Source organism: Vandammella animalimorsus (genome assembly GCF_002288875.1).
GTDB classification, from domain to species: domain Bacteria; phylum Pseudomonadota; class Gammaproteobacteria; order Burkholderiales; family Burkholderiaceae_C; genus Lampropedia; species Lampropedia animalimorsus.
Window position 1 is genome coordinate 169,764 of the sequence record NZ_NTBH01000003.1, and the last position, 57,671, is coordinate 227,434.

Here is a 57,671-nt window from a genome sequence, read left to right on the forward strand (position 1 = left end):
TTTGGCGTGCAAGGTGTGCCCTCGCTGGGCGTGGCTGGCAAGTACTACACCGATGGCACCATGTCCAGCAGCCTGCCGCGCGCGCTGGAAGTGGTCGACTATCTGGTTGAGCAGGAGCGCAAGCAGATGGGCTGATGCCCGACAAAAAAGCGGCTGCCGAATCTGGCCGCCGCCAATGCCAAGAGCCTGTGCGCAATCGCCTTCATGGAGATCGCGCACAGGCTCTTGGTGCTTCGTGGCCCTGAGGGTTTGTCTTTTGATGGAAGTCCTCGCGCCGCGCTGATCTGACTGAGCATCGGATGGGCGGCGGCGATTGCTATTCACGAGAACTTTGCGGGCTGGCTCTGAGCAGCGCGGCGACCTTGGCCTTGGGCTTGATGTTGGCCGAGCGGCGATGGCCGCCAGCGGGCTTGGCGCTGGGCTCCCAGGCTGGGCGCGCATCGCCTTCGGGCGGCAGATAGGGCGTGTCGAACAGCGGGTCCTGCGGCGCGGCGGGCCTGCTGCCGTGGCGGGCCGGGCGGTCCTCACGGGCTTCGCGCGCGCTGCGGCGCTCCAGCGCTTCGTCGCGGCGGTTGCGCCGTTCGCTGCGCTCCATGCCGCGCGGCAGCGGCAGCGGCTCGGCGCTGATTTTCTTGCCGATGAGCTTGCCGATCTCGGCCAGCTGGCGATCCTGCTCGGGCGTGACCAGCGTCATGGCCAGGCCCGAGGCGCCGCCGCGGCCCGTGCGGCCGATGCGGTGCACGTAGTCCTCGGCGTGGAAGGGCACGTCGAAGTTGAACACCGCCGGCACGTTCTTGATGTCCAACCCGCGTGCGGCCACGTCGGTGCAAACCAGCAGATCGACCTCGCCGGCCTTGAAGGCGTCCAGCGCCTTGAGGCGCTCGTCCTGGCTCTTGTCGCCATGCAGGGCGGCGGTGCGCACGCCGTCTCGCTCCAGCGCGCGCGCCAGGCGGGCGCAGCCCAGGCGGCTGTTGACGAACACGAAGGCCTGCTGCTTGCCGTTCTCACGGAACAGGTGCAGCAGTGCGCGGCGTTTGTCGGCTTCGGCCAGGTGGAAGAATTGCTGTTCGATGCTCGAAGCCGTGGCATTGGGGCGCGCGACCTCAATCAGCACCGGGTTTTGCAGGTAGCTCTCGGCCAGGCGTTTGATTTCTGGTGAGAAAGTGGCCGAGAAGAGCAAGGTGGTGCGCTTGGCCGGCAGGTGCGAGAGGATGCGCTGCAGATCGGGCAGAAAGCCGATGTCCAGCATGCGGTCGGCCTCGTCGAGCACCACGTACTCGACCTGGCCCAGCGAGACCGAGCGCGCCTCCAGATGGTCCAGCAGGCGCCCGGGGGTGGCCACGAGGATTTCCACGCCTTTTTTCAGCTCGGCCACCTGGGGCTTCATGTCCATGCCGCCGAAGACCACGGCGCTGCGCAGCTGGGTGTGCTGGGCAAACTGGGCGATCTGGCTGGCCACCTGGTCGGCCAGCTCGCGCGTGGGCAGAAGCACCAGCGCCCGGGTCGGGTGGCGCGCGGGCGAGGCCGAGCTGTTCTCATGCCGCAGCATGCGCTGCAGCAGCGGCAGCGAAAAGGCGGCGGTTTTGCCGGTGCCGGTCTGCGCCGCGCCCATGACGTCCTGGCCGGCCAGCACCACGGGGATGGCCTGCTCCTGGATCGGCGTCATGTCCTGGTAGCCCATCTGCGCGATGGCGCGCTGAATCGGCTCGGCCAGCATCAGGGTGGAAAAAGGTTTGCTCATGGGTGCAGTGTCAGGGCGCGGTGGCAGGCCGCGCTGCAATCGAAACGGCCAATTATCGGCCAACTGCCTGCCAGGGCAGGTCTGCGCGAATCCAGAGGCCTTTGCAGCAGCCTTTCAGAGATCCATCCGTGGGCTTATCCCATGGCCCAGCGTGCGCTGGTGGCGTGTGCGTGCCTGCCCCAGCCAGGGGGATCTCACTGCCAGCGCCCGTGCAGGTCCAGCAACTCGTGCCTGGCCAGCACATGCCCCGCTTGTGCGGCCTGCTTGAGCAACTCCATGGCCTGCGGTATGTTCACGCGCACGCCACTGTGGCCATTGATCAGGCGCTGCGCCTGCAGATAGTGCATTTCCACACGGGCATCGGCATCGGTGGCTGCGGCCTGCTCCAGATCGGCCAGCAGGGCGTCGGCCTCCTCATTGCGGCCCAGCCGGTACAGCGCACGGGCATATAGGCTGCGGGCCATGCCAATGTCCAGCTGCGCAGCCTTGGCCAATGTCTGCAGGTATTTTTCGCCATCCTGGCCCTTGTTGGGCTGCTGGTAGCTGCTGGCCAGGGCCAGCAAAGCCTGGGGCAGGCCCAGGTCGATGGCCTGCTGGTAATGCTGGCGGGACTGGGCCAGGTGCTCCTGGGCTTGCGGTTTGTCATGCGCCTCCAGGAATTGGTGGCTGTGCCAGCGGCCCTGCAGCACATGGGCCAGCGCCGGGGCCTTGGCCTGCAGGGCCTGGTGGTGCTCCTGCAGGGCAGGCCATGGCACTGGCTGCAGCTCGTGGAGCTGCATGAGCGCCAGTCCGTAGTGCCCGGCCAGATAGCCCGCATCGGCGGCGCGGCGGTATTGCTGGCGCGCGCCGCTGGCCAGGGCCTTGAGCTGCCATGCCTTGGCCATGTCACGGCGCGATGCGCCCTGGCCTTTGTGGTTGAACAGGTTTTGCAGCTCGTACTCCTGCAATTGCAGGAAGTAGGCATTGCCCAGCTGGTAGGCATAGCGCGCCTGCTTCGGGTGCTTTTCGATGGCCTTGAGGCAGGCGGCGATCGTGTCCTGCAGTTCCCGCCCGGCTGTGAACGTCCGGGGCTTGACCTCGGGCGGGCGCTGCGGGTCCAGTGGCGAGGCGGTGGTGTCGCACAGCTGCTCCGCGCTGGCCGCGCTGGTCGGGCTCTGGGCCATGGCCCAGCTGGCAGCGCCCAGCAATGCCCCTGTGGCCAATGCTCGGGTCAATACCTGGGGCCATGCCCTGGTCAGCGTGTGTTGCAGACCAGGCGCTGGGTGAAGAGGGGAATGCGGCATGTGGAAGCTCCTTTGTGTTGGCCCAAGCCAGGTCGGCAGCGGCCCAAGGCCGCAGATGCCGGGGCATTATCGCCATGGCGCGTTTGATGCGCTGCTGCGCTGGCAGGGGCTTGGCAAGGGCCGTAGGCATCCAAGCGTTCGCTTTTCGTTCAATGGATGCAGCGCTCCCACTGCGGCAGGAAACCGAAAACGGGAAAGGGTATTCGCAATTTGGAAGAATCGCGCCCAGGTAAATCCCAACGGCGGCCATGCGCCTGCCATTCAATGATTCAGGAGAAACAATGACCTTGACGATGAAAAAGCTCGGCTCCGTGCTGGCAGCCTTTTTTCTCGCCCTGCTGATGCTGGTGCACGCCGATGCCGAAGCGCGCCGCATGGGCGGCGGCAGCTCCATCGGGCGCCAATCCAGCAATGTGACGCAGCGCCAGGCCACCACGCCGCCAGCGGCGCAGCGTGGCGCTGCAGCCAATGCCCAGGCGCGCCCGCGCAGCCCCATGATGGGCTTGCTTGGCGGTCTGGCCGCTGGCCTGGGTCTGGCCTGGCTGGCCAGCGCCCTGGGCCTGGGTGAGGAATTCGGCACGGTGCTGATGTTGCTGCTGCTGGGCCTGCTGGCCATGGCTGTGATCGGCGCCATCATGCGTTCGCGCAACCGCCCAGCCATGCAGGGCGCGGCCGCCGGCGGCAACCCGTTTGCCGGCATGGCCGGCAATGCCAGCCAGCGCAGCGCCCAGCCCTACAACCCGCGCAACGTCGGCAACGACGCCTCGGCCCGCCCGTTTGAGCAAGGCGGCTCGATGATCGGCTCGGCGCTGGCCGGCTCGCAGACCTGGGGCATTCCGCAAGGTTTTGACACCGAGGGCTTTCTGAGCGCGGCCAAGCGCAATTTCGTCAGCCTGCAAAAGGCCTGGGACGACAGCGACCTGCTGGCGCTGCGCGCCATGATGACCGACGAGATGCTGGCCGAGATCCGCCAGCAACTGGCCGAGCGCGATGCCAACAGCGGTGGCAAGCCCAACCACACCGAGGTCATCACCCTCGACGCCCAGCTGCTGGGCATTGAAGAGCTGGACGATGTCTACATGGCCAGCGTCGAGTTCTCCGGCATGATCCGCGAGGATGCGGCCGCAGGCCCGAATCCGTTCCGTGAGGTCTGGAACATGACCAAGCCCAAGAACGGCGGCTCGGGCTGGCTGGTCGCTGGCCTGCAGGCTCTGCAATAAGGCACCGACTGGCAGCTAGCCAGTTCAAATAAGAACGAAGAACGCGGCCATGGGCAAAACCCATGGCCGCGTTCTTTTTGCCCACCGGGCGCAAAGTGCATAACACGCTCTAATGCAGGCGCGTGGCCTGCGCCTGTGCTTGCTCGTCTGAGCCGAACAGATGCTGCCACAGCGCCAGGCCGACCTGCTGCATGGCCTGGGCCTGCGGCAGCGGCATGTGGCCGTGTTCTTCGTTGAGACGGGCTATGTGCTGGCTGCGCCGCATGGTGCGGTAGGCATCGGCTGCGGCCTGGCCCATGGGGGCGGGCAGCAGGCCTTGCTCCTGGGCAATTTGCAGCAGGGCGATGTTGCCGGCATTGCGCACCAGCTCGGGGTGCTGGCCGGAATGCGCCAGCACCAGGTACTGGGTGGCGAATTCGATGTCGATCATGCCGCCGGGGCTGTGCTTGAGGTCGAAGCAGTCGCTGGCGATGGGGTGGGCCTGGCGCATTTTCTCGCGCATGGCCAGGATTTGCGCGCGCAGCGCGGCGTGCTCGCGCGGGGCCTGGATGACGGCGCGGCGCACTTCGTCAAAGCGCGCGCGCAGCGCGGGCGAGCCGAGCACGAAGCGCGCGCGCGTCATGGCCTGGTGCTCCCAGGTCCAGGCGGTGTTGCTGCCGCGCTGCTGCTGGTAGTCGGCATAGGCTTTGAAGCTGGTGACCAGCAGGCCGGAGTTGCCGTTGGGGCGCAGCGCGGTGTCGATGGCGTAGAGGTCGCCTTCGGCGGTCTTGCTGCTGAGCCAGGCGATGAGCTTGCGCACCAGGTTGGCGTAGACCAGCGGGGCGTCCTCGTGCTCGTCGTCGTAGACGAAGACGATGTCCAGGTCGCTGCCGTAGCCCAGCTCTTTGCCGCCGAGCTTGCCGTAGCCGATGATGGCAAATTGCGGCGTGTCGCGGTGCTTTTTGCGCAGCCGCTGCCAGCACCAGTCGGTGGTGACTTGCAAGATGGTGTCGGCCAGCGCGCTGAGATCGTCGGCCACGGCCTCGACCGAGATGCGCTGCTCCACGTCGCGCGCCAGGGTGCGGAAGGTTTCGGCGTGCATGCCACGGCGCAGCACGTCCATCAGGGCCTCGTCGTCGTCCTCGCCCGTGCTGCGCAGCGCATCGTGGCGCCATTGCAGCTCTTTGGCGAAGTAGTCTGCGTCGAAGCGTTCGCTGAGCATGGTGCCGCTGGCCAGCTCATCGACCACGCCAGGGTGGCGCAGCATGTAGCGCAATGGCCATTTGGTCGAGCCCAGCAGCTGCAGCAGGCGGTTGTGGATGCCGGGGCATTCCATCAGCAGCGCAAAGTAGCTGTCGCGCCCGAGCAGCGACTCCATCCAGTCGCAAAAGCGCAGCGCCGCATCCTGCGTGATGGCGCCGCTGGCCAATTGTTCGCCGGTGGCGTGCAGCAGTGCCAGCACCCGGGTCATGGAGCCATGGCGCAGCGCCTCAAAGCGCGGCAGCTCTGGCCAGGATGCGAGGTGCTCTGCCATGGCTGGGGGCAGCTGGCGCAGCAGCTGGGGCCAGGAGCTGGGCGCGGCGTTGGCCTGGCTGCCATGCAGCGGCGGCGGGTCGTTGGCGGCATCGGGGGCGGGCTTGGCCTGCGCGTTGCCCGCAGGGCCGAGCCGCCGGCGCGACTTTTTGTTCGTGCCCAGAAGCGCCTCGAACTCCTGCGCCACGCACTCGCGGTGCGCGGCCAGCGCTTGCAGGTAGCTGTCGCTGCCCTCAAAGCCCATGCTGTGGGCAATCCATTGCAGATCCACTGCATCGGTGGGCAGTACATGGGTCTGCTGATCGTCCAGGTACTGGATGCGGTGCTCGCTCTGGCGCAGGAATACGTAGGCATCGTGCAGCCGCTGGGCTGTCTGTGGCGCCATCAGCTCGGCGCGGCTGAGGCGATGCAATGCCTCCAGCGTAGGGCGGCAGCGCAGCTCGGGGAAGCTGCCGCCGCGCACCACTTGCAGCAGCTGTACGGTGAATTCGATCTCGCGGATGCCGCCGCGCGCGATCTTGACATCATTGGCGCGCTCGGGGCGGCCTGCGCAGCGCGCATTGGCATGTTCGCGGATCTGGCAATGCAGCTCGCGCAAGGCATCGAACACCGGATAGTCCAGGTAGCGGCGGAACACGAACGGCAGTACCGCCTCGCGCAGCTTGCGCACGTTGGGCGAGCGCACGGCCGCCGCAGGCGCGACGACGCGGCTTTTGAGCCAGGCAAAGCGCTCCCATTCGCGGCCGTGGGTCAGGAAGTACTGGTGCAGCGCAGGCAGCGAACTCACCGGCGGGCCGGACTTGCCGTGCGGGCGCAACGCCAGATCCATGCGAAAAACCAGGCCGTGCTCGGTGGTCTCGCCCACCAGGGTTTGCAGCTGGCGCGCCAGCCGGCTGAAGTACTCGTGGTTGCTGATGACGCCGCGCCCGGCTGCGTCGCCGCTGGTCTCGCCATCGCGCTCGTACACGTAGATCAGGTCGATGTCGCTGGAGACGTTGAGCTCGCGCGCGCCCAGCTTGCCCATGCCCACGATCCAGAACTGCACTGCCTGGCCCTGAGCGTCCAGCGGCTGGCCGTGGCGCTGCTGCAGCTGCGCTTGGGCGTGGCCGAAGGCTTGGTCCAGCGCCAGCTCGGCCAGCTCCGTCATGGCCTGGGTGATCTCCTGCATCGGAGCGGCCTGCTCCACATCGCGCTCGACCAGCCGCAGCAGCGCCAACTGGCGCAGGATGCGCAGCGCCGCGCCCAGCGGCTGAGTGTGCAGCAGCGCCTGCAGGGCCTGCTGCATGCCCGCACGCGTGACCTGGCCCGGCGGCAGGCAGGGCAGCTCCTGCGCGTAGCGGCGCCGGATGCGTTGCACGAAGCGCGAATGGCCCGCCCCGCCGGGCAGGCCTTGCCAGGCGGGGCTGCTGGGGTTGGGCGGCGGCGTGGTGCAGAGATTCATGGCGATCGTGCAGATGGGTGCGGAAGATGGTCCGTATTGTCGGCCAGCGCACCGACGCACTGGTGCACTGGCGCGCCCAGGACCTGGGCTGATAATCGCCCCCATGAATCGTCCCCCCTTGGATGCGACCAGCCCCGGCGCGCCCGGCCCGGCCCAACGGGGCGGGCGTAGGCTCTGGCGCCAGGGTTTGCGCTGGCTGCGGTGGGCCTTGCTGGGGCTGTTATTGAGCCTGGCGTTGACATTGGCCTTGCTGCACTGGTGGCTGCTGCCGCGCATCGACCAATGGCGCCCGGCGCTGGAGCGCTACGCCAGCCAGGCCACCGGCCTGCAGCTGCAACTGGGCCGCTTGCAGGCCCAGACCGGCGGGCTGCTGCCCAGCCTGGTGGCGTGGGACGTGCAGGCCCGCGCGCGCGACGGCCGCATGGCGTTGCATGTGCCCCAGGCCAGGGTGGAGCTGTCCTGGCAGATGCTGTGGCGTCAGGGTGTGGCGGCGCTGGTGCTGCACCGCCCGACGCTGTACCTGAGCGCGGCCGCCAGCCCGGCCAGCGCGGCGGCCCCGGCGCTGGCCCCCGATGACGTCGCCACGGCGGCGCAGCCCGCGCCCAGCTCTTCTGCTGGCGGGGCGGCTGGGACGGCTGTGTGGCGCTGGCTGCAGCGCCAGCCCGAATTGCGCGTTGAGCAGGGCAGCCTGATCTGGCAGCAGCAACCCGCAGGCCAGGTTGGCCCGGCCCAGGTACTCTGGGCGCTGCACCACATCGACTGGCAGCTGCGTCACACGGCGCTGGGCAGGCACCAGCTGCAACTGTCGCTGGCCCCGCAGCCCGCAGAGCATGACGCTGCCGAAGATGCGCCCGCGGCGACCGTGCGCATTGAGGGCCAGTGGCGTGGCAGCTGGGGCGGCGCGCAGCCCGGCCTGCCCGATGGGCGCTGGCAGCTGCAATTGCAGGCCGTGCCGGTGCAGCAGTTGCAACCCATCTTGCAGACTGCCTTGCAGTGGGCCGAACAATGGGCCCAGCAAACGGGCAGGCCTTGGCCGCAGGGCTGGTCTGCCCTGGCGCAACCGCAGGCCGTCAGCGGCCAGATCAATGCACAGCTGCAGTTGCGCTTGCGCCAGGGCCAGCTGGCGCGCGCCGATGCCAGCGTACAGCTTGGCCAGTGGCAGTTGCGCGATGCCGACGCGCCTGCCGCGCCGCCGTGGCTGCATTGGGAGCAGGCCCAGGCCAGCTTGACGCTGCTGCGCCAGGATGGCGGGCCGGGCACGCAATGGCATGTGACGCTGGAGCCCATGCAACTGGCGCGCGGCCGCTGGCAGTGGCGCAGCGGCCCCATGCAGCTGTCGCTGCAGCTGGCGCCCGGGCAGCACTGGTCGGACTGGCGCAGCGCCCAGGGCCAGCTGCAATGGTCTGAAGTGGATCTGGCGCCGCTGGCGGCCCTGCTGCAGCCGCCGCAGCCCACAGCCGCGCGTACCGCGCCGGCCTGGCGGCAGCGCTGGCAGGCCATGCAGCATGCGCTGGCGCGCTGGCAGCCCACAGGCCGGCTGCAAGAGCTGGAGCTGAGCTGGCAAGGCAACGCAGCGCAATCCACACCCCAACAGCAGTCCCAACAGCTATCCCCGCCAGCAGCGCCAGCCTGGCTGGCAAATGCGCCCCAGCACTGGCCCCGGCACTGGCAACTGCGCGCGCAATGGCAGCAGCTGCAGCTGGGCATGCAGGACGAGCGCCTGCCGGCCGCAGTGGCCGGCCTGAGCGGCACGCTGCAGGCCGATGCCCGGCAAGGCCAGGCCACCTTGAGCATGGCCTCGGGCGCTGTGCGCCTGCCCAGGCTGTTTGAGCCGCCCCACATCCCCATTGAGCAACTGCAGGCGCAGCTGCACTGGCAGCGCGACGCACAGGGCCTGTGGCAGCTGCAGCTGCAAGCGCCGCAGCTGGCCAATGCCCATGCCCGCGGCCAACTGCACCTGCACTGGCGCAACTCCACGGCGCAGGAGGTGGCCCGGATGAAACCGCGCAAAGGCCGCCAGCCGGGGCCCTGGCCCGGGCATCTGGACCTGCGCGCCAGCCTCAGCCAGGCCGATGCCACCGCCGTGTGGCGCTACCTGCCGCGCAGCATCCCGCAGCCCGTGCGCCACTATGTGCGCGATGCCGTGCGCCAGGGCCGATCGCGCCAGGTGCAGTTCGAGGTGCGCGGCCCGCTGCACGAATTCCCCTTCGCGGCTGCCGCATCAAGGTCGGTCACCGCCGCCAGGGCCGACGGTGCGCTGTTTCGCATCCAGGCCGAGCTGGAAGACGTGGCCCTGCGCTACCTGCCCCACGCGCTGTTGCCGCCGGGCACGCTGCCGCTGGCCTGGCCGGATTTGCAGGCCCTGGCCGGCACGCTGGTGTTCGAAGGCCAGCAAATGCGACTGCAGGTTCGGCAAGGCCAGCTGCAGGCTGCGCCACAGGTGCGCTTGATCGAAGGCCAGGCGCGCATCGATGACTTGACGCATGCCCATCTGCAGGTGCAGGCGCGGGCCCAAGGGCCGCTGCAGGCCCAGCTCAACGTGCTGGCCAGCACCCCGGCGGCGCGCATGACCGGCCATGTGCTGGACACGCTGCAAGGCGATGGCGCGGCGCGCCTGGAGCTGCAGCTGGACATCCCGCTGGAGGCCGCGGCAACGCGGGCCGGGGCGCAGCCCAGCGTGCAAGGCCGTGTGCACCTGCAGGGCAACCAGCTGCGCTGGTGGCCCCAGGTGCCGCAGCTGCAACAGGTGCAAGGCAGCGTGCAGTTTTCCCACCAGGGCTTTGCGGCACAGGATTTGCAGGCCCAGGCTTTGGGCGGGCCGCTGCGGCTGACGCTGGCCTCACAGCCGCTGCAGCCCGGTCAGCCCTTTCGCACACGCATTGAGGCGCAAGGGCAGCTCAGCGCCGACGGCCTGCGCCAGTACGCCGCCCAGGCGCTGGGCCAGGGCGCGGCCCAGGCCTGGCTGGCGCCCCTGCACGGCCAGAGCAGCTACCAGTTGCAGGTGCAGACCGTGGGCGAGCGCGCCTACATTGACCTGTCCAGCGATCTGCAAGGCCTGGGCAGCCATTTGCCTGCGCCGCTGGACAAGCCCGCCGCCAGCGCTGAGCCGCTGCGCCTGTGGCATGCGCCAGCGGCGCAGGCGCAGGGCGAGGAAACCCTGCAACTGCAATGGGGCCAGCGCCTGTACGCCCGCTACCGCCTGGCGGCCCCAGCCAGTGCGGCCGATGCCGCCAGCGCGCCAGCGGCCAAGGACGCCAGCCCGGCCAGCACCAGCGAGGCCAGCGCTTGGCGCGTGCTGGGCGGCGAGGTGCTGATCGGCGCCTTCAGTGCCGATGAACGCCGCCTGGCGGCCTTCATCCCCAACAGCTTCGCGCCTGCACCCATCAGCCCACGGGTGCGCGCCACCATTGCCTGGTCGCAGTGGAATGCCTCGGCCTGGCTGCCCTGGCTGCATGCGCTGACGCAGCCGCAGGCCGCGCCTGCCAATGCGCCGCCGCCTGGCCTTGACGCCGTAGCCATGGCGCCATCCGCGCCATCTACGCCACCAGCCTGGCAGGCCTTCGTGCCCGACGTTTGGTATGCCAAGCTGCCACGCCTGCAATTGGGGGCGGTGGGCTTTGACGCCGTGCAGGCGCAGGTCTACCGCAGCGATGGCGAGCGCCGCCACTGGGTGGCCAGACTCAAGGCGCGCCAGGCCCAGGGCACGCTGGAATACCACCCGGACTACCTTGAAGGCACCGGCCTGCTGCGTGGCAAAGTGGCCTATCTGGAGCTGCCCGCCACGCTGGCCGAGCAGCAGGGCGATGGCAAGCCCGCCACGCTGCAGGCCCCTCAGCCCACGCAGCCCAGCGGCGCAACGCCCAACTGGGCCGATGTGACGCACCTGCCGACCGTGGATTTGGAAATCGAACGCCTGTTGTTTGCCCGGCGCGACTGGGGCCGCGTAGCCCTGCAGGCTGTCAACCAAGTACAGGCCGGAGCGCCCAGTGAATGGCGCATCAACTACCTGACCATGACCACCCCCCAGGCGCGGCTGACCGCCAAGGGCAGCTGGCGCGATGCAACGCGCCAGGGCCAGCCCAGCGCCTTGCTCAGCGGCCGCAAGCAAATGGACATGCGCTTCACGCTGGAGATGTTCGACGCCGGCGGCCTGCTGGCGCGCCTGGGCATGCCTGGCGTGCTGCAAGGCGGACAGGGCCAGCTCGACGGCCGGCTCTCCTGGAGCGGCTCGCCGCTGAAACTGGATCTGCCCAGCCTGGGCGGCGCGCTGCACCTGCAGGTGCGTCGTGGGCAGTTCCTGCAGGCCAGCGCCGGCGCGGCGCGGCTGCTGGGCGTGCTCAGCCTGCAGGCCTTGCCGCGGCGCTTGAGTCTGGACTTCCGAGACGTGTTCAGCAGCGGCTTCGCTTTCGACTTCATACAGGGCGACGTGCGGCTGGAGGGCGGCCAGGCGCGCACCAACAACCTGCAGATGAAGGGCGTCAATGCCGGCGTGCTGCTCGAGGGCGTGGCCGACCTCGTGGCCGAAACGCAGGACATCCAGGTCGTGGTCGTGCCCGAGCTCGACGCCATGACTGCCTCGCTCGTGGCCACGGCCATCAACCCAGCCGTGGGCGCAGGCACCTTCCTGGCGCAGTTCTTCCTGAGCAAGCCGCTGGCCGAATCGGCTGCGCGGCAGTTTCACATTCACGGCACCTGGAGCGAGCCCCAGGTCGAGCGCCTGGCCCGCCCGGCTGCTGCGGCGCAGCCACAGCCCGAGTCGGGCGATGCGCCGTGATGGGCTTGGCGCGAAGCGGTGCGCGGCTCTTACATAATGTCTCACTTGTGACGGGAGTATCGATCTTCTGGAGACTTGCTTGGGTACGAACACGCTGATTGCCGATCTTCGCCATCTGATCAAGGATGAGCAGACAGTGGCCTATGAGCGGCTTTATCGCATCTGGGAGCGGCCGTTGGCGCAAAAGCTGCAACAGGGCTGGACGCAGGGTTTTGCAAAGCTGGAGCAAGGCCCGGATGCGGGCTCGTTGTGGGCCTACCCTGATGCCTCAGAGTCGCGCTTTCGCGAAGGCGATCTGCTGTGCCTGCATGAAGGCGATGCACTGGAGCCACTTTGCAGTCGGTTGATTTTTGAGCTCGAAGACGATGAGCGCTGGCTGCTGCGTGGCAAATTCGCTGGCGCTGCCTGGGCTGCTTACAGCGGTGGACGTTGTTTTGCAGATCCCGATGCCATTGATTTGACGCCCTATTACGAGCAGGCTTTGCAAGATATCGTGGCTTCGACGCTGGGGCAGGAGACGATCTTGCCCTTACTGTCCGGTGAACTGCTGCCCGGCTTTGATGAGGCCGACATGGAAGAAGGCTTGTGTGTGGCCTACAGCGAGGGCTTCAACAGCCAGCAGGCCGAGGCGGTGTCTTGGGCGCATGCGGCGCACCATGTGGCCTGTATCCAAGGGCCGCCAGGCACAGGCAAGACTCGGGTGTTGGGTTTGATTGCTCGCATGGCTGTGGAGCGTGGTGAGCGGGTGCTGGTGACATCGCACACGCACATGGCCATCAACAATGCACTCAATGCCATTCATGCTCAAGGTGTGCCTGTCGTCAAAGTAGGCCGGGCCACGCAATGTAAAGCGCTGAATAGGGCCATTGAGTGTGTTGAAGGTTTGGATGATTGGTCTGAGCGGCCACAAGAGCCGGGAGCGGGCTACGTGGTGGGTGCGACACCTTTTGCCACTTGCTCAGCGCGCTTGGCAAATTACAGCTTCGATACTGTCATTTTCGATGAGGCCAGCCAGGTGACACTGCCGCTGGCTTTGATGGCCATGCGCAAGGGGCGGCGCTATCTGTTCGTGGGAGATCAAAAGCAGCTACCGCCCGTGCTTTTGTCGCGCTCAGTGCTCGACAAAAGCGATGCCTCGGTCTTTGCGAAGCTGGCCTCCACTGAAGCCGATCACCTGATCATGCTCGATGAAACCTATCGCATGAACCAATGGTTGACCCAATGGCCGAGCACGACCTACTACGCGGGCCGCTTGCGTGCAGCCGGGCCGAATGCCCAGCGCTGCTTGAGTCTGCCAGCCATTGCACAGCAGTGGCAGCCGGTGTTGGGCGATGAAGCATCCATGGTTTTTATCCCTACGCGTGATCTGCGAGCGCGAACAATCAACCAGGGTGATGCACAGCTGGTGCTGCAGCTGTGTAAAGCATTGGTACAGGCGGGGCTGGCCCTTGAAGATATTGCGGTGATCAGCCCTTACCGAGCCCAGGGGCGTGCAGTGCGCAGCCTGTTGAAGGCCCATTGGGGCGCAGAGGCCGCGCGTGCCATCGTGGTGGATACTGTCGAGCGCATGCAAGGGCAGGAGCGTGAGGTGGTAATTCTGTCTCTGACCAGTGGTGATCCGCTGTTCATTGCCACGATGGCGGAGTTTCTTTTCCAGCCCGAGCGGTTGAATGTTTCCATCACCCGCGCCAGAACCAAGCTGGTCGTGATAGGGCCAGAGCTATCGCGGGCGTTCGATTGCAGCAGTGCGGCTGTTGCGCGGTGGGTGCAGCAATATCGTGACTTGCTCACGCAATGCAAAAAGGTAGTGCTGTAGCCATGGCCATCTTTATCCCGGAAAAGCTGGGCATGGCAGGCGCTAAAGCGTTGCAAATCAAGCGTGTACTGAGCCAGCTTGATGACGCGCATGTGGTGCGCATGCCGCTGGCGCGCCAGCACAGCTCACAATGGTTGCCGGACTTTTTGCTGCAGCGAGGGCAGGACTGGTTGGTCATCGCGATTTCTGAAGTGCCCTTTTCCGCCTTGGCTGAAGAGCAGCTGTTTGGTGATGCACAGCGCAAGGCTTTCGATACTTTGCTGGCCGGTCTGCAAGCTTTCGCCGACGATGCGTTGGAACCCGATGAGAGGCCTTTGAAAAAGCTGGTGCTGATGTGGCAATGCAGTACGCAGCAGGTGCAGCACCTGACGGCGCATTGGGGCAGGTCATGTGGTGTGATTTTTCTGTCGCGCGATGCCTTCAAGGCAGGCGGCGCACAACTGATCGCGCGCATTCTTGAGCCTCTGAGTGCACGCCAGTCACAGGCCATACTGGCGCGTTATTTTCCAGAGGCGCACATACATCCCATTGCAACAACGCGACGTCTGTTTTGCCGCGACAACTCAGCAGCGCTGGAGCAGTATTTTCTGGATTACGACCAAGAGTGGGCTGCCAAGCTGGACTTGGAGCCGCCCAAGGAACAAGAGGCCAGCAGCAAAGATTTTTCCCTGCGCCTGATCAACGGCGTTGCAGGCAGCGGCAAGACATTGATTGCCGTTTCGCGGGCATTGCTGTTGGCTGAAATGCACCCGCAGCAGCAGGTGCTGTTACTGATCCATAACGCCCCGGTGGTGGCTGATATTCAGGCCAAGTTGGCACGTATGCGGCGTGCGTTACCTGCCAACTTGCAAATCAGCACCTTTTTTGCCTGGGCCAGAAAGCAATGGAAGCGCTTGTACCAAGGCGAGCCACATTGTGTGTCATCTCATGAAGCTTTGATGCTGATTGCCCGACACCGCAGTTGCTGGCCAGAGCTGACGCAGAGCAACTCTTTGCTGCTGCAAGAGTTGGACTTCATTAATGAGTCGTTGTTGACCAGCGAACAGGCCTATTGCAAAGCCAATCGGGCCGGTCGTGGCTTTGGTTTGCGCGAGAAGGAACGGCTGGCTATTTGGGCCTTGCATCAGGCAGTGACGCGCCATTGCGGGGAGAAAGCCATGCTGTGGAGCGCCCTGCCAAAGGCGATTTGCCTATCGCCTGAGCACAATCGGCTGCAGAAGGCGGATCACATACTGATCGATGAGGCGCAATTTTTTGCCCCGTCGTGGTTTCAGGCAGTGCGTTTGAGTCTGCAGGAGCATGGCAGCTTGTTCCTATGCGCTGATCCGAATCAGGGTTTCATGAAAAGCCGTTTGAGCTGGAAAAGCGTGGGATTTGAGGTGGCTGGGCGTACTAAAAAGCTGCGCCGATCCTATCGGACGACTCAGGCCATTTTGAGTGCGGCCAACCAGCTATTGCAGCATGGCGCAAGCGGTGATCCAGATGACTATTTACAACCTGATATGGCGGGCATGGAGCCGGGATTGCCGCCGCGCTGGCTGCACTGCGCAAGCATGCAAGATGCGATCGACAGGCTCGGCAACGAAATCCATGCTGCATGTTCCAGCGCCGGAGTGCAGCTCAATGACATGCTGGTTGTGTATGGCGACCGCGTTCATGCAGCCTCGTTGTATGCGCAGCTGAGCCGGCGTTTGGGCGCTGATGCCGTCTGGTGGTTCAACAACACGCAAACCAGACGCAGGCCCCCCAAAGGTTATGAGAAGCAATATTTGCGCATGAGCAGTGTCGAGTCGGCCACAGGTCTAGAGGCAGGTGTGGTGTTTCTTGTGGGCATGGAGAGCTTGCTGTCAACGGCGGCAGAGAACGGGACAGCGGATGACCATGAACAAAAAGCGGCAGAAACTGAAGAGCGCATGCGCAAGCTTTATATGGCCATGACCCGTGCAGGGCAGGCGCTGGTGCTGCTGTCCACGGAGCCAGCCAGCGCGCTGCTTTCTCAAGCGCTGAACCACTCGGGCAGAGCGCAGGTGCGAAAAACACAGCCATGAAAAAGCCCGCCAGGCGGCTCTGGCGGGCTTTGGGGTGGCTGCAGGCCGATCAGCGGCGGTACTGCGGGTACTGCTGGGGCGGCTGCTGGTATTGCGGCTGTTGCGGGTAGGGCTGCGGCTGATACTGCGGCGGCTGTGGCTGCTGGGGCTGGGCCTGGGCCGGCTCACCGACGTAGATTTCCACGCGGCGGTTGCGCGAGCGGCCTTCGGCCGTGGCGTTGGTGGCCACTGGCTCGTGCGAGCCGCGGCCATCGATCTGGATGCGCTGGGCCGCCACGCCGCGCGCGATCAGGTATTGCCGGGTGCTTTCGGCGCGGTTGAACGACAACGGGTTGTTGATGGCGTCGTTGCCGGTGCTGTCGGTGTGGCCGACGATGACGATGTCCGTGCCTGGGTTGTTCTGCAGGCTGAAGGCGAATTGGTCCAGCAGCGGGGCAAACTGCGGTTTGATCTCGGCGCGGTTGGTGTCAAACGAGATGTCGCTGGGAATGTTGAGCTTGAGCCGGTTGTCCTGCGTCTGGGTGACGACCACGCCAGAGTCGGCCATGGCGCGATCCATTTCGGCGCGTTGGCGCTCCATGCGTTGCGACCAGACATAGCCGCCCAGCCCCCCCAGCGTGGCGCCGATGGCTGCGCCGCGTCCATCGCCCGCAATGCCGCCGACGACGGCGCCCGCAGCGGTGCCGATGCCGACGCTGGTGGCGGTGTAGCGTTGGTTGTCGCTCATGTTGGCGCAGCCAGCCAGCAGCAGGCTGGCGGCTGCGGCGGCAGCCAGCAGGGGGCGAGTGGCGCGCAGTGCGGTGGTGGTTGGGGTCATGTCTTCCCTCCAGAGAAAGTGATGCGGATTGGCGTGTGGTTGGAACAGGTTCTTAGGTGCAGGGGCAACGGCCCGGGGATGGGCTTTGCCCATAAAGCCTTGTTGCCCAGCGCGGCACAAATTTTGGTTTGTGCCGAAATGGTTAACAGGCTCTTATGGATAATCCGCCTGCTATTTGGCGGCCCCAGGCCATGGGCGCTGAGTATGCGCAGCATGCCGTGAACGCGCCAGTGTCGTCAACGGTTGTCAGAGTCTGTGCAAAATCTTTGCCCGGCGGGCAAAAAAGTTACTTTGGGCTGGTGCGCATTGCGATGTGGCGCTGCTGGTGCACAGTTCATGCGTTATTTGAGGGCCTTGATGGCCCAGGTTGTTGTTCATGTCCGTACGTTTTTTTCCCGGCATTTTGGCAATGGGCCTGGCTGCCTGGCTGGCTGGCTGCGCCGCCCCGAAGCCGGCGCCGGCACCGGTGGTGCCGGCCCAATCTGGCGCGCAGGCCCAGCCCAGTGCGCTGCCAGTGCTGATGCCCCATCCCATAGGCCCCAGCGTGCATCGCCCTGGCGCACTGTGGACGCCGGTGCCATGGGGCGATTTGCCCGGTTTTGAGCAGGATGCGCTGGAGCAGGCCTGGGCGGCCTGGCTGCACAGTTGCAGTGCGCCTGCGCCCAGTTGGCGCCAGGCCTGCGGCGAGGTACAGGCCCTGCGCACGGCCGACGATGCGCTGCGCCGCGCCTGGATGCGGCGCAGCTTGCAGCCCTATTTGGTGCGCACGCCTGAAGGGCGCGACCGGGGCATGCTCACGGCCTATTACGAGCCCGTGATGCGAGCGCGGCGCATGGCCGGCGGCGGCTTTGGCGTGCCGTTGTATGCCTTGCCCTCAGGCTATGCCAATCAGGGGCCGTGGTTCAGCCGCCAGCAGATCGAGATGGGCCACCCGGGCGCGGCCACGGCCCTGGCCGGGCGCGAAATCGCCTGGTTGGAAGACCCGGTGGATGCGCTGGTGCTGCACATCCAGGGCTCGGGCCGTTTGATCCTGCAGGAGCCCGATGGCGCCATCCGCCATGTGCGGCTGGCCTATGCGGGCACGAACAACCATCCGTACAAGAGCGTGGGCCGCTGGCTGCTCGAGCGCCGCCTGATCAGCGATGCCAGCTGGCCGGGCATCAAGGCCTGGGTGCAGGCCAACCCGCATCGGGTGCAGGAGATGCTCTGGAGCAACCCGCGCTACGTGTTTTTCAAGGAAGAGCCGCTGCCGCCCGAGGCGCAGGAGCTGGGCCCGCGCGGCGCCCAGGGCGTGCCGCTGACGCCGGGGCGCTCCATCGCTGTGGACAAGCGCAGCATTCCTTATGGCACGCCGGTTTGGCTGATGACGGCCGGGCCGGTGCTCAACGAAAAGCGCCTGGTGCTGGCGCAGGATACGGGCAGCGCCATCGTCGGTGCGGTGCGCGCCGATTATTTCGCTGGCCGGGGCCCCGAGGCCGGTGAGCTGGCCGGGCGCGTCAAGCAAGATCTTTACCTGTGGGCGCTGTGGCCCAAGGGCGTGCCTTTGCCGTGAAAGCCGCTGCGCGCGCCTGTACAGAATCCGCGTGTGGCCGTGCGCTTTCGGTTGGCGCCGGAGCGCGTGAACAGGCGCTCATGTGGGCTGTGGGCAGCAGGCGGCTGCCTCGGCCTGCAGCCATTGCCGCAATTGCAGGCAGGCCGTGCTGGCCTCTGCCCAGGGCACGCGGCTGAGCAGGTGGTAGCTGGAGCCATCGCGAACAAACCCTTGCGGCGCATGCAATTGCCCGCTGGCCAGCGCGTCGTGCACCATCAGCACCGAGGCCATGGCCACCCCCAGGCCTGCTGCAGCGGCCTGGATGCTCAGATAAAAGTGTTCATAGTGCTGCGCCTGGCCCGCTTGGTCTGCTGGATTTGAAGCCTGGCGCAGCGCGCGGCGCGTGCTGGGTGTCGTCCCTGATACTGTTGGTGCTGCCTTTGCCGCGTGGCTGCCGCTGGTGTGCAGCCGCTGCCAGGCGGCCCAGGCATCGGGGCGCGTGGCCGTATGCAGGCGCCGCGCCTGGGCCAGGCCGCTGCGCGGCCATTGGCGGTTGCGGCAGACCGGGCCAATCCACTCATCGCAGATCTTGCTGGCATGCACGCTGGCGCTGTCCCACGCGAAGTCGTTGCGGCGCAGCGCCAGATCGACTCCGCTGCGCTGCAGGTCAATGGGCCCGCCAGCGGCCAGCAAATGCAGCGAGATGTCCGGATATTGGCGCTGAAACGAGGGCAGCCTGGGGATGAGCCAGTTCATGGCCAGCGTGGGCTCGCAGGAGAGCGCCAGGCGCTGGCTGTCCGGGCGCTGCCGCAGCTGCTGCAAGGCGCCATCCAGTTGCGCGAAGGCCGCTGAGGTCGTGGCATGCAACAAGCGCCCCTGGGCGGTGAGGAACACGGCCCGGTTGCGCCGCTCGAACAGTGCCACGCCCAGGGCCTGCTCCAGCTGGCGGATCTGCCGGCTGACGGCGCTGTGGGTGACGTGCAGCCGCTGGGCGGCCTGGGCAAAGCTGCCGGTCTGCGCGGCAGCATCGAAATAGCGCAGCGCCGCCAGAGGGATGCGCGAGAGCGGGGAGTCTGCAGGGCCAAGCACGATGAAAATGCACGGATCAAGGGGCGTAAAAATCGCTTTTCCTCCGCGCTCGGGCTGCAGATACTGCGCGCCTTCGTATCACTGGAGGAATCGCAATGCAGGCAAGCATGAGAGCCTGTTCACAGTCTCGGCCCAATGGGCAAAAAGAGCGGATTGGGGCGCTGCCCGGGCGGCGATTGTGCCAGCCGCCGCACGCCGCGCCGCGCTGCGGCGGGCAGGGGGCGAGCCATGCATGAATGGTTGGCCGTGATTGGCATCACGGTGCTGGCGGTGATCAGCCCGGGGCCGGACTTCGCCATGATTGCGCGCACCAGCTACCTCTTCGGCCCGCGCACTGGCGTGATCGGGGCGCTGGGCATTGGCGCTGGCGTGCAGGTGCACGTGTGTTACACGGTGTTGGGCGTGGCGCTGCTGGTGCTGCGCTCGCCCTGGCTGTTTGCATTGCTGAAGCTGCTGGGCGCGGCCTATCTGGTGTTCATGGGGCTGCAGGCGCTGCGCAGCAGTTGGCGCGCTGCGGCACCAGCACAGGCGGCCGAGGAGCAGCGCCAGGCCCCAGCCGATCAGGCGCTGAGCGCTGTCGCAGCGTGGCGCATGGGCTTTTTCACCAACGCCCTCAACCCCAAGACCATGCTGTTCGTCGTGGCGGTCTATACCCAGGTGGTGCATGCCGATACGCCGCTGGCGCGCAGCCTGGGCTATGGGCTGTTCATGTCGCTGGCGCACATCGTCTGGTTCAGCGTGGTGGCGCTGTTTTTCTCCGCCCCAGCCATGCGCCGCGCGCTGCTGGCGCGCCAGCGCTGGGTCGATGGCGTGATCGGCGCGCTGCTGTTGCTGCTGGGCGTTTCGCTGCTGTTCGTGGCGCGTGGCCAGCCGGGTTAGCGCAGCCAGCCGATCGCTACAGCCGCCCGTAGCTGTGCAGCCCGCCCATGAGCAGGTTTTCACTGGGTCAATACAAGCAGCTGGGCATTGAGTACCGCCTGAGCAGGCCCAGAACGCCTCAGACCAACGGGATGGTGGACGCATCTCGGATGTATTCAGGAGCACCGCTTCACCGATGGACAGGACATGCTCCAGTCGGTTGAGCGCTATGTGCATCGAACAACCACCAGCTGCCGCGTCGGCGTTGCATTCAAGAGCCACCCATGTAGGCCATAAAGGCTTGGTACAGTGAAGAGCCTGAGCTGTTTCACAGGCAACCCAGAGCATCCAAGAGTCCGGGATACGACAACTATCGAGTTTGGGTTAACCCGAGCCTGATTGTGCTGTTTGCAGGCAACACTTTTACCAGTCACGTATGGGATGCATACCACAATCTTTCTCTTGTGGCGCGACGCCAGGCTGACTACATCGAGTCACCGTAACCCTTTCCCATTGGAGCTTGACAAGTTCAAAGAGATGTGCGGATCGACGGATGCGAGAGCTTCAAGCTGGTGGCAGACCGTTAAAAAGCATGCGCTGAGGTGCAAGCAGCGCAGATTGTCAAGGTTGCGTTTCTGTCAAAAGATGACCAAATCAAATTTGCGAATAATTATTTTAGGCCAGGAGAGCTAGGGCTACAGTGGAGAGAAAAAGAATCCCCACAACGAAAAATTTTTGTTTTACATTTTTTTCTCCAATTAGAATTGCGGAAAGCAGAAATCCAATAACTAGGCTGATTCTGCGAAAAACTGATAAATAGGTGACGTTGGAGTTTGGGTCATTAATTGCTAAAAAGTATATCCACTCTGCAGCTACCCATGACAAGCCAACGAGTGGAATCCAAAAAGACCATTTAGGATTATAAATTTCCGGGTTATTATGGCCGGCCCATACAAGAAGCAGTCCCGACAAAAGAAGGCGGTGAATAGCAGACCATGCTTGAACGGTTACTGATGATATTCCAAGTTCATGGATAATAAATTTGTCATATACTGTCGTCATTGCAGAGAGTATTGTGGCCAGAAGCATCATCAACACAGGCCCAGAACGCATTATTCGAATGCCCTCAGCTTGGCCAAGCTGCGAAAGAAAAAAGTAGGCTGCAATAGTAATTGAGATAATAGAAAGCTGAAAAATCGTCAAGAATTCTTGAAAGACGATTGCTCCACCTATCATTGTCCATAAGGGGCCTGAGGCGCGCATCGCTCCTGAAAAAGACATTGGCAGCTCACGTACAGAATAGTAAGCGAGTAGCCAACTACCCGTCATCATGATTCCTTTTAGAAGAATTATTATTTGATCATTTATGCTGGTGTCAGATAATAGGATATGGAATTTTGTTCCTTCAGTAATTGGTAAAAATGCGACTAGCCAAGCTAGCGCGCCGAATAGTGACGACCAAAAAACGATCGTTATTACCATATTTCCGGTCATTGCTTTCTTTGTCCAATAATCGTACAGACCAAGAACCACGCCGGCGAGAATGCCAAAACCTATCCAATTCACGATGTCAAACGAGAAAAAGCATCTATATTTTCTTGTAGATGCATAGGAGATCCTGTTCCTGTTAATATGACGCTTCCTGTAGGGAGGGGTGAATTCAATATGAATGCGAAGGCTCTTTTAATTTGATCGGGGGCGGCTAATTGCCCCATGGCAAGCGGGCGATTTATCAATGCCTTCATATTGTTCTTGGCGAGTTTATGGAAGATGTTTGAGAATATGATATTGTTTGCGTTAAAAGGAAATTGAAGCCATTCGAATAATCCAGTCTGAATGGCTAGTTCTGCAGTTGGCAAATCTGAAACGGAAGCTCCAAACGATGAAATTCCAAGGTCTTTTGCATATTGTATAGATTTTAATAAATCCGTTGAGCGTAGAACTTCAGGATTGGTTTTGTGAATTTGCAGGACGTCAATTTTCGTTAGTCGTTCCAAACTCAAGTCGATGCTGCGGCGCATTTTATCTGCTTTGTGACAGACCTGAGTTGTCCGGTTTTCAGATTGCCATAGTTCACCAACTTTGGTTAAAATGATAATCTGATTACGCTCTTTCTTGGGAAGCTCTGATAGAAATGTGCCGAGAATCTTCTCACTATCTCCATAAGCAGGAGCTGTATCGAAATAGCGAATATTCGATGCTATGGCTCTCTGTAGAAGCCGTAGCGCTACCTCATGTGGTGGTGGAGGTGCATTGCGTACCCCCCAATGACGGCCTATAGAGAGTAACCCAAGCCCTAACTCTATGCTTGTCGGACTCATGCTGTGTTTGGGTGGTAGAAAAGTTGAGATTTCATTGAGGCGGCTTCGAAATCGCCTTGGGCAAAGATTACATGCCCCTTGGGGACGAATAAATTGCGTGCATAACCCTGGCCTTTCAGCACACCAGCACGTTGATCTGGCCTTTTGTCATTAAAAGATCCTCCTGCCTCAAGATAACAGTTGTCGACGGTAATGGCTCCGAGTATTTGTGAACCATTTCCAAGCTGACTCTCTCCAAAGACGGATACACCGCCAAGATAGCGGCCATGGCATCCAATAGTGATATGCGATTTTGCTCGATTCGTTTTAGCAACAAATCCACCTTCACCAAACTGATTGCCGTCCCCAATGATGATGTCGCCATAAGTGGCAGATATTGATGTGCCTGGATAGAATATATTTTTCTCTCCTACTTTAAACACGGCATCCCCTTCGAGTAAGAGGCATGTAGAAGGGTAGATCACATTGCCACTTCCTATGGAAATCCCCTTAGATATCAGGGTGGAGAATGGGTCATAAATTGTGTTATGAGATGATAAGGCTATAATTTCATCAAATGAAAGCAAACCAGAAGCTATCCGCGCCTTATCCAGTATATGGAGATTAATAGCCATCATGAAACTCCTATGCTAGGGTGTGGTTTGGGAGTAATTATCACAAGGCCTCGGAGATATTTGGTTATCATCTATTTCATGATGAATCATAGAAACCAAAACATCAGTTAAATACGGTGTTTCTGTGAGCTTTCCGGGTAATGCGATGATATGACCTGGAATTGGCTCTTGAATCGCTACATTTAAAGATCGAGCGGTATTTTCATGATCGAGAAGGTCAACTTTGACGCAGGATATATCCATTGATGATGGGTCGTTCCAACTTGGGAAAATGCGGCTGATTCCTTGGCGCAAATTTTTTGCCCTACTAAGAATAACATCGTAGCTAGGACTTTCGCAGAGAATTGCGTCCTCGTTGAATCCTATGACGGAAAATTCGCCATGGTGCATCATTGCTGCTTCTTGTGGGTCAAGATAAAAAATGCCCATTGGAGCAAGTCGCCTAGTAACTACTAGATGACTTTTCCAATAACGCATTGGTATCTCGAAATTATGAAGTTTGGAATATATAGACTTGGTTCCTGCGCCTGTTGTATAAATGATACGCTGACCGCTTAAAGATAGGCGTTCTCCGAAGGGGTCTTCTACGTCAAGAGTTAATCCCTCGCTTCGAACTATTGTATGGTTTATAAGAAATTTGCAACCTATGGCCTTAGCCATTGAGAATAGCTTTCTATAAAGAAGTCTGGTATTAATCGAAACATCTTTCACCTCGAATAAGGCAGCGGCTCTGGAAAAGTCTCCGCTTGGTACAAGATGTGTTGCTTTTTCTGAAGATATTTGCTTGAAAGCGACGTCAGCTTCTTCCCAGCGGCTGATTACATCATTTAAGCGATTTCCATCCCTGAGTAAAGCTATAGGATTTTTATCAGCATCTTCAATGGCCTCTGGAGCAAACCTTCTCAATTGCTCGTGTCCGTATATACAGCGCTGAGCAACCTGTAACGCATTTATCCGATCGCGAATTGATATTGCGTGATAAGAGCCTCTATGTAACCATCCTTCATTTCGTGTGGATGGGCCTGATGCAAGTAAAGACTTTTGTTCTAACACAACAACAGAAAGGCCAAGTTGACTCAATTTAAGAGCTGCCATCAACCCAGCCGCTCCAGCCCCTACGATGATGATGTCATATTTTTTGGTCATTTTTCTCAATAAACGCCGTTGAAATAAATGGAGCAATGAGCATGTCATCGCAGAAAGAAAAACTGTTGCGCATAATTGATGTCTAGATAAGTTTTTCTAGGAAATTTATCACTCTGTGTTGACGTGCCCAGACAGGTGGCGAGTGCTTTCTTTATTTTTAATAAAGTCCCGACCGTAGTACATAGGTCAAATATTATGCTGGCAAAAGCACTTGCCCATAAACCAACTCGTTATGTGGCAGATGACCTAGATGGTTCAATGGAGTCAAGATCATATGTCAAAGTCAACAGGAAGCCAAAGACACTTTCTTGTGGATAAGATGCCCAGAACTCGATGAAGAATGAAGGTCTGAGCGAACAACGCTGCAATTATCCACAAATAGGAGTCTCACTGTGACAAATCCCCTTCGATTTATTCACAAAGTCGCTTCCTCTCGTGACAGATGGCCTATGCCTCGGCCTTATTCGCGGGGGCGTGCCCGCCCCCTGTCCGCCGTTACGCGGCTCGAACTCGACCTCCTGGGAGAGAGCAGGCCCTTTCCCCACCGCCTTGGGGGGGCGCCTGGCGGCATTACTTGCTCAGTTAGTGCTGGCCTGGGCAGAGGCCAGCCCAGAAAGAGTTTTGGGTTGCTGGTTGCGGCCCTGGCGGGCCTGAGGCTGCCGCGGTGTCAGTGCATGGCTTACTGTGGTGCCACTTGATAAAGGCTAGCCCTGCCCCGGTTGCTTTCGGGTTTTGTGGAATGTATGACAGCTTCAGTCAGCCCAAAGGGGGTGTCGCCTGTTCGGCGCTCGTCCTGCGGACTGCGCTCCGCGTGTGGTCTCCATGCCGAAAACCCTTTGTGTCGGCTGTCCCCGCCGTCCTGATCGTCCACCCCGAAAGCACTCACCGGAGCAGGTCTCTCAAGGCCCTCAACAAGTACCATCATAGAAAGGAGCTTCCTATGTGGCGCACATCGTCTGGTTCAGCGTGGTGGCGCTGTTTTTCTCCGCCCCAGCCATGCGCCGCGCGCTGCTGGCGCGCCAGCGCTGGGTCGATGGCGTGATCGGCGCACTGCTGTTGCTGCTGGGGGTGTCGCTGCTGTTCGTGGCGCGCGGTCAGCCGGGGTAGCGCCGCCTGCTGATCGCTACAGCCGCCCGTAGCTGTGCAGCCCGCCCATGAGCAGGTTGACGCCCAGAAAGGCAAAGCCCGTCAGCGCCAGGCTCAGCAGCGCCCACCAGGCCAGCCAGGGGCCGCGCCAGCCTTTGAGCATGCGGCTGTGCAGCCAGCTGGCGTAGTTGAGCCAGACAATCAGCGCCCAGGTTTCCTTGGGGTCCCAGCTCCAGTAGCGCCCCCAGGCCTGGTCGGCCCAGATCGCGCCCAGCACAGTGGCCAGCGTGAAGAAAGCAAAGCCCAAGGCAATGCTTTGATAGAGCAAAGTGTCCAGCAAGGCCAGGCTGGGCAGGCGCTGCGCCACGGGGCCGCGCCAGGCCATGATGGCGCTGGCCGGCACGATGGCCAAGCCCAGACACAGCAGCCAGAAGTGGGGCTGGTCAAAGCCCATGGAGCGCATGCTGCCCAGCAGCAGCGGCACCAGGCACAGGGCTATGCCCAGCAGCCACAGCAACGCTTGCGCCGCAGGGCTGATGCGCTGCTGGGCATGGTGTTTGAGCAGCCAGGCAAAAGCCAGCGCGGCGGCCAGCGTGAAGCAGCCGTAGCCGATGAAGTTGGTGGGCACGTGCAAGGCCATCCAATGGCTTTGCAGGGCCGGCACCAGCGGGCCGATGGCATGGCCCTGATGGGCCGCGCCATGCCACAGCAGCAGGCCGGCGGCGGCGCAGACCAGGCCCAGCGCCAGGGCCCCGATCTGGCGCAGGCTGCGACAGCGGCTTTCGCCATAGAGGTACAGCGCCGTGGTCAGCCAGCAAAACAGCAGCAGCACGTCGTAGAGGTTGCCGATGGGCAGATGGCCCATGCCGGGGCCCAGGCCGTGGCTTTCATGCCAGCGCAGCAGGCTGGCGCTCATGCCCAGGGCGCACGCCCCCCAGGCCAGGCGCGAGCCCCAACGCTGCAGCGCGGCGCTGCTGCGCCGCGCCCACAGGGCCAGCCAGTGCAGCAGCGTGGCCAGACCCAGCAGCAGGCACATGCCGGCCACGTAGCGCTGGTTGCCCGCCAGTTGGTGCAGCAGCGGATCGTCGCTGCCCAGCAAGGCCATGGCTGGCAGAACCAGTACGGCCACGGCCAGCGCCAAAGCCTGCAAGCTGCGCCAGTGCTGGCCCAGGGCAAAGACCAGCACTGCCAGGCCCAGCAGCAGGGCGTGCCCGGCCAGCGCCATCTGGCGGCCGTGTTGCAGCCAGATGGCCGCGCAGGCTGCGCCCACGCACAGCGCGAACAGGGCGCTGCGCCAGCGGGCCTGCGCCATCGGCCTGGATGGGCGATTGGGGGTGGGGTCGGCAGGGGTCATTCGGGTTTGGTCGTGGTCGGGCCGGCAAAGGCTTGCAGCAGCAGGCGGCGCAGCTGGTCGAAGTCCTGCCCGGTGCTTGGGCCGGCGCGCGGGCAGCTCATGCCCAGGGTAGCCTGGCTGCACCCTGCAGGCGCGGCCTGCAGCCAGATCCACAGCCGCCGCTCGTGCACGAACAGCAGCAGACCCAGGCCCAGCACCAGCAGCAGGCAGCCGGCGTAGACCAGGCCGCGGCCTGGCGCCTGGCTCACCTGCAGGATGGTGGCGTATCGGGGCGTGAAGTCCTCCAGCATGAAGAACAGCGGCGCGGGGTAGTCCTGGGCGGCGTCCAGAGCCAGTATGGCGCTGCGCAAAAAGGCGTCGGTATAGGCGCTGTCAGGCGGCATGGGCGGCAGCCCTGCGGCCTGGCGTTGCTGCTGCAGCATGCTCAACAGCAGTTGCGACAGCAGTTGCAGCAGGCCCTGGCTGGCAGCCTCTTGCTGCGCAGGCCCAGTCTGGCGCTGCGTCAGCTGGGCCAGTGCGGTCAGGCCGGCCACGCTGGTCGCGCCGTCAGCGCTTTGCCCGGCAAACAAGGCCAGTACATGACTGGCAGAGCGCTGCAGCTCAGCGCGCGTTTGGGCGCTGGCCTGGGGCGGCAGGTGGTGCTGGGCATGGCGCTGCGCGGCGCGCTGGCGCTGCTTGGGGTCGTGCAGGCCGTGTAACAGACCCAGGATGCTGTCCAGGCCGCCCAGCTCGTCCTGTGGCAGGCGCAGGTAGGTAAAGGGCTGATCTGGAGCGCGGCGCACGCCCAGCAGATACACCGGTACGCCATCGTCCAGTTCAAGGGCCTGCATGGTGTTTCGGCCTTCAATGGCCTGACCTGCTGCATTGCGCAGGCGGTATTGGATGGCCGGGCCGGGTGGCGTCTGGGGCTGGTTTGGCTCGTCCTCCAGGCCAGTGTGCAGCCGCAGTTGCTCCAGGCGGTAGCCAGCCAGCCCAGGCCAGGCTGGCAGCGCCAGGGCATCGCCGCTGTGGGCGTTGAGCGGGGCAGCGGGCACGGGCCGTTGCAGGCCCAGCGGGCGCAGGCGCAGCTCGGAGCGGTGTTCTTCAAAGCCGGTCTGGTAGACGTCGATGCCTTGCAGGCGCAAGGGCTGGTTCACGGCAATGCGATGTTGGCTGCTGGCCGCGCTGCCTGGCCGGTGGATGCGCACCAGGCTGCTGAACATGCTCGGCTGGCCGTTGGCATGGCGTGCGATCTCGAAATGCTCCAGCTCGATGGCAAAGGGCAGTTGCTGCACGAAATAACCGGCGGCCTGCCTTTCGAGCAGGGCCAGCGCGCTGCGCTCGCCCTCGGCCAGGCGCAGATGGCCGCGAAACGCATGGCTGGCGGCGGGCAGGCGGTGCGGGCTGGCAATGGCCTGCAGCTGCTCGGGCTGCAGGCCTACCGGGCCGGGCCAAGGGCTTTGGCCTTGCCGCCAGGCGTGGGTGCGCAGCGCCAGGCTGCTGTCCTGCAGCGCGCCCAGGCAGATCAGCACGATGGCGCAATGTGTGGCCAGGTAACCCAACCGGTGGCCTGCAGCGCCCTGCTTGGCTGCCAGCAGCCAGTAGTCGGTTTCGGCCGGGGCCTCGGCCTGATGTGGGTGTGGCTGGGCTGGGCGCTGTTGCACTTGCACCTGCCAGCCGCGCTGGCGCAGGCTGTTGCGCATGTGCTGTGCCAGATCGCTGGGATGGCCGGCGCACATGGCTTGGGCGCTCCAGGGCAGGCTGCGCAGTTGTTGCGGACGCAGCGGCAATCGGTAGTCGCCCATGGCGGCCAGGTAAGGGCGGGCATTGCGCAGCACGCAGGCGCTGGTGCTGAGCAGCAGCAGGCCCAGCAAGCCCATGAACCACCAGGCGCCGTACACGTCGTGCAATTGCAGGCGCATCAGCAGCGTCCCCCAGAAGGGGCCCCAGCTGTGCAGGTAGTGTTCTGCCGATTCGCGTTGCGGCAGCAGCGTGCCCAGCAGTGCGGCCAGGCCGATGAAAGGCAGCAGTGCAACGGCAAAGCGCATCGAGGTCAGCTCGGCCCAAAGACGTTGGCGCAGCGTGCGCAGGCGCTGTGGCAGCCACCTGTCCAGCAAGGCAGCGATGCCGATCAATGGCAGCAGCACCGCGCCCAGCAGCAGCCAGGCCAGCACTTGCAGCAGCGGCGCAAGCCTGGGACGTGGCGTGGCGGGAGGCGGGGAAGGCAGGGGGGCAGGGAGCGTTGGCATGGCTGGCCAGTCAGAGCGCGCGATGCAGTCTGCGCCCTTGCCGGGGAGCAGACTGCATACACAATTAATAGTGTATCGGCGCGCTGCTGGCAGGGCATACTGCGCCACCATGACTTCTGATTCCATGCATTCTTCTGATTGCAGCGCGCGGCCTTCCAGCGAGGGCGAAGCCGCTGCCCAGCAGGCTTTGCGCTGGTGGCATACGGCGCGTTTTCTGAGCACGGCCGCGCAGCTCAATCAGCTGCCGCAAACGGGCTTGCCGGAGGTGGCCTTCGTTGGGCGCTCCAATGCGGGCAAGTCCACCTGCATCAATACCTTGACGCAGCAGCGTCAATTGGCGTTTGCCTCCAAGACGCCGGGCCGTACCCAGCACATCAACTTGTTCGTGCTGGGCCCCAAGCAAAGCCCGCAGGCGGTGCTGGCCGATTTGCCCGGCTATGGCTATGCCGCTGTGCCGCAGCAGGACAAGCTGCGCTGGCAGCGCGTCATGGCCAATTACCTGCTCAGCCGCGATACGTTGCGCGCGGTGGTGCTGCTGTGCGATGCGCGCCTGGGCCTGACGGAGCTCGACGAGGCATTGCTGGAGATGCTGCGCCCGCGCGTAGAGCAAGGTCTGGACTTTCTCATCTTGCTGACCAAGGCCGACAAGCTCAACCGCGCCGAGCAGCAAAAGGCCTTGCAAATCATGCGGCTCAATGCCGGCGGTGGGCAGGTGCAGCTGTTCTCGGCCTTGAAGAAGCAAGGCGTGGGGGCCACGGCGGCGCTGTTGCAGCAATGGCTGCTGGCTGCGGCCGAGCCGCCTGGACAGCAGGCGCGGTCATCGCCGTGATGCACAGTGGGCAGCGGCGCTGCACGCATTCGCTGCCAAGCCTTGGATGGCTGTTCTTCCTTTATCCTTGCGGCCTCTTTGGATTCTTTTTGTGATGGCAGCGTATATGTTGTTTGCTTCCCCTTTGAAGGCGGGTGCGGCTCGGCGCCCGTGCCGTGTTGTGTGGCTGGGCGCCCTATGCCTGGGCGCTGGTCTGGCGCATGCCCAGCAGCAATCGGCCCCGGCGGGCGCGCCCGCTTTGCAGGATGGGCGCCGCATTGCCTGGTTGGATGGCACGCGCGATTACACCTATCGCGCCTCGCACTGGCTGGCGCGCACCGTCGATGGCTGGTTTGGCGACGAGCCGTTTGAAAACAGCGGCAAGATTTCGGGCTACGTGCGCATCAATACATTGTGGGAGCAACACGCTGGCACGCAGGCCAATGTGCGTTTTCGGCTGCGCGCCGATCTGCCCAATCTGGAGCGGCGCGCCTACGCCTTCTTCGGCCAGGACAACCGTGATGAAGTGGTCAGTGACGTGCCTGCGGGCTTCACGCGCGAGGAGTTGCTGCTGCGTGAAAACCGCCGCGATGACCAGTCGTTCTTCGCCGGCCTGGGCTATGGCTTCATGGACGATGTGGACTTCCGCATTGGCTTTCGCGGCGGCCTGAATCCCTATGCCCAGGTGCGCTACAAGACGCAGTGGGCCTTGTCGCCGCGCGATGTGGTGTATTTCCGCGAAAGCCTGTACTGGTCTTCCGAGGACAGCCTGGGCTCGACCACCGTGCTCGATTACGAGCACGCCTTGAGCCCTAGCCTGATGCTGCGCTGGGGCAATGTGGGCAAGATCACGCGCCGCAGCGATGGTTTTGAGTGGCAGAGCTCCGTGGGCTTGATCAAGGAGTTGCCCGGCATTCGCACCGCCAGTGTCGAGGCTTTGCTGCAAGGGCGCACCAGCTCGGTCAAGCTTTCGAACTATGGTGTCAGAACGTCATGGCGCCAGCCCATCTACAAGGATTGGCTGTTTGGCAAGGTCACGCTGGGGCATTTCTGGCCCAAGGAGGAAAAACACTCGCGCGAGCGCTCCTGGGCGATTGGCGCCAGCGTGGAAATGCATTTTTGATGCGCGCACTTTGGGCACTGCGCATGGCCGCATGCCTGAAAGCGAAAAACGCTGCCCAATGGCAGCGTTTTTCGTTGGGCAGCGCCCTATGGATGCCTTTGGATGCCGGGCATGGCCTTCAGGACGATGCGGCGATGGACTGGATCTCGCCGCTGATGTTGGCGCCTTCCTCGACCACCAGCTTGCCGTAGCGGATCTTGCCGGTGACCTTGCCCGTGGCGAAGACCGTGAGCTTGTTGCGCACAGTCAGGTCGCCGTCGAAGGTGCCGCGGATTTCGGCCACGTCGATGTTGGCTGTGCCATTGAAGGAGCCCTGCTCGGAGATCTGGATGAGCTTGGAGTCCAGCGTGGCTTCGACCACGCCGTCGATGAACAGCACATCACAGTCGGTGATTTCCACACCCTTGAGCTTGATGTTGGGGCCCACCGTCAGCTTGCTTTCCTTGGCATCGCCTGCGCTGTCCTGGTTTTCGCTGCTGGCAAAGGACGGGGGCGCCCCCACGGCTGGGCTGGCGCCGCCAGGAGCGCTGCCGAAAAAGCCTGCCGGGCGCGCGGCCGGTGTTGCTGCAGGGGCGCTGGCAGCTGGCGCTGCAGGCGTGCTGGCGGGGGGTTCGGTCTTGCCGGAGTCGCTGTTGCGTTTGCCGAAGAAGCTCGATTGGGCCATGGTGGAATTCCTGTCAGTGGTGAAAAAGTGGCTACGATGCAGAATTTACGTGAAATCCGAAATACAACTTGTTGGCATTGAGGGCGCAAGGGGCCATTTTTCGTTTTTTTTCACGATTTTCACGTGGCAACACCTGTGGTGCGCTGCTGTGGCTCGGCTCGATGGCAATGGATTGATGCACAGCACACTAGCGGATTTTGAGTGCGGCCACCGGTTGGGCCCAGCTTGAAGCGCGGCAAAAAAGGCACACCCGGCGATGTGAAAGACGCAAAAAAGGTTCTGTGCCTGCTGTTCCTGATACAAATGAATACAATCGGGCCCAACGACGAGGCGGCCCACAGTGGGCCGCCAGCTTCGCGCCCGTACCGTATAGCGGAATGTGGTGCGTGCAGCCTAGAGGTGCGGCGCATTTCACGAAAAAAGGGCTTTGCGGCCATGCGGGAAGACCCTCTGGCTGGAGGCCTGCCAGCATGCATGTGTGGCCAGGTCATACATACCCAATCGCATGACACAGGCGGGCGTGCCTCAGGCAACAGACAAAACAATGGTGAACCTATGAGCGATCAAGCAAGTGTGACCAAAGTGCTGGTGGTCGATGACAGCAACACGATTCGACGCAGCGCCGAGATTTTTCTCAAGCAGGGCGGCCATGAAGTGCTGTTGGCCGAAGATGGCTTTGATGCGCTCGCAAAGGTCAACGATTACGAGCCGGATCTGATTTTCTGCGACATCATGATGCCCAAGCTCGATGGCTACCAAACATGCGCAATCATCAAGCGCAACCCCAAATTCACGGCCACGCCCGTCATCATGCTCTCTTCCAAGGACGGCTTTTTCGACAAGGCGCGCGGGCGCATGGTAGGCAGTGAGGACTATCTGACCAAGCCATTCACGAAGGACCAGTTGCTCAAGGCAGTGCGAGATTTCAGCGCCGCAAATTAATCAAAACAAAACAAACAGAACAAGAGGAAGCGATCATGTTGATTCAAAAAGTGCTGGTGGTGGACGACTCGCGCACGGAGCAAGCCTATCTGTCGGATCTGCTGCAAAAGCAGGGCATTGCCGTGCGTACCGCCAGTAATGCCGATGAAGCATTGCAGAAAATGGCCGAGGAGCGTCCCGACCTGATCCTGATGGATGTGGTCATGCCCGGCAAGAACGGCTTTCAACTCACCCGCAGCATCACCAAGGATCCAGCCTACGCCAACTTGCCCATCATTTTGTGCACCAGCAAGGGTCAGAGCACCGACAAGGTCTGGGGCCTGCGTCAGGGGGCACGGGCTTATTTGGTCAAGCCCGTGGATCCCAAGGAGCTGGAAGAGGCCATCGATGCCTTGCGCAAGGAGGTTTCATGAGCGCCGCACAAGAGCAGGTCGGTCAGGATGACTTGCAGGCTCGCTTGGCGCGGCGCTTGCGCCAGGTGGATGCGGGTGAGCGCGCGGTGTCGGCTTGGATGGCTGTGCAGATCGGCGAACGCTTTTTTCTGATCCCCCTGAGCCACGCGTTCGAGATTCTGCCTTGGCAAAGGCCGGCCCCAGTGCCCTATACCAAGCCCTGGTTTCTCGGGGTGATCAACTGGCGTGGCTCCCTGTCCGGGGTGGTGGATGTGGCCTCTTATCTGGACGCCAATGCGGCGCCGCGCAGCGAGCAGGCGCTGGCGGAGTGCATGCTGTTGACACTCAACCCGGTGCTGGAAGTCAACACCGCTTTATTGATTGATCACATGGCCGGTTTGAAAAGCCTGACGGATTTCACATCGGCCTATGCGCCGGCGCCGGGCAGTACCGCTGCCGCCCCATTCCTGGGCAATATTTATGCCGATGCAGAAGGCAGGCATTGGCAGGAGCTGAATCTGCAGCGTCTGGCCCAGGACAGCCAGTTTCTTGCCATTGGCCTTTGAATGAAAGCCTTTGAACCAGGGCCTTTGACCGAGTGCACAGTACAACGACACCATGACCAAACAAACAACGAGCGAGCCTGCTGAGCAGCACACCGCCAATGCGCCCTCAACCGCGTGGAGCTCCACCGTGATGGAGGCGGTCCCCAGCAGTGAGGAGCAGGCTACCAAGGCCCCTGGCAGTGAGGCGGGCGCCGATGGCGCCGCCAAGGGCAAAGACCAGGCCAAGAAAAAGAAATACACCAGCCCGCTGGGCAACCCGACGATTGAGTTGCCCTTGCTGGGCAAGGGTAGGCTCGCGCGCCATCTGCTGTATTCGCGCCTGCTGCTGGGCCTTGGGTTGCTGCTCTTCACGCTGGGCGTTGTGCAAGGGGTCTGGCATTCGCAGCGCGCCGGTTCTTTGTATAGCACCAGCAGTGACGCCACGGAGCTGACCAGGCGCCTGGGCATGGTGTCATCGCTGGCGTTGACTGGCGAGGCATCGGCCTTGCAAGATGCAGTCAACAGTGCGCAATCGCTGGCTGACCAGATCGGCATCATGGGCGGCAGCCGGGTTGCCAACAAATACGCTTTTTTCCCGGCCATTGCCCAGCGTGGTGAGCAAATTCGCGCCTCGGCAGAGCTGCTGCAAGAAGGGCGCCCCGTGTTGCGCGCGCGCGATACGGCATTCAATTCGATGGTGAAGCTATCGACCAGCAATCAGGGGGCGCTGCTGCCCGTTGCCCAATCTGGGCAAACGCCGCTGCGCGAGCGTGAGCTGGCGCAGCAACTGATGCTGGCGTTACAGGCCATCTCCGGTACGGCGCATGACGTGCAGGACACCGATGTGCTCGATGCAGAGAATTTTGCATTGTTGAGCCATAGCCTGGTGATGGCCGAGAGCTATGCGCGACAACTGCGCGCCGCCACAGGCAATGCGCAGCTGGGCAATATCCTGCAGACGCTCAATTACCAGCTGCAAGACAGCCAGACTGCGCTGCAGTCCTTGCAGGAGGCGCTGCCGGCGGTGAACTCGGCGCGCGATTCGCTGCGCAAGCTTTATCACCAGTCCAACGCGGTGTTGCAACCGCTGGAGATCATCAAGAACAGCCTGGCGGCCGAGGTGGGCTGGCAGTGGTGGCAGATTGCACTGATCCTGCTTGGGGGGCTGTTGACAGCCCTGGGCGGCTGGACCATGGCCTTGGCCTACATTCGCGCAGGCCGGCGGCGCTTGCTGGATGCGGCCCGCGTGCACGAGGCCACCTTGTTGAGCGAGCAGGATGCCAAGCGTCTGAACGATGCCAACCAGGCGGCGATTTTGCGCCTGATGAACGAGCTGCTGTTGGTGGCCGAGGGCGACTTGACTCAGGAAGCCACAGTGACCGAGGACATCACCGGGGCCATTGCCGACTCGGTGAACTACACCATTGAGGAGCTGCGCCACCTGGTGCAGAACGTGCATCAGTCGGCCGACAAGGTGACCAAGACGACGCTGTCGGTGGATGCCACATCGACCGAGCTGTTGGCCGCTTCCACTGAGCAGTTGCGCGAAATCCGCGAGACTGGACGCGCCGTGCTGGAGATGGCCCAGCGTATCAACACCATCTCGGGCAATGCGCAAGACTCGGCGCAGGTGGCGTTGCAGTCGCGCAATGCGGCCGAATCGGGCCTGCGCGCCGTGCAGGATTCGATCACTGGTATGAACGCCATCCGGGCGCAGATTCAGGAATCCTCCAAACGCATCAAGCGTCTGGGCGAGTCCTCGCAAGAGATCAGCGAGATCATTGAGCTGATTTCCGACATTACCGAGCAGACCAACGTGCTGGCGCTCAATGCGGCTATTCAGGCTGCCTCGGCCGGCGAGGCCGGGCGAGGCTTCTCGATCGTGGCCGAGGAGGTGCAGCGCCTGGCCGAGCGCTCTGCCGATGCAACGCGCAAGATCGCCGAGCTGGTGCACGCCATCCAGAGCGATACTCAGGATGCGGTGGCGGCCATGGAACGCTCCACGCAAGGGGTGGTCGAGGGGGCCATGCTGGCCGACCGCGCCGGTACCCAGCTGACGGCCATCGACGAGGTTTCTCGCCAGCTGTCCATGAAGGTGGAGGAAATCTCCAGCGCGGCCTTGCAAGAAGCGGCGCTGGCCAACCAGGTGACCGAAAACATCCAGCACATTCTGGCCGTGACGGAGCAGACCAGTGACGGTACGCGCTCCACGGCCCAGCAGGTGCGGGCATTGGCGCATACGGCGCAGGAGCTGCTGCAGTCCATTGCGCGCTTCAAAATTCAATAAACCTTTGCCATATCAGCATGGATGCTGTGCACAGGCTACATCCATGTTGACGCTGTATTAGCCGCAGCGGACTGGGGGGAGGCGGAACACCACCGCAGGGTAGTGGCTCCGGGCTGATGCGTCGCAGGCCGCATAGCAGATCAGTATTTAGGGACAGACCATGAACACGACAACGCAACACACCGATACCGCCATCAAAGGGCAGGATCTGGGACCATTGGCGTGGGTGCTGACGGAGCTGCGTCAAACATATGGGCAGGCCATTGAATACCTGCAGGGCTTTGCAACGCGCGTGGGTGATCCGGCACAGAGCGAGGCCTTGGCCGAGCAGGTGGGCGATCTGGCGCAGGCCAAGAATCTGATTCACCAAACCTGTGGCGCCCTGGAAATGGTGGGCGCCTTTATCCCCGCCTTCGTGTTGCGCCAGTGCGAATATGCCGTGGCCAAGATGGTGCAGCGCCCTGAATCGTGCTCGCCGCAGGCCGTGGCTGCACTGCATCGCGCAGGCATGGCTGTGGGCGAGTATCTGGAAAGCCTGCTGCTCGATGCCAGTCTTTCCCCTGTGCTGCTGTTTCCGGCCTATCGCGATGTGCATGCACTCACCGGCGCCACGCCGCCGGCCAGCCCGGCCGACCTGTGGCATCTGGAAGGCGACCTGCGCGAGCCAGAGCTGCCCTTGCCCGCCAAGGCGATTGAGCCCAGCGCGCAGGTGCGCCAGCGCTTGGACCGCGCCATCTTGTCGCTGGTGCAGAACCAGCGCCTGCGGCAAAGCGGCCATGATCTGGTGCAGCTGTGCCTGGGGCTGGCGGCGAACAATCACGATTTTCGCGAGCGCACCTTCTGGAAGGTGGCTGCAGGCTTTTTCGAGGGGCTGGAGCAGCGCCTGATCAACAACGACGTGTACGTGCGCCGCGCAGCCACCCGGGTGCTGGTGCAGTACGCTTCGCTGGCCAGCAAGAGCGATACCCAGATCACGGCGCGCTGGATGCAGGATCTGCTGTTCTTCTGCGCCCAGGCGCAGAACGTGCAGCAAGACAAATCTCCGGTACTGTATGCCGTGCGCGAGGCCTTTGGGCTGGCCGGGCAAGCGCATGTGGATTACGCCAACAACGTCTTCAGTCTGTTGTCACCGCAACAGAAAAAAGATTTAGTGCAGCAGCTCAAGGCGCTGGCCGAGGACTGGAGCGCCGTGGTCGAGGGCGGCGACAACCCCTTGCAGGCCACCGCAGCCCATTTGCAGGCCTTCAGCCAGCAGATGCTTGAGCACCTGCCGGAGATGTCGGGCCTGCTGCAGACGCTGCAGCAAATCGTCGCAGCGTTGATCGCCAAGCAGCGCAAGCCAGCGCCGGAGCTGGCCATGGAAGTGGCCACCACCATCCTCTACCTGCAGGCCATGCTGGAGGACGTGCGCATTCGCGCCACGCAACTGCCCGAGCGCATGCAGGAGCTGACGCAGCGGCTGCGCAATGCGGCCAGCCAGGGCCACAGCGAGCCCCTGCCGGCGTGGATGGAGGACTTGTACACGCGCGTCAGCGATGGCGAGACCATCGGCAGCGTCGTGGGCGAGCTGCGCGCGCACTTGACGGAAGCTGAAAATTACATTGACCAATTCTTCCGTGATCCCAGCAACACCACCCCGCTCAAAGATGCGCCAGGCATTCTCTCGCGCGCCCGCGGGGTGCTGGCCGTGCTGGGGCTGACGCCGGCGACCAAGGCCATCCAGCAAATCAACAAGGACATTCAGCAGCTGATCGAGGCGGCAGATCAGGAAGGCGCGCCTGCGCTGAGCGCATCCGATGAGCGCTTCGAAAAAATCGGCAGCAATCTGGGGGCCTTGAGCCTGCAGGTGGACATGCTGGCCTACCAGCCCACGTTGGCCAAGGAGTTGTTTGTCTTCGACGAGAAGGCCCAGCGCCTACAACCGCTCATGGGCCGCCTCAAGGTGTACGAAATTGGCGGGCGCGACATTTTCGAGCATGTGCAGGAATCGGCCCGAGCCGCCGCCGCTGCGGGCACCGTGGCCACCGAGGGCGATGCACCGCAGGAGGAGCAGGTGCAAGGCCCCTCCTCCGGCCCGGACACTGAGTTGGATCTGCGCGATGCCTTTGCCCACCCCACTGAACTGGCCTCGGCCATGCCCGAGGCAGCACCAGAGGCGTCCACCGCGCCCCAGCAGCCCGAGCCGCTGACGGATGCCCCTCTGGAGGGGCTGGGCGCCACCCAGGCAGCCCCGGCTCAGTCACAGCCGGACAACGCCATTGACGACGAGCTGTTGGACGTGTTCCTGGAAGAAGCGCACGAGGTGCTGGACAACGGCCGTCAATCGTTGGCACAACTGGCCAATGCGCCGCAGGACGTGGAGCAGCAAACCATTCTGCGCCGGGCCTTCCACACCCTCAAGGGCAGCTCGCGCATGGTCGGGCTGGAGACTTTTGGCGAAGCTGCCTGGGCCATGGAGCAGGTGATGAACGGCTGGTTGGCCGAGCAAAAACCCTTCAATCCGCAGCTGCACCAGCTTTGTTCCGAAGCGTTGGACGTCATGGCCCAGTGGGTGCAGGCCATCGCCGCGCGCGCCGATACCTCGGCATGGCATTCGACGGCATTCGAGCAATCGGCCCAGGCCATGCGCAGCACCGGCGCTTACGTCCCATTGCAGCCGGCCGGCCTGGCGCAGGAAGGCGCTACACAAGCCCAGGCGCTGACTGCTGCCGATTCGAGCACAGCTGAAGCGCTGCAGGCGCAGCCAGACATGGGCCTGGCCGAAGCCATGGAGATGACCGACCAGCCAGAGGCTGTGGCCGACCAGGCTGAGCCAGCCCAGCAGGCTGTTTCAGAGGACGCTCAAGCGCCTGCCAAGACCATGGAATGGGACATGGATGCGCTGGCCCTGGATCTGCAACCTTTTGATGATGCGGCCGCTAGTGCTGTTGACAGCGCCCAGGGAGATGCCAAGGCCCCAGCGCTTACAGAGGTGGGCGCCGAAGACGGCGACTGGACATCGGGCCTGCAATCCGAGCTGCAGCCTATCGAGGCCAGCCCGATGGCAGACGATGCGCAGGCGCCCCAAGCTCATGCAGGTGAAGACGCTGCTGTGGCCCAGGAAATCAGTGACTCCCGCTTGGCTGAGGCCTTCATGGAGCTGGACAAGGATTGGGCTTCGCTGGAGCCCAAGGGCGAACCAGAGGCCGAAGCTGTGCAAGCCAGCGCCGCACCGGACTTCAGCGCCGAAGACGACAATCACCTGGTCAACGCCATCCTGGCCTTGGATGGCGTGGAGCCGTCGCAGCCGGAAGAACTCTCGCGGGATGTCGACGAGGCATCACTAGAGCAGGTCGGCAGTGAAACATGCCGGCAAGGTTTGCCAGAACTCGAAGAAGAGAAAATCGAGCAGCTACTGCAACAGCCGGAGCAAGCGGCGCAGGAGTCGCTGGCCCAGGACGAAGAAGCCTTGCTCGCGGCCCTGGTGCAGCAGGATGCGCCGCTTGAGGCGCAGCGGGCGATAGACGCGCCAGAGCTTGACATTCCCGATGAGGCGCAGGCCGAATCGTTGGCCAGCATGGTGTTCGATGCGCCGCTGGATTGGCAAACCCCTGCTGCCGAGCCCTCCGTCGAACCCGTGGCCGACGGCAGCGCCGCCGGCGAGGAGGACAGCGAAGCCACCGAGGAGCCAGCGCAACAGCCCGATGACTTGCAGGCTACGGAAACCCTGCTTGATGAGCTCGACAGCAGCATTTCCGTCTCGCAGGAGGATGCCGAGCGCTGGGGCATTGGCTTCAAGGACACGGAGATCGTCGATCCCGTCCAGAACGCGCGCAACCTGGCCGACGAAAAGGCCGATGAGCACGTGCAGCACATTGACTTCAGCGGCGATGCCGCACTGCTGAGTGATCTGGATGCCCTGGTCACCTCCATGCAGGATCTGCCGCAGCTGGAACCGGTGCAGCCGATGCTGCAGCAGCCTGGCGAGTCGGACGCACCCGAGCAAAGCCAGGAGGTGGCCCCGCCCGCCGCAGCGCCTGCGGCCTCGGTGCAGCAAATGGCCCGTACCGCCAAGGAATACATCGACTTGGGCCAGCAGAACGAGGCCACGCACTGGATGCTGCAGGCCCTGCAGCTGACCCAAGAGCTGGATGCAGAGTTGGCCGCCTGGGCCAGCCACCCTGGGCAGCACCTGCTGTCGCCGCGCGTGGTGGGCAAAGGCAACCGCTTGGCGGCCACGGGCTCGCTGTTCAAGACCGATGCCAGCTTTGGCCAGCTGCTTCAGCAGATTGCGTCGCATCTGGCCCAGTTGAGCGTGCATGGCGCCCCCAACCGGGAGTGGGTGCGCAGCGTGCTCTCCAACAGCCTGCAGGCCGTGCAGGTGGCGCTCGATGAAATTGCCGCTGGCGTGGGCAACGGCACAATTGCGCCGCAGGAGTTCGAGCAGCTCAATGAATTGGAATGGGGCGGCGACGCGGCGCGCACGATGCTGGCCGCAGCCCCCGCGCCCGAGCCGGTCGCCGCGCAGCAGCCCGCGCCGCAGCAGGCCGAGGCACCAGCGCCAGCGGCCGACCGCGTGGATCCAGACCTGTTCCCGATCTTCGAGGAAGAAGCCATCGAATTGCTGCCGCGCCTGATTGGCGCGCTGCGCCGTTGGTCGGGCGAGCCGCAATCGTTCGAGGCGCGCAGCGAGGCCTTGCGCGTGCTGCACACCCTCAAAGGCAGCTCACGCCTGGCCGGAGCGCGCCAGATCGGTGAAATGGCGCACCGATTCGAGTCGGAAATCGAAGTGCTGGAAGCCCGCGCTGAGAGCGCTGAGGCCATCGTCGCGCTGCTGGCGCGCTACGATGAATTGCAGGACGCGTTCGATGTACTGCGCCAGTCGGCCATGGGCCAGCTGCATGGGACGCCCGCTGCGGTGGTGGCCCAGCCGGCGCAACCGGCAGCGGGCAAGGTCGAGGATGTGACTGGACCAGAGCACCGCATTGCCGATCCTCAAAGCCCGGCAATCCCCTCCTGGCAGGCCTCGGAGCATGGCGCGCTGCCCGCAAGCGCGCAGGACAAGGTGGCGGCGACGGCCAAAGGGCAGCCATCAGCGGGCCGGCCCGCTGCCAGCGAACGCCTGGCGGCACCCTATGCGCTGACGCTGGGCGCCTCCTTCGGTGATCGCCTGCCTGGGCCCACGCCGCTGGTCATTCAGCCCAACACCAAACGCCATCAGCTGGTGCGCGTGCGCAGCACGCACATCGACCGGCTCATCAACCAAGCCGGCGAAATCCAGATTTCGCGCAGCCGGGCCGAATCGCGCCTGCGCCAACTCAACGCGGCGCTGGAAGGCATGACGGTGGATCTTGATCGCCTGCGCCAGCAGTTGCGTGAGCTTGAGGGTCAGACCGAGTCGCAAATGCAATCGCGCCTGGCGCTGGGCAAGGAAAGCGCCAACTTTGACCCGCTGGAGCTTGACCGCTTTACCCGCGTGCAGGAGCTCACGCGCATGATGGCCGAAACCGTCAACGACGTGGCCACCGTGCAGCGCACTTTGCAGGCGGCCATGGTCGGCACCGAGGACGACCTGGTGGCGCAAGAGCGCAAGGGCCGCGAGCTGCAGCGCGACTTGCTGCACACGCGCATGGTGGAGTTCGACAGCGTGGCCGAACGCCTGCACGCCGTGGTGCGCCAGGCCAGCGCCGATACCGGAAAACAGGCTGAGCTAGTGATTGAAAACGGCTCCATTGAAATGGACCGCGTGCTGCTCGAGCGCATGATGGGCAGCTTCGAGCACATTCTGCGCAACTGCGTGGACCACGGCATCGAGGCCCCAGCCGAGCGTGAACAGCGCGGCAAGGCGCGCATGGGGCGCGTGACCCTGACGGTCAGCCACGAAGGCAACGACGTGGCGATCACCTTCAAGGACGATGGCGCGGGCCTGGATCTGAAAGCCATTCAGCGCAAGGCCATTGAACGCGGCCTGCTGGGCCAGGGCCAAATCATCTCGGACAAGGAAATTGCCGGCCTGATCTTCATGCCCGGCCTGACCACGGCGCAAGGGCTGACGGGCATTTCCGGCCGGGGCATCGGCATGGACGTGGTGCGTGTGGATGTCAGCTCCCTGGGGGGGCGCATCGAAACCAGCACCGAGCAAGGCCAGGGCACGACCTTCCGCCTGATCATGCCGCTGACGACCGCTGTCACCCAGGTCATGCTGGTACGCGCTGGCACGATGACGGTGGGCATGCCCGCCAACCTGGTGGACGGCATCGAGCGCGTGCGCCACGACGAACTGATGCGCGGCTACCAGCGCGGCAAGATCGAGATTGATGGCAAGCGCGTGCAGTTCTACTGGTCTGGCGCCATGCTGCATTACAGCCCACGCTCCAAGGAGCTGGACAACAAGGTCTACCCCGTGGTGCTGGTGCGCAGCGCCGCGCAGGTGGTGGCCGTGCACGTGGATGAGGTGCTGGGCAACCAGGAAGTGGTGGTGAAGAACTTGGGGCCGCAGCTTTCGGCCCTGCCGGGCTTGGCGGGCATGTCGGTGCTGGCCTCGGGTGCGGTGCTGCTGATCTACAACTTCATCGCCCTGGCCAGCGTGTACGGCGCGGCTGCGCAAGCGCTGCAGCGTGAGGATGCGCAAGCCGCCGAGCAGCAACTGGCAGGCGCAGGCCTGTTGCACAGCGAGCAAGATGGTGAGGCGCAAACCCCGCTGGTGCTGGTGGTGGACGATTCCATCACGGTGCGCCGCGTCACCCAGCGCCTGCTCAAGCGCGAAGGCTACCGCGTGGCCCTGGCGGCCAATGGCGCGCAGGCGCTGGAAATGCTGCAAGGCGAGCGGCCCATCGTCGTGCTGTCGGACATTGAAATGCCACAGATGGACGGCTTCGAGCTGCTGGAGCACATTCGCGCCGACGCCCGCATTGCCGATCTGCCAGTCATCATCATCACCTCGCGCACGGCACAAAAACACCGCGAACACGCCATTGAGCTGGGTGCCAACCACTACCTGGGCAAGCCCTACTCCGATGCCGAACTGCTCGCCCTGGTGGGGCAGTATGCGGACGCCATGCAAATGCAAAGCTGAGCGCTGCCATGCTGTTCAACCCTACGCAGGAGCAGGTGCGCCGCTTTTTTTGCGGCGTGTACGCCAAAAGCCAGGCCGGTGAGCCCTTGCAGGCCATCGAAACCCTGGCCGCCCTGTGGATCGCCGAGCACCCTGAGTACCACGCAGACCTGGCCGACGTCGAAGCTGCCATCGCGCGCAGCTACGACGCCTCTCGCGATGGGCGCAGCAACCCCTTTTTGCATTTGTCCATGCACCTGTCCATCAGCGAGCAATGCAGCATCGACCAGCCTGCAGGCATCCGCCAGGCCGTGGAGTTGCTGGCCAGCCGCATGGACTCCTTGCACGAAGCCCATCACGAAGTCATGGACTGCTTGCAAGACATGCTCTGGCAAAGCCAAACCAATCAGCGCCCACCCGACGCCGCAGCCTATGTGCAAGCCGTGCAGCAACGCGCGACGCGCCGGCTCGGACAGAACCTGCCGCGTTAAGACGAAGAGGCCTTAGCCGACAGCTAAGTTATAGATGCATGGCTGCGCACCAACCGGCGGCATGAACCAAGCAGCGACCCCGGCAACCCGGTCGGTACCCAAGCGCAGCAAAGAAGTGGCGAAGTGTTCAACACGATGCAGTGATCCTCATACAAAAGGATTTTGTTGAACAGTTGACAATTTGTTGTTGTTCTGCAAGAATCGCTCAAACGGGTTTGAAGTGTGTTTCCTTAGCTAAGAAGGCGCTTCGATACGAATCGAGAAGGCTTGTCTGATCTGCCCTCATCAGTAGCGGAACTTTGAGTTCCGTATGGAGTCGATGGAAAGTGGCAGGCTTTCGATGATTGTTTTTGGCTGCGAGGCTTCCAGGCAACGCCTGGCTGACGACTCCCTTGGTGCTTCTCCTCCCTCACTCTCTATCTTCACCCTGGGTAGCCTCGCAGCCTTTTCTTTTCCAGTTGTAGCGCGCTTTCGAGCGCGCTTTTTTGTGCCTGCGCTGTCTGTGGCAAGGGTTTGCACGCACTACCATTGCATCTCTCAATCAAAGCATTGCGACCGTCATACATGCCGGCCTTGGCAGCCGATGTCTGTGTTCACTGCGTCTGCCATTTTTGTTGAAAAACTGAGGTCACAAGCCCTGAAATGGTCTTCACGCGGCGCACAGCCTGAAATCAGTCGCATGTGCCTCGCTTGAATTGGGCGCTTTGAGTACAGCTTTCATTCTTGGCACACGACGTGTAGGGCTTGCGTATGAATCTCCACCAATTTCGTTTTGTTCAAGAAGCGGTTCGGCGCAATTTGAATCTGACTGAAGCGGCCAAGGCTTTGCACACTTCGCAGCCCGGTGTTTCCAAGGCCATCATCGAGTTGGAAGATGAACTTGGGATTGAGATATTCGCGCGCCATGGCAAGCGACTCAAGCGTGTGACTGAGCCTGGCCGGCATGTGCTTGCCAGCATCGAGATCATTTTGCGTGAGGTGGGCAATCTCAAACGTATCGGTAAGGATTTCAGCACGCAAGACTCGGGCACGCTGCGCATTGCCACCACCCATACGCAGGCGCGCTATGTCTTGCCTGAGCCAGTGGCGCGCTTCCGTGCGCAATTTCCCAAAGTCAACATCAGTCTGCACCAGGCTACGCCGCACGAAGTGGCTAGCCTGATTTTGAATGAAGCGGTGGACATCGGCATGGCAACCGAATCGCTGGCCGATTATGAAGATTTGGTCACTATGCCCTGTTATGAGTGGCAGCACGTGCTGATTTTTCCGCCCCAGCACCCGTTGGCGCATAAGCCGCGCATCACGCTGGAAGACATTGCCAGTGAACCATTGATTACCTATCACCCGTCATTTACCGGGCGCGGCCGCATTGACCGTGCATTTGCGCGCCGCAATCTCAAGCCCAACATTGTGTTAGAGGCCATCGATTCGGATGTGATTCGCACCTATGTTGGCCTGGGTTTGGGCGTGGGCATCGTGGCAGAAATGGCCGTACAGGGTGAGTTGCTGGGACACCTGCAAGCCCGGTCGATGGGGGATTTGTTTGGCATGAACATGGCGCGGGTGGCATTCAAAAAGGGGGCATATTTGCGCCAATTCGTTTATCGCTTTGCCGAGCTCATCAGCCCACGCTTGAGTCGTGAGCAGGTCCAGCTGGCCATGAGTGGGCGCGAGAGCGATTACGAGCTGTAGTCAAAGGGCGCTCTTTGGGGCGTAGCTCTTGTCCTGATCGGTTGTGGCTTGCCATGCTTGGCGGGCCCACACGCTCGCTATTCAAAGAGCGGCAGGCTGGCCGATGCTGGCGGCCGAGACTTGCTTTTTGCCCAGATAGGCTTCGATGACTTGCGGGTGGTTGGCCACTTCCTGCGCCGGGCCGTGCAGGGTGATGGCGCCCAGCTCCAGCACGTAGGCGTAGCGGGCGGCGCGCAGGGCGGCGCGGGAGTTTTGCTCCACCAGCAAGATGCCCAGGCCCTGGGTGCGCAGGTCTTCGATGATGGCAAAGACTTCGTTCATGATTTTGGGCGCCAGGCCCAGCGATGGCTCGTCGAGCATGAGCGCGCGCGGGCGGCTCATGAGCGCGCGGCCGATGACAAGCATTTGCCGCTCGCCGCCGGACATGGTGCCCGCAGGCTGCTTGCGCCGCTCTTTCAGGCGCGGGAACAGGGCAAAGATCTCTTGCAGCAGGGCCTGGCGCTGGGCCGCGCCCTGGTGGCGCAGCAGGTAGCTGCCGAGGATGAGGTTGTCCTCCACGCTCATGCTGGCAAACAGCTCGCGCGTCTCGGGCACCAGCGCCAGGCCGCGTTTGACGCGCTGCTCCAGCGGCAGGGCCGAGACATCCTGCCCGGCAATGCGCACCGTGCCGCTGGCGTTGCCGTTGGCGGGCAGGCAGCCCATGAGGGCGTTGAGCAGCGAGGATTTGCCCGCGCCGTTGGGGCCGATGACACACACCAGCTCGCCCTGGCCCAGTTGCAGCTGGGCGCCCAGCAAGGCGGCGCTTTTGCCGTAGCGCACGTGCAGGTTCTCCACGGCCAGCAACGGCGCGGCGGATACGGCTGGCGCGGCGGATGTGGGGGCTTGGTGGGCGTGGCTCATGCGCTGGCTCCTTCTGGGCGGCTGGCGGTTGGGGTGGCGGCGGTTGCTGTGTCTGCCGCGTCGGCTTGGGGGCTTTCCGGTGCGGTTTCCCCGTCGATCTCCACGCCGCCGAGGTAGGCGCGCAGCACGGCGGGGTCGTTGCGGATCTCCTCGGGCTTGCCCTGGGCGATGCGGCTGCCGAATTCCATGACGACGATGCGGTCCATCAGGCCCATGATGAAGTCCATGTCGTGCTCGACGATGAGCACGGCCATGCCTTCGCTGCGCAATTGCGTCAGCAGCCGCGCCAGGGCTTGCTTTTCTTGCAGGCGCAGGCCGGCGGCAGGCTCGTCCAGCAGCAACAGCATGGGGTCGGTGCACAGGGCGCGGGCGATTTCCACAATGCGTTGCTGGCCCAGGGCCAGGCTGCCCGCGCTTTGGTGCATCACGTCTTGCAGGCCCACGCGCTGGATTTGCCAGGCGGCCAGGCCCAGCAGGGCGGCTTCCTCATGGCGATCGGCCCGGATGGACGCGCCCAGCATGCTGGTTTTGCCGCGCAGATAGGCGCCGATGGCGACGTTTTCCAGCACGCTCATCTCCGGCATCAGGCGCACGTGCTGGAAGGTGCGGCCAATGCCGTGGCGCACGATTTCACGCGCGGGCAGGGCGTCGATGCGCTGGCCCAGGAAGCGGATTTCGCCGCTGGTGGCAGGCAGCACGCCGGTGATGAGGTTGAACATGGTGGATTTGCCCGCGCCATTGGGGCCAATGAGGGCTACCAGCTCGCCCGCGCGCACCTCGAAGCTCATGTCGTTGACGGCCACCAGACCGCCAAACTGCTTGCGCGCCTGCTGCACCGACAGCAGCGGCTGCCCGGCGGCAGGCTTGCTGCGCGAGGGCAGGGCTGGCTCGGTCTGCACCGGGCCGATGGCGTGCGCCAGGCGCGCGGCGGGCCGCCAGCGCGCGGGCAGCCGCCCCACCAGCGCAGGCCACAGGCCGCGCGCCGAGCGTTGCAGCGCCAGCACGATGATGGCGCCAAAGACCACCAGCTCCAGATTGCCCACGGAGCCAAAGAGCTTGGGCGCCCAATCCTGCAAAAAGCTCTTGAGCATGGTCAACGCCGTGGCCCCGACGATAGCCCCCCACAGGCTGGAGAGGCCGCCCACCACGGCCATGAACAGGTACTCGATGCCGGTGTTCAGCCCGAATGGCGTGGCGTTGATGGCGCGCTGCAAATGGGCGTAAAGCCAGCCGGCAATGGCGGCCATCAAGGCGGAGCAGACAAAAGTCCACAGCCGGTAGCTGGGCGTGTTGGCGCCCATGGCTTCGGCCATGCCTGCGCCGCCGTTGAGGGCGCGGATGATGCGACCGGGGCGTGAATCGAGCAGGTTGCTCACCAGCAGCAAAAACAGCGCCACCACCATCCAGATGGGGATGAGCATGGCGCGCGGCGAGTCCAGCGCCACGCCCAGCAGGTCGATGGGGGGGATGCCGCTGATGCCGTCGTACTTGCCCAGAATTTCCAGTGTGCCGAACAGGTAATAGATCGACAGCGCCCAGGCAATGGTGGCAATGGGCAGGAAGTGGCCCGAGAGGCGCACCGTCAGCGCGCCAATGGCAATGGCCGATACGCCTGCAATGGCCATGCCCGCCAGCAAGCCCAGCCAGGGCGAGAGGGCGTAATGCGTGCTCAGCACGGCGGTGGTGTAAGCGCCAATACCCACGAACGCGGCCTGGCCGAAGGAGGTCATGCCCGCCATGCCGGTGAGCAGCACCAGCCCCAGCACGACCAGGGCGGCGATGCCGACGTAGCCGCCGATGGTGTACCAGTAAGGTGGCACGGGCAGCCAGGGCAGCAGCGCAATCCAGCCGAAAAAAGCCGCGATGGCCAGGCGATCGATGCGCAGGAGGCTGCGCGCCGGGCTTTGCGGCGCTGAAAGGGGGGTAGAAGGTGGCACAGCAGGGGGGGCGGAAGAGGTCATGCGATCCATCTCAATGCTCCTCCGAATGCGGGTTTTGCAGGGAGCGCCAGACCAGCACGGGAATGATCAGCGTGAAGACGATGACCTCCTTGTACGCGCTGGCCCAGAATGAGCCAAAGCTCTCCACCAGCCCTACCAGCACCGAGCCGACCCAGGCCAGCGGATAGCTGGAGAGCGCGCCCACCATGGCTGCCACAAAGCCTTTGAGGGCGATGAGAAAGCCCGTGTCGTATTGCATCGTGGTCAGCGGCCCGGCCAGCACGCCCGCCAGCACGGCCATCAGCGTGGCCAGCGTGAAGGCGATGGCGCCCGATTGCGCTGGGGCAATGCCCATCAGCCGTGCGCCGGTGCGGTTGATGGCGGTGGCGCGCAGTGCCTTGCCGGTGAGGGTGTGCTCGAAAATCAGGTACAGCGCCACGATCATCGTCATGGAAGCTGCAATCACCAGCAGGCCCTGGCCGGAAATGCTCACCGCGCCCAGTTGCCATTGCCATTGGCTGAGCGCCTCGCTGCGCGCGCCCTCGGGGCCCAGCACCAGCAGGCCCAGGCCCAGCAGCATGAAGTGCACGCCCACGGCAATGATGAGCAGCACCAGGGTGGAGGCCTCGGCCGCCGGCTGGAAGGCCAGCCGGTACAGCATTGGCCCCATGGGCACCACCAAAAGCGCCGTCAGCAGCAGTTGCGCGGGCAGGCCGCTTTGGCCCAGGCTGGTGTGCGCCAGCAGCGCCCAGGCCAGCAGCGGCAGGCCGAGGTTGAAGGCGGCGCTGCGGCCCAGGTTGGCTGCGCTGCGCTGGGTGCCTGCGCGCAGCCGCCACAGGGTGACGGCGGCGTCCACGGCAAAGGTCAGCATGCCCAGACCCAGCAGCAGCCACAGCACGCCGGGCACTACGCCTTCCTGCAATTGCGCCATGGCAATGGCAGCAAAGGCAATCAGCTCGCCATGCGCCACGAAGATGACGCGGGTGACGGAAAAAATCAGGATCAAGGCCATGCCCACCAGCGCATACACCGCGCCATTGGTCAGGCCGTCCTGCAACAAAATGGATGCGATTGAAAAGTCCATTCGGTGCTCCTTGCCGCCTGCGCTCAGGCTTTCTGGAAAACAAAGGCATCGCTGAAAAAGCGCTCTGGCGCCAGCCCGGCTTGCACAAAGCTCTGGCGCGCGGCCTCGACCATCAAGGGGTTGCCGCAGGCATAGACCTCAAAGCGCGAGAGGTCAGGCCAATCCTCCAGCACCGCCTGGTGCACCAGGCCGCGGCGGCCGCTCTCTTGCGGCGGCGCGTCGGAGAACACGGGCACCACGCGCACGCCGGGGTAGCGCGTCTGCCAACTGGCCTCATCGCCCAGCGCGTACAAATCCTGGCGCTGGCGCCCGCCCCAATACAGCACGGCACCGCGCCGGGCCAGCTCGTCCAGGTGGGTGTGCAGAAAAGAGGCAATGGGCGCATAGCCCGTGCCGGAGGCCAGCAGCAGCACGGGCGCGTCGCCGCCTTGCAGCGTGAAGGAGCCAAACGGCCCCTCGATGCGCAGCATGTCGCGGGGCTTGAGCGCGTCGTAGGCGTGGGGCGAGAAGCGTCCGCCCTCGATGCGGCGGATGTGCCATTCGATCTCGCCCTTGTCGTTGGGCGCGTTGGCCATGGAGTAGCAGCGGCGGCTGCCGTCCTTGAGGATGAGGTCGGCGTACTGCCCGGCCTCAAAGCCCCAGCCCGTGGCCGGGGGCACCTGGGCCTTGACGACGACCACGTCGGCGCTGACGCGCTCGACCTGTTGCACGCGCGCCAGCGCCTTGACGATGCGCCGACCCGGCTCGGCGGGCACGCCAGGGGCGTCCAGCGTCATGTCCGAATCGGGCACGGCCTGGCAGGCCAGGAACTGCCCGGGCGCCAGGCTTTGCAAGGTGGCAGCGTCGGCCTCGCCCTTGCCTTCGTCCGCACTGCGGTAATGAAACTGGCCGGCGAGCACCGGCATGGCGCAACTGCCGCAACTGCCCGTGCGGCAGCTATGGGGCAGCCAGTAGCCCGCCTCGGCGGCGGCCTCCAGCACGGTTTGGTCTGCGCGGCAGCTGAACTGGCCGCCCGCTGGCTCCAGCCGGATGTGGTGGATGGGTGCCTCGCTCATGGCCTTACCCCGCTTCGCTCATGACGGGGATGATGGGGTCGCGGTCATGGGCTTGTTGCTTGAGCAAGTCCAGCGCCACATCCACGATCATGTCCTCCTGGCCGCCCACCATGCGGCGGCGGCCCAGCTCCACCAGGATGTCCACGGTTTTGAGGCCGTATTTGGCCGCGGCTGCTTCGCTGTGGCGCAAAAAGGAGCTGTACACGCCCGCGTAGCCCAGCGCCAGGGTTTCGCGGTCCACGCGCACGGGGCGGTCTTGCAGCGGGCGAACGATGTCGTCGGCAGCATCCATCAGGCGGTACAGGTCGCAGCCGTGGTGCCAGCCCATGCGCTCGGCAGCGGCGATGAAAACTTCCAGCGGCGCATTGCCCGCGCCTGCGCCCATGCCCGCCAGGCTGGCGTCCACGCGCTCGCAGCCTTCTTCCACGGCGACGATGGAGTTGGCCACGCCCAGGCTGAGGTTGTGGTGGGCGTGGATGCCCACTTGCGTCTCTGGCTTGAGCGTGTCCTTGAAGGCGCGGATGCGCTCGCGCACGCCGTTCATGGTCAGCGCGCCGCCGGAATCGACCACGTAGCACACGGTGGCGCCGTAGCTCTCCATCAGCTTGGCCTGCTCGGCCAGACCCTGGGGCGTTTGCATGTGGCTCATCATCAGAAAGCCCACTGCCTCCATGCCCAGGTGGCATGCGTATTCGATGTGCTGGCGCGCCACGTCGGCCTCGGTGCAGTGGGTGGCCACGCGCACGATGCGCGCGCCCGCGTCGTAGGCGGCCTTGAGGTCGTGCACGGTGCCAATGCCCGGCAGCAGCAAAGTGGCGATCTTGGCGTGTTGCACCACGCTGGCAACGGCCTCGATCCATTCCAGATCGGTGTGCGCGCCAAAGCCGTAATTGAAGCTGCCGCCTTGCAGGCCGTCGCCGTGGGCCACTTCGATGGAATCGACCTTGGCTGCATCCAGCGCGCGGGCGATTTGCTGGGCTTGCGCCACGCTGTATTGGTGGCGGATGGCGTGGCTGCCATCGCGCAAGGTGACGTCGGAAATATAGATTTTCGTGCCGCTGTTCATGGGGCGGATCTCCTGATGATGTGGGGCTGATGGGGAGGCCTGCCTGCCGGCAGGGGTGGGGGCAGGCCTTCAGTCGTTCAGAGGGGGCGCTCAGCCGTTGAGGCGGCTCAGGCTGCGCGGGCTTCAAGCGGCGCGGGCCATTTGCCGCGCCATGCGCTGGGCGATGTTCAGCCCGGCGCTGGTCATGATGTCCAGGTTGCCGGCGTAGGCAGGCAGGTAATGGGCTGCGCCCTCGACTTCCAGAAAGATGGAGGTTTTCAGGCCCGAGAGCGCCTGCCCCACACCGGGGATGCGCAGGTCTTTGACGCGGTCGAACTGCACGCGCTGCTTGAGGCGGTAGCCGGGCACGTACTGCTGCATGGCCTCGACCTGCTGCTGCACCGATTCGGCGATGCGGTCTTCATCGGCCTCGTCGCTGAGGGTGTAAACCGTGTCGCGCATGATCAACGGCGGCTCGGCCGGGTTGAGGATGATGATGGCCTTGCCCTTGGCCGCGCCGCCCACGGCCTCGATGGCGCGGGAGGTGGTTTCGGTGAACTCGTCGATGTTGGCGCGTGTGCCTGGCCCAGCACTCTTGCTGGCGATGGAGGCCACGATCTCGCCGTAATGCACGCGGGCTACGCGGCTGACGGCGGCGACCATGGGGATGGTGGCCTGGCCGCCGCAGGTGACCATGTTGACGTTGGGCGCGTCCAGGTGCGCATCGCCATTGACGGCGGGTACGCAGTACGGCCCGATGGCCGCTGGCGTGAGGTCGATGACGCGAATGCCCGGCTTGGCGCGGCGCAGCGCGGCATCGTTTTCCACATGGGCGGCGGCGCTGGTGGCGTCGAAGACGAAGTCGATGTCGGCAAAGTCCGGGTGGGCGATCAGCCCCTGCACGCCTTCGTGCGTGGTGGCCACGCCCATGCGCGCGGCGCGCGCCAGCCCGTCGGAGGCGGGATCGATGCCCACCATGACGCCCATTTCAATGGGGCCACCGTGGCGCATGATCTTGATCATCAAATCCGTGCCGATGTTGCCGCTGCCGATGATGGCGGCCTTGCGCGGGCGCGGTGCAGTGGGGGATGTGGTGTGGCTCATGCTTTGCTTGCCTTTTCAATGATGAGGATGTCGGGATCGGCCTTGCCGGCGTACAACCGTTCTACCTGGCTGGCGCGCCGCTCCAGGATGGCGCGCTGGTTGAGATAGCCCTTGTCGGTGATCTCGCCCGCGTCCACATCGGGCGGCTCATCCAGGATCAACAGCCGCGAGGGCGCCTGGGCGCTGCCTGCGCCTTCGTCGTGCAGGCGTTGCAAGCCTGCGCGCAAATCGCGCTCCAGTGTTTCGCGCGGCACGTTGTGTGCAGCCGGGGTGAGAAAGACCATCAGCCCCACGGCTTCGCGGTTGTGGCCGGTGACGACCACGTCTTGCACATGCGGGGCCATGGCGCCGATGGCGCGCACGCGCAAGGGGCCGACGGAAACCCAGGTGCCGCTGGAGAGCTTGAAGTCTTCGGCTACGCGCCCGTCGAACACGATGCCGCTGGCGGGGTTGCCCGGCTCGGCGAACAAACCGGCGTCGCCGATTTTGTAAAAGCCTTCTTCGTCAAAGGCTTGCTGCGTCAGCTCGGGGGCGTGCAAATAGCCGGGGAAGACCGATGCGCCGCGCACGCGCATTTCCATCTTCTTGCCGTTGGGCACGAACTTCAGCTCCATGCCGGGCACGGGCAGGCCGATGCAGCCCGCGCGCTCGGTGCGCCAATGCAGTGTGGTGATGACGGGGGCAGTCTCGGTCGCGCCCCAGGCAGAGGTAAACCACACGCGCCGCCCGACAGCCCGCTGGGAGATGGCCTCGATGCGCTCCCAGGTGGAGGCCGATAACGCCGCACCGGCGTAGAACATCACTTGCAGCCGCTCGAAGAACTGGCGCGCCAGCTCCTCGTTTTGCTCCAGCAGTGGCGCCAGGGCGTCAAAGCCGCGTGGCACGTTGAAGTACATGGTGGGCTGCACATCGCAGAGGTTGCGCACCGATTTCTCCAGCAGGCCCGGCAGCGGGCGGCCTTCATCGATGTAGAGCGAGCCGCCATGCGCCAGCACCATGTTGAAGTTGTGGTTGGTGCCAAAGGTGTGGCTCCAGGGAAGCCAGTCCACCACCAGCGGCGGCTGCTCGTGCAGGAACGGCCAGACCTGGGCAATGGCCGCCTGGTTGGCGCACAGCATGCGGTGGGTGTTGATGACGGCCTTGGGGATGCCGGTGGAGCCGGAAGTCAGCAGGTATTTGGCGTGGTCTTCGGGGCGGATGCGTGCGAAGTGCTCGGCCACGGCGGGCGTTTCGCGCGTATCCAGCAGCGACTGGAAGCTGTGCGCGCCGGGAATGGCGTCCGCGCCGGTGGTAAAGACTTTGGGCACATCGGGTGCAGCCTCGACCGACCGGGGGCCGTACACGCTGGCATCGGCGGCGTAAATCAGCGCCGGGCGCACCAGCGCCAGCATTTGCTGCAAGCGAGAGGCGTCTTTGGCCAGCCTGGTGTAGGCGCTGGAGATGGTGCAAAACGGCCGGCCGATGTGCATGGCTGCCAGCATCAGCAGGGCGTGATCCACGCTGTTGTCCGACAGCGCCACCACGGGTTGGCCTGCGGGCAAGTCCATGTCCAGCAGCGCCTGGGCAATGGCCCCTACGCTTTGGCGCACCTGGCGGTAATTGAGGCGACGCCATTGGCCATCGGCATCGCGCTCGGCCAGAAAAGTGTGTTCGGGGCGCTGGGCGGCCCAGTGTTCAAGCCAATCGCCAATGCAGCGCGCTGGCTCGGCCAGCGACATGGGCGAGCGCAGCACGAACGATCCGGCGCCTTTGGCCTGCACATGCACGTTTTGAGGGGCGAGTTGGCCCTGGGCGGCGAAAAAATCGCGCCCTGCAACGGGTGGGTTTTGCATGGTTTTCCCCTTTACTTGAGCAGCTTCCAGGCGCCTTGATCGACTTGCAGCAGCACGCGCGAGCGCGCGTCAAAGCCCGAGTGGTTGCCTTCGGACATGTTGATCACGCCGTGCGTGACGGGCAGCTCGCTGGTTTGCTCCAGCGCCTCGCGCAGCGCCTGGCGGAACTGGGGCGTGCCAGGCTGGGTGTTGGCTGCGGCTTTGGCGACGGCGTGGTCGAGCAGCAAATAGGCATCCCAGGCATAGGCGCCAAAGTTGTTGCGGCTGCCAGCGCCGTGCTTGTCCTCGTAAAGCTTGACGTAAGCCGCGCCTGCGGCCTTGCTGGGATGGGCATCGTCCAGTTGCTCGACCACCAGCACCGGGCCGGAGGGCAGGATGGCGCCCTGGCTGGATTTGCCTGCCACGCGCAGGTAGTCGTTGTTGGCAATGCCGTGGGTCTGGTAGATCTGCCCTTTGTAGCCGCGTTCATGCAGCGCGCGCATGGGCAGGGAGGCGGGGCTGCCGCTGGCACCGATGAGCACGGCATCGGGGCGCGCGGCGCTGATCTTGAGCGCCTGGGCGGTCACGGAGGTGTCGTTGCGGCCATAGCGCTCGCTGGCGGTGATTTTGAAGTCGCCCGCTTTTTCGCGCGCTTGCAGCGCCTTGAGCCAGGCTTCACCCCAGGCATCGGCAAAGCCGATGAAGGCGACGGTTTTCACGCCCTTGGCTTTCATGTCGTCGAAGATGGCACCGCCCATCACGTCCACCGATTGCGGTAGCGGAAATACCCAGGGCAGTTGTGCGGCCTTGGGTTCAAAGGGGGCCAGGGCGATTTGCGGCGTCTGGCTTTGGGCGGCCACTTCGGCAATGGCCAGCGAGGGCGGCACGGCCGAAGAGCCGATGATGACGTCGGCCTTGTCGCTTTCGACCAGGCGGCGCGCGTTTTTGGCTGCTTGAGAAGGGTCGGTGGCGTCGTCGAGCACGACGTATTTCACCGGCAGGCCGCCCAGGGTGGCGGGCAGCAGCTCAATGCTTTGTTTTTCCGGGATGCCCAGCGAGGCGGCCGGGCCGGTGCTGCTGACCGATACGCCTACGGTGACGGGGGTTTGCGCCAAAGCTGCTCCAGCGGCCAGGCATGCGGCGGCCGCAGCCGCGATCCATGTGCGACGTTTCATCGTTGTCTCCTGCGGGGTTTTCAGAGGTTGTTGCCTGAAAGGGTCTCAGGCGCTTTCAATACAAACCAAAGGAAATTCAGGCATTTGACTGACTTGCCGAAAAAGGCTTGTTTGTTTTCCTTTTGATTTGTAATTTCTCGGGGCTTGGCCCCCGGCGGCGGGCGCGCTTATTCCAGGTAACAGCGCACGCGGCCCAGGCCGCCGATGTCCAGATCCAGGTGCTGGCCCGCTTGCAGCGGCGTCATCGGCCCCAGCGCGCCGGAGAGCACCACGTCGCCCGCCTTGAGCGGCTGGCCCAGCGCGGCCATGGTGTGCGCCAGCCAGTAGGCCGCGCGCAGCGGGTGCTGCATGCAGGCCGCGCCGCTGCCGACGCTGACGGTGTGCGCGCCCGCGCGTAGCTCCATGCCTGCGCTGGCCCAATCCAGCGCGGTGAGCGCGCGTGGCTGCGTGCCCAGCACGTACAGCCCGCAGGAGGCGTTGTCGGCCACGGTGTCCACCAAGGTGATGCGCCAGTCGCGGATGGCGCTGTCGACGATTTCCAGCGCGGGCAGGGCGTATTCCACGCAGTGCAGAAACTGTCCCCAGGACAGGTGTTCGCCACTGGCATCGCGCCCCATGACGAAGGCGATTTCGCCCTCGGCCTTGGGCTGGATGAGGCGGCCCAGCGCCAGCGTGTCGCCGTCGAGCAATTCCATGTCGGTGAACAGCACGCCGTAGTCGGGCTGGTCCACGCCCAGTTGCTGCTGCACGGCGCGCGAGGTCAGGCCGACCTTGCAGCCCGCGATGCGCCGCCCTTCGGTCAGGGCGCTCTGGGTGTTGTGGCGCGCCACGGCATAGGCGTCTTGCAGGCTGTGGATGCCGAACTGCTCGGAGATGCGCTCAATGGGCGTGCGTGTTTGTCGCGCCTGGTGCAAGGCGTCGGCCGCCTGGGTGATGGCCGCAGGTGATGCAGCCATTGCCGTGTTGGGGGAATTCGTGGAGGTGTTCATGCCGTTGCCTCTTGATGGGAATGCATTTTTTGGTAGAGCGCGCTGGCTTGCTCGCACTCTTGCGCCAGCGTGTGCAGATAGCCCGCGTGCAGCTCTTGCACGATGGCCGCTGCAGGTTGGGGCTGCTGCACGGCGCCCACGCCATGCCCGGCCGACCAGACGTGCTTCCAGGCCTTTTTGCCTGCGGCGATGTCGCCGGAGAAATCGATCCTGGCGGAGTCGATTTGCGCCGCTTCAGTTGCTTCGCTGGAGATGCCCGCGCTCTCAAGCGTCTGGCGCAGCCAGTTGGCGGGCACGCCCGAGACGGCGCTGGAGAGCACCAGATCCTCCATGGCACTTTGCGCCAGCAGCTCGCGGTAGGCCGGCTCGACCAAGCTTTCCGTGGCGGCAATGAAACGCGTGCCCGCCAGCACGAAGTCCGCCCCCAGCAACTGGGCGGCGCGGATGTCGCGCCCGGAGCTGATGGCCCCGGCCAGGCCCAGCGGCCCTTGCCAGAACTGGCGCACTTCGGCGATGAAGGCAAAGGGGTTGTACTGCCCGGTGTGGCCGCCCGCGCCCTGGGCCACGAGGATGAGCACATCGGCGCCCGCCTCGGCGGCCTTGCGCGCCAGCTTGGGGCTGATGACATCGGCGGCGACGATGCCGCCGTAGCCATGCACGGCATCGAGCACGCGCGCGGGGCTGCCCAGCGCGGTGGAGACGATGGCGGGCTGGTAGCGCTGCACCAGGGCCATTTCCTGCTCGAAGCGGTCGTAAGTGCGGTGCACGATCATGTTCATGGAGAACACGCTGCCTGGGCCGCATTGGGCCACGCCAGCGGCGGTGCGCGCCATCCATTCGTCCAGTTGCGCAATGGTGCGCGCGTTGGCAGCCGGGAAGCTGCCGGCCACGCCCGCTTGCGCGCAGGCGATGACCAGCTCAGGGCCGGAGACCAGGAACATGGGCGCGGCCATCAGCGGCAGCCGCCAGCTTTGCACCAGCTCCAGAAAGCGGCGCTGGGGCGCGCTGAGCGCTTGCAGGCGTTCGGGGGAATGGATCGTCATGGCGCACTCCCGGCGCGGGCTGTGCCGCGAATTTCCCAGCCGCCATCGCTGTGGATGATGGTGGCGGTGGTGGCTGGCGAGTTGGTGCGCGAGGCCAACAGCACGTAGTGCCCGGTGTGGTCTTGCGGCTGGGCCATGAAGCCCAGCGGCATGGCATCGGCCACGGCCTGCTCGAAGCCCGGCAGGGCCGAGAGGCGCTTGTCGTGCTTGCCCAGGCTGGCCGGGCCGCGCAGCGGCGTTTGCGTGCCGCCCGGAGCCACGGCATTGACGCGCACCAGCGGCGCCAGTTCGTAGGCCAGTTGGCGCACCAGGCCGACGCCCGCGTGCTTGGAGGCCACGTACAGCGGCCCGCCGCCGCCGGGGTAGAAGGCCGCGTTGGAGAGCGTGAAGATCATGCTGCCGCGGCTTTCGCGCAGTGCCTGCATGGCCGCGCGTGCAGCCAGCACATAGCCTTTGACGTTGACAGCGAAGATTTCGTTAAAGGCCCGATCCAGCTCCTCAAGCGAGAGCTTTTGCAGGCTGGCAAAAAAATCCCACACGCCGGCGTTGGCCACCAGGGTGTCGAGCTTGCCAAAGCGCGCCAGCGTGGCGTCCACGGCCTTCTGGTTGTCGCTGCCGCTGCGCACGTCGCCCTGCACGACCACGACGCGCTCGCCAAACTCCTGCTGG

The 57,671-nt window shown here is 63.9% G+C and carries 40 protein-coding genes and 1 pseudogene (2 of these 41 cut by a window edge); 18 read left to right on the forward strand and 23 right to left on the reverse strand.

Features of this window, described 5'->3' with window-relative positions:
- Nucleotides 1-135 carry the 3' end of a thiol:disulfide interchange protein DsbA/DsbL gene (locus CLI93_RS06305; protein WP_095542096.1) on the forward strand. It extends 534 nt beyond the left edge of the window, so 135 of the gene's 669 nt are visible here — the last part of the coding sequence; its start codon lies off the left edge, out of view; the stop codon is at nucleotides 133-135.
- 181 nt (nucleotides 136-316) lie between these two features.
- Here CLI93_RS06305 and CLI93_RS06310 read toward each other — a convergent pair whose 3' ends face one another.
- Together CLI93_RS06310 and CLI93_RS06315 are read right to left on the reverse strand one after the other, a co-directional pair.
- Complete coding sequence (locus CLI93_RS06310) at nucleotides 317-1,741, reverse strand: DEAD/DEAH box helicase (RefSeq protein ID WP_095542097.1); 1,425 nt, start codon at nucleotides 1,739-1,741, stop codon at nucleotides 317-319.
- Between the two features lie 194 nt (nucleotides 1,742-1,935).
- Complete coding sequence (locus tag CLI93_RS06315) at nucleotides 1,936-3,024, reverse strand: tetratricopeptide repeat protein (RefSeq protein WP_143326366.1); 1,089 nt, start codon at nucleotides 3,022-3,024, stop codon at nucleotides 1,936-1,938.
- 293 nt (nucleotides 3,025-3,317) lie between these two features.
- Here CLI93_RS06315 and CLI93_RS06320 point away from each other — a divergent pair, with 293 nt between their 5' ends.
- Nucleotides 3,318-4,244: a Tim44 domain-containing protein gene (locus CLI93_RS06320; RefSeq protein ID WP_095542099.1), complete on the forward strand. Its 927-nt coding sequence runs from the start codon at nucleotides 3,318-3,320 to the stop codon at nucleotides 4,242-4,244.
- Between the two features lie 109 nt (nucleotides 4,245-4,353).
- Here CLI93_RS06320 and glnE read toward each other — a convergent pair whose 3' ends face one another.
- A complete protein-coding gene (glnE, locus tag CLI93_RS06325) occupies nucleotides 4,354-7,197 on the reverse strand; it encodes a bifunctional [glutamate--ammonia ligase]-adenylyl-L-tyrosine phosphorylase/[glutamate--ammonia-ligase] adenylyltransferase (protein ID WP_095995901.1) in 2,844 nt (947 codons plus the stop codon).
- Between the two features lie 103 nt (nucleotides 7,198-7,300).
- On the opposite strand from glnE, the gene CLI93_RS06330 reads away from it, so the two are divergent.
- The 3 genes from CLI93_RS06330 (at nucleotide 7,301) to CLI93_RS06340 (ending at nucleotide 15,835) form a co-directional block, all read left to right on the forward strand.
- On the forward strand, nucleotides 7,301-11,971 hold the full coding sequence (locus CLI93_RS06330) for a YhdP family phospholipid transporter (protein ID WP_172425530.1): 4,671 nt from the start codon (nucleotides 7,301-7,303) through the stop codon (nucleotides 11,969-11,971).
- A 79-nt stretch (nucleotides 11,972-12,050) separates the two neighbouring features.
- Nucleotides 12,051-13,787, forward strand: coding sequence for a DEAD/DEAH box helicase (locus CLI93_RS06335; RefSeq protein ID WP_095542102.1), 1,737 nt, complete (start codon nucleotides 12,051-12,053; stop codon nucleotides 13,785-13,787).
- A 2-nt stretch (nucleotides 13,788-13,789) separates the two neighbouring features.
- Nucleotides 13,790-15,835: a DEAD/DEAH box helicase gene (locus CLI93_RS06340; RefSeq protein WP_095542103.1), complete on the forward strand. Its 2,046-nt coding sequence runs from the start codon at nucleotides 13,790-13,792 to the stop codon at nucleotides 15,833-15,835.
- Nucleotides 15,836-15,884: 49 nt separating this feature from the next.
- Here CLI93_RS06340 and CLI93_RS06345 read toward each other — a convergent pair whose 3' ends face one another.
- Nucleotides 15,885-16,652, reverse strand: coding sequence for a YiaD family glycine zipper/OmpA-like lipoprotein (locus CLI93_RS06345; protein WP_095542104.1), 768 nt, complete (start codon nucleotides 16,650-16,652; stop codon nucleotides 15,885-15,887).
- A 376-nt stretch (nucleotides 16,653-17,028) separates the two neighbouring features.
- On the opposite strand from CLI93_RS06345, the gene mltA reads away from it, so the two are divergent.
- A complete protein-coding gene (gene mltA, locus CLI93_RS06350; RefSeq protein ID WP_095542105.1) occupies nucleotides 17,029-18,204 on the forward strand; it encodes a murein transglycosylase A in 1,176 nt (391 codons plus the stop codon).
- A 78-nt stretch (nucleotides 18,205-18,282) separates the two neighbouring features.
- Here mltA and CLI93_RS06355 read toward each other — a convergent pair whose 3' ends face one another.
- Entirely contained in the window at nucleotides 18,283-19,272 is a 990-nt protein-coding gene (locus tag CLI93_RS06355) for a LysR family transcriptional regulator (protein ID WP_095542106.1), read from the reverse strand.
- A 228-nt stretch (nucleotides 19,273-19,500) separates the two neighbouring features.
- Between CLI93_RS06355 and CLI93_RS06360 the strand changes: the two genes are divergently transcribed.
- Both CLI93_RS06360 and trfA read left to right on the forward strand, forming a co-directional pair.
- Entirely contained in the window at nucleotides 19,501-20,151 is a 651-nt protein-coding gene (locus tag CLI93_RS06360) for a LysE family translocator (RefSeq protein WP_095542107.1), read from the forward strand.
- Between the two features lie 380 nt (nucleotides 20,152-20,531).
- A pseudogene (gene trfA / locus CLI93_RS15540) lies at nucleotides 20,532-20,823 on the forward strand (plasmid replication initiator TrfA).
- Here trfA and CLI93_RS06365 read toward each other — a convergent pair.
- From CLI93_RS06365 to CLI93_RS06380, 4 genes are read right to left on the reverse strand one after another with little or no spacing between them, the layout of a single operon-like run.
- Nucleotides 20,806-21,696 carry an EamA family transporter gene (locus tag CLI93_RS06365; protein WP_143326029.1) on the reverse strand — a complete coding sequence of 297 codons (891 nt, stop codon included), beginning with the start codon at nucleotides 21,694-21,696 and terminating at the stop codon, nucleotides 20,806-20,808. The pseudogene trfA and the gene CLI93_RS06365 overlap by 18 nt on opposite strands.
- Nucleotides 21,693-22,451, reverse strand: a complete 759-nt coding sequence (locus CLI93_RS06370) for an aldo/keto reductase (protein WP_095542109.1) — start codon at nucleotides 22,449-22,451, stop codon at nucleotides 21,693-21,695. Before CLI93_RS06370 ends, CLI93_RS06365 begins: the two co-directional genes overlap by 4 nt.
- Nucleotides 22,448-23,068, reverse strand: coding sequence for a hypothetical protein (locus tag CLI93_RS14795; RefSeq protein WP_143326027.1), 621 nt, complete (start codon nucleotides 23,066-23,068; stop codon nucleotides 22,448-22,450). Before CLI93_RS14795 ends, CLI93_RS06370 begins: the two co-directional genes overlap by 4 nt.
- Before the next feature lie 12 nt (nucleotides 23,069-23,080).
- On the reverse strand, nucleotides 23,081-24,211 hold the full coding sequence (locus CLI93_RS06380) for an FAD-dependent oxidoreductase (protein ID WP_172425532.1): 1,131 nt from the start codon (nucleotides 24,209-24,211) through the stop codon (nucleotides 23,081-23,083).
- A 942-nt stretch (nucleotides 24,212-25,153) separates the two neighbouring features.
- On the opposite strand from CLI93_RS06380, the gene CLI93_RS06385 reads away from it, so the two are divergent.
- Nucleotides 25,154-25,318, forward strand: a complete 165-nt coding sequence (locus CLI93_RS06385) for a LysE family transporter (RefSeq protein ID WP_095542112.1) — start codon at nucleotides 25,154-25,156, stop codon at nucleotides 25,316-25,318.
- 16 nt (nucleotides 25,319-25,334) lie between these two features.
- Here CLI93_RS06385 and ccsB read toward each other — a convergent pair whose 3' ends face one another.
- Both ccsB and CLI93_RS06395 read right to left on the reverse strand, forming a co-directional pair.
- A complete protein-coding gene (gene ccsB / locus CLI93_RS06390; RefSeq protein WP_095542113.1) occupies nucleotides 25,335-26,651 on the reverse strand; it encodes a c-type cytochrome biogenesis protein CcsB in 1,317 nt (438 codons plus the stop codon).
- The gene (locus CLI93_RS06395; RefSeq protein ID WP_172424249.1) at nucleotides 26,648-28,879 is read right to left on the reverse strand and encodes a cytochrome c biogenesis ResB family protein; all 2,232 of its coding nucleotides are present in this window, start codon (nucleotides 28,877-28,879) and stop codon (nucleotides 26,648-26,650) included. Before CLI93_RS06395 ends, ccsB begins: the two co-directional genes overlap by 4 nt.
- Before the next feature lie 124 nt (nucleotides 28,880-29,003).
- Between CLI93_RS06395 and yihA the strand changes: the two genes are divergently transcribed.
- Together yihA and CLI93_RS06405 are read left to right on the forward strand one after the other, a co-directional pair.
- Nucleotides 29,004-29,708, forward strand: coding sequence for a ribosome biogenesis GTP-binding protein YihA/YsxC (yihA, locus tag CLI93_RS06400; protein ID WP_238945775.1), 705 nt, complete (start codon nucleotides 29,004-29,006; stop codon nucleotides 29,706-29,708).
- Between the two features lie 160 nt (nucleotides 29,709-29,868).
- Nucleotides 29,869-30,810 carry a hypothetical protein gene (locus CLI93_RS06405; protein ID WP_095542115.1) on the forward strand — a complete coding sequence of 314 codons (942 nt, stop codon included), beginning with the start codon at nucleotides 29,869-29,871 and terminating at the stop codon, nucleotides 30,808-30,810.
- 118 nt (nucleotides 30,811-30,928) lie between these two features.
- Here CLI93_RS06405 and CLI93_RS06410 read toward each other — a convergent pair whose 3' ends face one another.
- A complete protein-coding gene (locus CLI93_RS06410) occupies nucleotides 30,929-31,474 on the reverse strand; it encodes a bactofilin family protein (RefSeq protein WP_095542116.1) in 546 nt (181 codons plus the stop codon).
- Nucleotides 31,475-32,029: 555 nt separating this feature from the next.
- Here CLI93_RS06410 and CLI93_RS06415 point away from each other — a divergent pair.
- The 7 genes from CLI93_RS06415 to CLI93_RS06445 all read left to right on the forward strand — a co-directional run bounded on the left by CLI93_RS06415 (nucleotide 32,030) and on the right by CLI93_RS06445 (nucleotide 44,856).
- Nucleotides 32,030-32,416, forward strand: a complete 387-nt coding sequence (locus CLI93_RS06415) for a response regulator (RefSeq protein ID WP_095540012.1) — start codon at nucleotides 32,030-32,032, stop codon at nucleotides 32,414-32,416.
- A gap of 35 nt (nucleotides 32,417-32,451) precedes the next feature.
- Nucleotides 32,452-32,829 (forward strand): response regulator, encoded by a 378-nt coding sequence (locus CLI93_RS06420; protein ID WP_095542118.1) that lies wholly within the window; start codon nucleotides 32,452-32,454, stop codon nucleotides 32,827-32,829.
- Nucleotides 32,826-33,374: a chemotaxis protein CheW gene (locus tag CLI93_RS06425; protein ID WP_095542119.1), complete on the forward strand. Its 549-nt coding sequence runs from the start codon at nucleotides 32,826-32,828 to the stop codon at nucleotides 33,372-33,374. The genes CLI93_RS06420 and CLI93_RS06425 overlap by 4 nt, the downstream gene beginning before the upstream one ends.
- A gap of 52 nt (nucleotides 33,375-33,426) precedes the next feature.
- Nucleotides 33,427-35,640 carry a methyl-accepting chemotaxis protein gene (locus tag CLI93_RS06430; RefSeq protein ID WP_095542120.1) on the forward strand — a complete coding sequence of 738 codons (2,214 nt, stop codon included), beginning with the start codon at nucleotides 33,427-33,429 and terminating at the stop codon, nucleotides 35,638-35,640.
- Nucleotides 35,641-35,800: 160 nt separating this feature from the next.
- Nucleotides 35,801-42,694 (forward strand): hybrid sensor histidine kinase/response regulator, encoded by a 6,894-nt coding sequence (locus tag CLI93_RS15120; protein WP_095542121.1) that lies wholly within the window; start codon nucleotides 35,801-35,803, stop codon nucleotides 42,692-42,694.
- Nucleotides 42,695-42,705: 11 nt separating this feature from the next.
- Nucleotides 42,706-43,164 carry a DUF1841 family protein gene (locus tag CLI93_RS06440; RefSeq protein ID WP_095542178.1) on the forward strand — a complete coding sequence of 153 codons (459 nt, stop codon included), beginning with the start codon at nucleotides 42,706-42,708 and terminating at the stop codon, nucleotides 43,162-43,164.
- A gap of 750 nt (nucleotides 43,165-43,914) precedes the next feature.
- Entirely contained in the window at nucleotides 43,915-44,856 is a 942-nt protein-coding gene (locus CLI93_RS06445) for a CysB family HTH-type transcriptional regulator (RefSeq protein WP_095995904.1), read from the forward strand.
- 81 nt (nucleotides 44,857-44,937) lie between these two features.
- Here CLI93_RS06445 and CLI93_RS06450 read toward each other — a convergent pair whose 3' ends face one another.
- From CLI93_RS06450 to hcaB, 11 genes are all read right to left on the reverse strand, one after another.
- A complete protein-coding gene (locus CLI93_RS06450) occupies nucleotides 44,938-45,756 on the reverse strand; it encodes an ABC transporter ATP-binding protein (RefSeq protein ID WP_095542123.1) in 819 nt (272 codons plus the stop codon).
- On the reverse strand, nucleotides 45,753-47,717 hold the full coding sequence (locus tag CLI93_RS06455) for a branched-chain amino acid ABC transporter ATP-binding protein/permease (protein ID WP_095995909.1): 1,965 nt from the start codon (nucleotides 47,715-47,717) through the stop codon (nucleotides 45,753-45,755). The genes CLI93_RS06450 and CLI93_RS06455 overlap by 4 nt, the downstream gene beginning before the upstream one ends.
- A 10-nt stretch (nucleotides 47,718-47,727) precedes the next feature.
- On the reverse strand, nucleotides 47,728-48,780 hold the full coding sequence (locus tag CLI93_RS06460) for a branched-chain amino acid ABC transporter permease (RefSeq protein WP_095542124.1): 1,053 nt from the start codon (nucleotides 48,778-48,780) through the stop codon (nucleotides 47,728-47,730).
- A gap of 23 nt (nucleotides 48,781-48,803) precedes the next feature.
- Nucleotides 48,804-49,835, reverse strand: a complete 1,032-nt coding sequence (locus tag CLI93_RS06465; protein ID WP_095542125.1) for an FAD-binding oxidoreductase — start codon at nucleotides 49,833-49,835, stop codon at nucleotides 48,804-48,806.
- A 4-nt stretch (nucleotides 49,836-49,839) separates the two neighbouring features.
- Nucleotides 49,840-50,901 (reverse strand): 4-hydroxy-2-oxovalerate aldolase, encoded by a 1,062-nt coding sequence (dmpG, locus tag CLI93_RS06470; protein WP_095542126.1) that lies wholly within the window; start codon nucleotides 50,899-50,901, stop codon nucleotides 49,840-49,842.
- A gap of 123 nt (nucleotides 50,902-51,024) precedes the next feature.
- On the reverse strand, nucleotides 51,025-51,984 hold the full coding sequence (locus tag CLI93_RS06475) for an acetaldehyde dehydrogenase (acetylating) (protein WP_095542127.1): 960 nt from the start codon (nucleotides 51,982-51,984) through the stop codon (nucleotides 51,025-51,027).
- Nucleotides 51,981-53,816, reverse strand: a complete 1,836-nt coding sequence (locus CLI93_RS06480; RefSeq protein WP_095542128.1) for a feruloyl-CoA synthase — start codon at nucleotides 53,814-53,816, stop codon at nucleotides 51,981-51,983. The genes CLI93_RS06475 and CLI93_RS06480 overlap by 4 nt, the downstream gene beginning before the upstream one ends.
- An 11-nt stretch (nucleotides 53,817-53,827) precedes the next feature.
- Nucleotides 53,828-54,970: an ABC transporter substrate-binding protein gene (locus CLI93_RS06485; protein ID WP_095542129.1), complete on the reverse strand. Its 1,143-nt coding sequence runs from the start codon at nucleotides 54,968-54,970 to the stop codon at nucleotides 53,828-53,830.
- A gap of 167 nt (nucleotides 54,971-55,137) precedes the next feature.
- A complete protein-coding gene (locus CLI93_RS06490; RefSeq protein ID WP_238945776.1) occupies nucleotides 55,138-55,959 on the reverse strand; it encodes a 2-keto-4-pentenoate hydratase in 822 nt (273 codons plus the stop codon).
- Nucleotides 55,956-57,002, reverse strand: a complete 1,047-nt coding sequence (locus CLI93_RS06495) for an NAD(P)H-dependent flavin oxidoreductase (RefSeq protein WP_095542131.1) — start codon at nucleotides 57,000-57,002, stop codon at nucleotides 55,956-55,958. Before CLI93_RS06495 ends, CLI93_RS06490 begins: the two co-directional genes overlap by 4 nt.
- A protein-coding gene (gene hcaB / locus CLI93_RS06500; RefSeq protein WP_095542132.1) for a 3-(cis-5,6-dihydroxycyclohexa-1,3-dien-1-yl)propanoate dehydrogenase crosses the window boundary here: on the reverse strand, nucleotides 56,999-57,671 show its 3' portion. Its footprint extends 140 nt past the window's final position; only the last 673 of its 813 coding nucleotides appear in the window; the start codon falls outside the window, past its right edge — the gene reads right to left on this strand; it ends in the stop codon at nucleotides 56,999-57,001. The genes CLI93_RS06495 and hcaB overlap by 4 nt, the downstream gene beginning before the upstream one ends.

What these genes read in the sequence shown, in the direction of transcription:
- CLI93_RS06310 (WP_095542097.1), bottom strand. Translation starts at nt 1,741, where the DNA reads ATGAGCAAACCTTTTTCCACCCTGATGCTGGCCGAGCCGATTCAGCGC.
- CLI93_RS06315 (WP_143326366.1), bottom strand. Translation starts at nt 3,024, where the DNA reads ATGCCGCATTCCCCTCTTCACCCAGCGCCTGGTCTGCAACACACGCTG.
- CLI93_RS06320 (WP_095542099.1), top strand. Translation starts at nt 3,318, where the DNA reads ATGAAAAAGCTCGGCTCCGTGCTGGCAGCCTTTTTTCTCGCCCTGCTG.
- glnE (WP_095995901.1), bottom strand. Translation starts at nt 7,197, where the DNA reads ATGAATCTCTGCACCACGCCGCCGCCCAACCCCAGCAGCCCCGCCTGG.
- CLI93_RS06330 (WP_172425530.1), top strand. Translation starts at nt 7,301, where the DNA reads ATGAATCGTCCCCCCTTGGATGCGACCAGCCCCGGCGCGCCCGGCCCG.
- CLI93_RS06340 (WP_095542103.1), top strand. Translation starts at nt 13,790, where the DNA reads ATGGCCATCTTTATCCCGGAAAAGCTGGGCATGGCAGGCGCTAAAGCG.
- CLI93_RS06345 (WP_095542104.1), bottom strand. Translation starts at nt 16,652, where the DNA reads ATGACCCCAACCACCACCGCACTGCGCGCCACTCGCCCCCTGCTGGCT.
- mltA (WP_095542105.1), top strand. Translation starts at nt 17,029, where the DNA reads ATGTCCGTACGTTTTTTTCCCGGCATTTTGGCAATGGGCCTGGCTGCC.
- CLI93_RS06360 (WP_095542107.1), top strand. Translation starts at nt 19,501, where the DNA reads ATGCATGAATGGTTGGCCGTGATTGGCATCACGGTGCTGGCGGTGATC.
- CLI93_RS06370 (WP_095542109.1), bottom strand. Translation starts at nt 22,451, where the DNA reads ATGAGTCCGACAAGCATAGAGTTAGGGCTTGGGTTACTCTCTATAGGC.
- CLI93_RS14795 (WP_143326027.1), bottom strand. Translation starts at nt 23,068, where the DNA reads ATGATGGCTATTAATCTCCATATACTGGATAAGGCGCGGATAGCTTCT.
- CLI93_RS06380 (WP_172425532.1), bottom strand. Translation starts at nt 24,211, where the DNA reads ATGACCAAAAAATATGACATCATCATCGTAGGGGCTGGAGCGGCTGGG.
- ccsB (WP_095542113.1), bottom strand. Translation starts at nt 26,651, where the DNA reads ATGACCCCTGCCGACCCCACCCCCAATCGCCCATCCAGGCCGATGGCG.
- CLI93_RS06395 (WP_172424249.1), bottom strand. Translation starts at nt 28,879, where the DNA reads ATGCCAACGCTCCCTGCCCCCCTGCCTTCCCCGCCTCCCGCCACGCCA.
- yihA (WP_238945775.1), top strand. Translation starts at nt 29,004, where the DNA reads ATGCATTCTTCTGATTGCAGCGCGCGGCCTTCCAGCGAGGGCGAAGCC.
- CLI93_RS06410 (WP_095542116.1), bottom strand. Translation starts at nt 31,474, where the DNA reads ATGGCCCAATCGAGCTTCTTCGGCAAACGCAACAGCGACTCCGGCAAG.
- CLI93_RS06415 (WP_095540012.1), top strand. Translation starts at nt 32,030, where the DNA reads ATGAGCGATCAAGCAAGTGTGACCAAAGTGCTGGTGGTCGATGACAGC.
- CLI93_RS06420 (WP_095542118.1), top strand. Translation starts at nt 32,452, where the DNA reads ATGTTGATTCAAAAAGTGCTGGTGGTGGACGACTCGCGCACGGAGCAA.
- CLI93_RS06425 (WP_095542119.1), top strand. Translation starts at nt 32,826, where the DNA reads ATGAGCGCCGCACAAGAGCAGGTCGGTCAGGATGACTTGCAGGCTCGC.
- CLI93_RS06430 (WP_095542120.1), top strand. Translation starts at nt 33,427, where the DNA reads ATGACCAAACAAACAACGAGCGAGCCTGCTGAGCAGCACACCGCCAAT.
- CLI93_RS15120 (WP_095542121.1), top strand. Translation starts at nt 35,801, where the DNA reads ATGAACACGACAACGCAACACACCGATACCGCCATCAAAGGGCAGGAT.
- CLI93_RS06445 (WP_095995904.1), top strand. Translation starts at nt 43,915, where the DNA reads ATGAATCTCCACCAATTTCGTTTTGTTCAAGAAGCGGTTCGGCGCAAT.
- CLI93_RS06450 (WP_095542123.1), bottom strand. Translation starts at nt 45,756, where the DNA reads ATGAGCCACGCCCACCAAGCCCCCACATCCGCCGCGCCAGCCGTATCC.
- CLI93_RS06455 (WP_095995909.1), bottom strand. Translation starts at nt 47,717, where the DNA reads ATGACCTCTTCCGCCCCCCCTGCTGTGCCACCTTCTACCCCCCTTTCA.
- CLI93_RS06460 (WP_095542124.1), bottom strand. Translation starts at nt 48,780, where the DNA reads ATGGACTTTTCAATCGCATCCATTTTGTTGCAGGACGGCCTGACCAAT.
- CLI93_RS06465 (WP_095542125.1), bottom strand. Translation starts at nt 49,835, where the DNA reads ATGAGCGAGGCACCCATCCACCACATCCGGCTGGAGCCAGCGGGCGGC.
- dmpG (WP_095542126.1), bottom strand. Translation starts at nt 50,901, where the DNA reads ATGAACAGCGGCACGAAAATCTATATTTCCGACGTCACCTTGCGCGAT.
- CLI93_RS06475 (WP_095542127.1), bottom strand. Translation starts at nt 51,984, where the DNA reads ATGAGCCACACCACATCCCCCACTGCACCGCGCCCGCGCAAGGCCGCC.
- CLI93_RS06480 (WP_095542128.1), bottom strand. Translation starts at nt 53,816, where the DNA reads ATGCAAAACCCACCCGTTGCAGGGCGCGATTTTTTCGCCGCCCAGGGC.
- CLI93_RS06485 (WP_095542129.1), bottom strand. Translation starts at nt 54,970, where the DNA reads ATGAAACGTCGCACATGGATCGCGGCTGCGGCCGCCGCATGCCTGGCC.
- CLI93_RS06490 (WP_238945776.1), bottom strand. Translation starts at nt 55,959, where the DNA reads ATGAACACCTCCACGAATTCCCCCAACACGGCAATGGCTGCATCACCT.
- CLI93_RS06495 (WP_095542131.1), bottom strand. Translation starts at nt 57,002, where the DNA reads ATGACGATCCATTCCCCCGAACGCCTGCAAGCGCTCAGCGCGCCCCAG.